50 protein-coding genes (2 of these 50 running past the window's edge) are annotated in these 57,501 nt (G+C 61.6%); 23 read left to right on the forward strand and 27 right to left on the reverse strand.

Translation table 11 applies throughout. From position 1 onward, the window contains the following. Positions 1-321: the 3' portion of a DsbA family protein gene (locus AC07E3_RS04580; protein WP_336068232.1), read on the forward strand. Its footprint begins 276 nt before the window's first position; only the last 321 of its 597 coding nucleotides appear in the window; the start codon falls outside the window, past its left edge; its stop codon occupies positions 319-321. A 117-nt stretch (positions 322-438) separates the two neighbouring features. Here AC07E3_RS04580 and AC07E3_RS04585 read toward each other — a convergent pair whose 3' ends face one another. Both AC07E3_RS04585 and AC07E3_RS04590 read right to left on the reverse strand, forming a co-directional pair. Then, positions 439-1,437 (reverse strand): glycoside hydrolase family 25 protein, encoded by a 999-nt coding sequence (locus AC07E3_RS04585; RefSeq protein WP_374730081.1) that lies wholly within the window; start codon positions 1,435-1,437, stop codon positions 439-441. Between the two features lie 648 nt (positions 1,438-2,085). After that, entirely contained in the window at positions 2,086-2,550 is a 465-nt protein-coding gene (locus AC07E3_RS04590) for an aminoacyl-tRNA deacylase (protein ID WP_025031244.1), read from the reverse strand. A 478-nt stretch (positions 2,551-3,028) separates the two neighbouring features. Here AC07E3_RS04590 and AC07E3_RS04595 point away from each other — a divergent pair, with 478 nt between their 5' ends. Continuing rightward, entirely contained in the window at positions 3,029-3,742 is a 714-nt protein-coding gene (locus AC07E3_RS04595; RefSeq protein ID WP_478360440.1) for a L,D-transpeptidase, read from the forward strand. A 68-nt stretch (positions 3,743-3,810) separates the two neighbouring features. Here the strand turns inward: AC07E3_RS04595 and AC07E3_RS04600 are convergent, their stop codons facing one another. Both AC07E3_RS04600 and AC07E3_RS04605 read right to left on the reverse strand, forming a co-directional pair. Next, positions 3,811-4,737, reverse strand: coding sequence for an alpha/beta fold hydrolase (locus tag AC07E3_RS04600; RefSeq protein ID WP_336068227.1), 927 nt, complete (start codon positions 4,735-4,737; stop codon positions 3,811-3,813). Between the two features lie 153 nt (positions 4,738-4,890). Then, a complete protein-coding gene (locus AC07E3_RS04605; RefSeq protein WP_478360441.1) occupies positions 4,891-5,940 on the reverse strand; it encodes an aldo/keto reductase in 1,050 nt (349 codons plus the stop codon). Between the two features lie 283 nt (positions 5,941-6,223). On the opposite strand from AC07E3_RS04605, the gene AC07E3_RS04610 reads away from it, so the two are divergent. Continuing rightward, entirely contained in the window at positions 6,224-6,913 is a 690-nt protein-coding gene (locus AC07E3_RS04610; RefSeq protein WP_478360442.1) for an META domain-containing protein, read from the forward strand. A gap of 2 nt (positions 6,914-6,915) precedes the next feature. On the opposite strand, the gene AC07E3_RS04615 is transcribed toward AC07E3_RS04610, so the two are convergent. The 6 genes from AC07E3_RS04615 to AC07E3_RS04640 all read right to left on the reverse strand — a co-directional run bounded on the left by AC07E3_RS04615 (position 6,916) and on the right by AC07E3_RS04640 (position 10,933). Next, positions 6,916-8,499, reverse strand: a complete 1,584-nt coding sequence (locus AC07E3_RS04615; protein WP_478360443.1) for a trimethylamine methyltransferase family protein — start codon at positions 8,497-8,499, stop codon at positions 6,916-6,918. 186 nt (positions 8,500-8,685) lie between these two features. Next, complete coding sequence (locus tag AC07E3_RS04620; RefSeq protein ID WP_336068216.1) at positions 8,686-9,072, reverse strand: hypothetical protein; 387 nt, start codon at positions 9,070-9,072, stop codon at positions 8,686-8,688. Between the two features lie 7 nt (positions 9,073-9,079). Then, positions 9,080-9,538, reverse strand: a complete 459-nt coding sequence (locus AC07E3_RS04625; RefSeq protein ID WP_336068213.1) for a hypothetical protein — start codon at positions 9,536-9,538, stop codon at positions 9,080-9,082. Positions 9,539-9,646: 108 nt separating this feature from the next. Further along, on the reverse strand, positions 9,647-10,072 hold the full coding sequence (locus AC07E3_RS04630) for a hypothetical protein (protein WP_336068210.1): 426 nt from the start codon (positions 10,070-10,072) through the stop codon (positions 9,647-9,649). After that, positions 10,072-10,455: a hypothetical protein gene (locus AC07E3_RS04635; RefSeq protein WP_336068207.1), complete on the reverse strand. Its 384-nt coding sequence runs from the start codon at positions 10,453-10,455 to the stop codon at positions 10,072-10,074. The genes AC07E3_RS04630 and AC07E3_RS04635 overlap by 1 nt, the downstream gene beginning before the upstream one ends. Before the next feature lie 7 nt (positions 10,456-10,462). Then, the gene (locus tag AC07E3_RS04640) at positions 10,463-10,933 is read right to left on the reverse strand and encodes a hypothetical protein (protein ID WP_336068204.1); all 471 of its coding nucleotides are present in this window, start codon (positions 10,931-10,933) and stop codon (positions 10,463-10,465) included. 318 nt (positions 10,934-11,251) lie between these two features. On the opposite strand from AC07E3_RS04640, the gene AC07E3_RS04645 reads away from it, so the two are divergent. Further along, the gene (locus AC07E3_RS04645) at positions 11,252-11,950 is read left to right on the forward strand and encodes a corrinoid protein (protein ID WP_478360444.1); all 699 of its coding nucleotides are present in this window, start codon (positions 11,252-11,254) and stop codon (positions 11,948-11,950) included. Between the two features lie 31 nt (positions 11,951-11,981). On the opposite strand, the gene AC07E3_RS04650 is transcribed toward AC07E3_RS04645, so the two are convergent. Next, complete coding sequence (locus tag AC07E3_RS04650) at positions 11,982-12,140, reverse strand: entericidin domain-containing protein (RefSeq protein WP_336068198.1); 159 nt, start codon at positions 12,138-12,140, stop codon at positions 11,982-11,984. Between the two features lie 139 nt (positions 12,141-12,279). Between AC07E3_RS04650 and AC07E3_RS04655 the strand changes: the two genes are divergently transcribed. The 8 genes from AC07E3_RS04655 (at position 12,280) to AC07E3_RS04690 (ending at position 19,640) form a co-directional block, all read left to right on the forward strand. Further along, on the forward strand, positions 12,280-12,912 hold the full coding sequence (locus tag AC07E3_RS04655) for a DUF1638 domain-containing protein (protein WP_336068195.1): 633 nt from the start codon (positions 12,280-12,282) through the stop codon (positions 12,910-12,912). 81 nt (positions 12,913-12,993) lie between these two features. Further along, complete coding sequence (locus AC07E3_RS04660) at positions 12,994-13,623, forward strand: DUF4893 domain-containing protein (RefSeq protein ID WP_336068192.1); 630 nt, start codon at positions 12,994-12,996, stop codon at positions 13,621-13,623. Between the two features lie 143 nt (positions 13,624-13,766). After that, positions 13,767-14,384, forward strand: a complete 618-nt coding sequence (locus AC07E3_RS04665) for an exopolysaccharide biosynthesis protein (protein ID WP_336068710.1) — start codon at positions 13,767-13,769, stop codon at positions 14,382-14,384. 111 nt (positions 14,385-14,495) lie between these two features. Further along, entirely contained in the window at positions 14,496-14,798 is a 303-nt protein-coding gene (locus AC07E3_RS04670; RefSeq protein WP_336068190.1) for a virulence factor, read from the forward strand. Beyond that, on the forward strand, positions 14,785-15,381 hold the full coding sequence (locus AC07E3_RS04675; RefSeq protein WP_478360445.1) for a methylenetetrahydrofolate reductase C-terminal domain-containing protein: 597 nt from the start codon (positions 14,785-14,787) through the stop codon (positions 15,379-15,381). Before AC07E3_RS04670 ends, AC07E3_RS04675 begins: the two co-directional genes overlap by 14 nt. Next, positions 15,378-16,490 carry a methylenetetrahydrofolate reductase gene (locus tag AC07E3_RS04680; RefSeq protein ID WP_478360446.1) on the forward strand — a complete coding sequence of 371 codons (1,113 nt, stop codon included), beginning with the start codon at positions 15,378-15,380 and terminating at the stop codon, positions 16,488-16,490. The genes AC07E3_RS04675 and AC07E3_RS04680 overlap by 4 nt, the downstream gene beginning before the upstream one ends. 64 nt (positions 16,491-16,554) lie before the next feature. After that, complete coding sequence (locus AC07E3_RS04685) at positions 16,555-17,511, forward strand: methyltetrahydrofolate cobalamin methyltransferase (protein WP_223003838.1); 957 nt, start codon at positions 16,555-16,557, stop codon at positions 17,509-17,511. 71 nt (positions 17,512-17,582) lie between these two features. Continuing rightward, the gene (locus AC07E3_RS04690; protein ID WP_478360447.1) at positions 17,583-19,640 is read left to right on the forward strand and encodes an ASKHA domain-containing protein; all 2,058 of its coding nucleotides are present in this window, start codon (positions 17,583-17,585) and stop codon (positions 19,638-19,640) included. A 27-nt stretch (positions 19,641-19,667) separates the two neighbouring features. On the opposite strand, the gene ligD is transcribed toward AC07E3_RS04690, so the two are convergent. Further along, positions 19,668-20,567 carry a non-homologous end-joining DNA ligase gene (gene ligD / locus AC07E3_RS04695; RefSeq protein WP_336068179.1) on the reverse strand — a complete coding sequence of 300 codons (900 nt, stop codon included), beginning with the start codon at positions 20,565-20,567 and terminating at the stop codon, positions 19,668-19,670. Positions 20,568-20,637: 70 nt separating this feature from the next. Then, positions 20,638-21,537: a LysR substrate-binding domain-containing protein gene (locus AC07E3_RS04700; protein ID WP_007007020.1), complete on the reverse strand. Its 900-nt coding sequence runs from the start codon at positions 21,535-21,537 to the stop codon at positions 20,638-20,640. A 131-nt stretch (positions 21,538-21,668) separates the two neighbouring features. Here AC07E3_RS04700 and AC07E3_RS04705 point away from each other — a divergent pair, with 131 nt between their 5' ends. From AC07E3_RS04705 to AC07E3_RS04715, 3 genes are all read left to right on the forward strand, one after another. Next, on the forward strand, positions 21,669-21,851 hold the full coding sequence (locus tag AC07E3_RS04705; RefSeq protein ID WP_478360448.1) for a hypothetical protein: 183 nt from the start codon (positions 21,669-21,671) through the stop codon (positions 21,849-21,851). 812 nt (positions 21,852-22,663) lie between these two features. Next, entirely contained in the window at positions 22,664-23,662 is a 999-nt protein-coding gene (locus tag AC07E3_RS04710) for a GlxA family transcriptional regulator (protein ID WP_025030496.1), read from the forward strand. Between the two features lie 80 nt (positions 23,663-23,742). Beyond that, entirely contained in the window at positions 23,743-24,228 is a 486-nt protein-coding gene (locus tag AC07E3_RS04715) for an SRPBCC family protein (protein WP_336068171.1), read from the forward strand. A gap of 6 nt (positions 24,229-24,234) precedes the next feature. Here AC07E3_RS04715 and AC07E3_RS04720 read toward each other — a convergent pair whose 3' ends face one another. Next, on the reverse strand, positions 24,235-25,083 hold the full coding sequence (locus tag AC07E3_RS04720; RefSeq protein WP_245291724.1) for a DUF1194 domain-containing protein: 849 nt from the start codon (positions 25,081-25,083) through the stop codon (positions 24,235-24,237). 113 nt (positions 25,084-25,196) lie between these two features. Further along, on the reverse strand, positions 25,197-27,716 hold the full coding sequence (locus tag AC07E3_RS04725; RefSeq protein ID WP_478360449.1) for a GcvT family protein: 2,520 nt from the start codon (positions 27,714-27,716) through the stop codon (positions 25,197-25,199). A 237-nt stretch (positions 27,717-27,953) separates the two neighbouring features. Between AC07E3_RS04725 and AC07E3_RS04730 the strand changes: the two genes are divergently transcribed. Next, positions 27,954-29,678, forward strand: coding sequence for a hypothetical protein (locus AC07E3_RS04730; RefSeq protein WP_478360450.1), 1,725 nt, complete (start codon positions 27,954-27,956; stop codon positions 29,676-29,678). 278 nt (positions 29,679-29,956) lie between these two features. Here AC07E3_RS04730 and AC07E3_RS04735 read toward each other — a convergent pair whose 3' ends face one another. From AC07E3_RS04735 to AC07E3_RS04765, 7 genes are all read right to left on the reverse strand, one after another. Next, positions 29,957-31,384 carry an aspartate aminotransferase family protein gene (locus AC07E3_RS04735; RefSeq protein WP_478360534.1) on the reverse strand — a complete coding sequence of 476 codons (1,428 nt, stop codon included), beginning with the start codon at positions 31,382-31,384 and terminating at the stop codon, positions 29,957-29,959. A 56-nt stretch (positions 31,385-31,440) separates the two neighbouring features. Then, the gene (locus AC07E3_RS04740; RefSeq protein WP_478360451.1) at positions 31,441-32,448 is read right to left on the reverse strand and encodes an NAD-dependent epimerase/dehydratase family protein; all 1,008 of its coding nucleotides are present in this window, start codon (positions 32,446-32,448) and stop codon (positions 31,441-31,443) included. Then, a complete protein-coding gene (locus tag AC07E3_RS04745; RefSeq protein WP_090326855.1) occupies positions 32,445-32,882 on the reverse strand; it encodes an EamA family transporter in 438 nt (145 codons plus the stop codon). Before AC07E3_RS04745 ends, AC07E3_RS04740 begins: the two co-directional genes overlap by 4 nt. Before the next feature lie 111 nt (positions 32,883-32,993). After that, on the reverse strand, positions 32,994-34,343 hold the full coding sequence (locus tag AC07E3_RS04750; RefSeq protein WP_478360452.1) for an FAD-binding oxidoreductase: 1,350 nt from the start codon (positions 34,341-34,343) through the stop codon (positions 32,994-32,996). 3 nt (positions 34,344-34,346) lie between these two features. Continuing rightward, positions 34,347-35,780, reverse strand: coding sequence for a UbiA family prenyltransferase (locus AC07E3_RS04755; RefSeq protein WP_336068160.1), 1,434 nt, complete (start codon positions 35,778-35,780; stop codon positions 34,347-34,349). 221 nt (positions 35,781-36,001) lie between these two features. Further along, positions 36,002-36,274 carry a hypothetical protein gene (locus AC07E3_RS04760; protein ID WP_374730083.1) on the reverse strand — a complete coding sequence of 91 codons (273 nt, stop codon included), beginning with the start codon at positions 36,272-36,274 and terminating at the stop codon, positions 36,002-36,004. A gap of 107 nt (positions 36,275-36,381) precedes the next feature. Beyond that, entirely contained in the window at positions 36,382-38,847 is a 2,466-nt protein-coding gene (locus AC07E3_RS04765; protein WP_478360453.1) for a mechanosensitive ion channel domain-containing protein, read from the reverse strand. Positions 38,848-39,047: 200 nt separating this feature from the next. Here AC07E3_RS04765 and AC07E3_RS04770 point away from each other — a divergent pair, with 200 nt between their 5' ends. Genes AC07E3_RS04770 through AC07E3_RS04785 form a run of 4 tightly spaced genes read left to right on the forward strand, consistent with a single transcriptional unit; the run spans position 39,048 to position 44,166 of the window. Continuing rightward, positions 39,048-40,307 carry a sarcosine oxidase subunit beta family protein gene (locus AC07E3_RS04770; protein WP_478360454.1) on the forward strand — a complete coding sequence of 420 codons (1,260 nt, stop codon included), beginning with the start codon at positions 39,048-39,050 and terminating at the stop codon, positions 40,305-40,307. Between the two features lie 10 nt (positions 40,308-40,317). Next, positions 40,318-40,593, forward strand: coding sequence for a sarcosine oxidase subunit delta (locus tag AC07E3_RS04775; RefSeq protein WP_478360535.1), 276 nt, complete (start codon positions 40,318-40,320; stop codon positions 40,591-40,593). Then, complete coding sequence (locus AC07E3_RS04780; RefSeq protein WP_478360455.1) at positions 40,590-43,583, forward strand: sarcosine oxidase subunit alpha family protein; 2,994 nt, start codon at positions 40,590-40,592, stop codon at positions 43,581-43,583. Before AC07E3_RS04775 ends, AC07E3_RS04780 begins: the two co-directional genes overlap by 4 nt. Continuing rightward, positions 43,576-44,166 (forward strand): sarcosine oxidase subunit gamma, encoded by a 591-nt coding sequence (locus AC07E3_RS04785; protein WP_478360456.1) that lies wholly within the window; start codon positions 43,576-43,578, stop codon positions 44,164-44,166. Before AC07E3_RS04780 ends, AC07E3_RS04785 begins: the two co-directional genes overlap by 8 nt. 113 nt (positions 44,167-44,279) lie before the next feature. Here AC07E3_RS04785 and AC07E3_RS04790 read toward each other — a convergent pair whose 3' ends face one another. Both AC07E3_RS04790 and AC07E3_RS04795 read right to left on the reverse strand, forming a co-directional pair. Further along, positions 44,280-44,870, reverse strand: coding sequence for an EF-hand domain-containing protein (locus AC07E3_RS04790; protein WP_478360457.1), 591 nt, complete (start codon positions 44,868-44,870; stop codon positions 44,280-44,282). A 130-nt stretch (positions 44,871-45,000) separates the two neighbouring features. Next, the gene (locus AC07E3_RS04795) at positions 45,001-45,708 is read right to left on the reverse strand and encodes a nitroreductase (protein WP_322338808.1); all 708 of its coding nucleotides are present in this window, start codon (positions 45,706-45,708) and stop codon (positions 45,001-45,003) included. A 205-nt stretch (positions 45,709-45,913) separates the two neighbouring features. On the opposite strand from AC07E3_RS04795, the gene AC07E3_RS04800 reads away from it, so the two are divergent. Continuing rightward, positions 45,914-47,116, forward strand: a complete 1,203-nt coding sequence (locus AC07E3_RS04800) for a pyridoxal phosphate-dependent aminotransferase (protein ID WP_336068143.1) — start codon at positions 45,914-45,916, stop codon at positions 47,114-47,116. 112 nt (positions 47,117-47,228) lie between these two features. Here AC07E3_RS04800 and AC07E3_RS04805 read toward each other — a convergent pair whose 3' ends face one another. The 3 genes from AC07E3_RS04805 to AC07E3_RS04815 form a co-directional block, all read right to left on the reverse strand. Next, a complete protein-coding gene (locus AC07E3_RS04805; protein WP_336068140.1) occupies positions 47,229-47,411 on the reverse strand; it encodes a DUF3008 family protein in 183 nt (60 codons plus the stop codon). 67 nt (positions 47,412-47,478) lie between these two features. After that, the gene (locus tag AC07E3_RS04810; protein WP_478360458.1) at positions 47,479-49,581 is read right to left on the reverse strand and encodes a 3-hydroxyacyl-CoA dehydrogenase NAD-binding domain-containing protein; all 2,103 of its coding nucleotides are present in this window, start codon (positions 49,579-49,581) and stop codon (positions 47,479-47,481) included. Next, complete coding sequence (locus AC07E3_RS04815) at positions 49,581-50,948, reverse strand: acetyl-CoA C-acetyltransferase (protein ID WP_336068134.1); 1,368 nt, start codon at positions 50,946-50,948, stop codon at positions 49,581-49,583. Before AC07E3_RS04815 ends, AC07E3_RS04810 begins: the two co-directional genes overlap by 1 nt. Before the next feature lie 325 nt (positions 50,949-51,273). Between AC07E3_RS04815 and AC07E3_RS04820 the strand changes: the two genes are divergently transcribed. Both AC07E3_RS04820 and AC07E3_RS04825 read left to right on the forward strand, forming a co-directional pair. Next, a complete protein-coding gene (locus AC07E3_RS04820) occupies positions 51,274-53,178 on the forward strand; it encodes an autotransporter assembly complex protein TamA (protein WP_478360536.1) in 1,905 nt (634 codons plus the stop codon). Next, positions 53,175-57,501, forward strand: the 5' portion of a protein-coding gene (locus AC07E3_RS04825; protein ID WP_478360459.1) for a translocation/assembly module TamB domain-containing protein. It continues 293 nt past the right edge of the window; 4,327 of the gene's 4,620 nt are visible here — the first part of the coding sequence; it begins with the start codon at positions 53,175-53,177; its stop codon lies beyond the right edge, outside the window. The genes AC07E3_RS04820 and AC07E3_RS04825 overlap by 4 nt, the downstream gene beginning before the upstream one ends.

Here is a 57,501-nt window from a genome sequence, read left to right on the forward strand (position 1 = left end):
TCCGTCCATGCGGCAAGCCTCGTCCTCGCCGCCGGCCCGGACTATGAAGCCGTCCACAACGCGCTGATGGCCACACCCGGACGATTGACGAAGGACGAGGTCAACGAGACCCTTTCCGCCGCCGGCCATGATCCTGAAAAACTCCTGTCGAACTTCAAGAAGGACCGCCAACGCATTGAAGGGATTCTCTCCCGCAATATGGAGCAGGCCAATGCTTTCGGCTTCAACGGAACGCCGGCATTCCTCTTCAACACCAAGATCCAGTATGGCGCGATGCGCCGCAACGACATTGTCGCCGCCATTGCCGAGGCCCGTGGCTAAAGCAATTCCAGCAAAAGTGGGAACCGGTTTTGCGTCCGGAATTGCGCAATACAAAAGCTCAGCAAATGAACGGGGGGCGTGAAGCCCCCCAAAAATGCAATCATCTTTTTTCGGCGGTCAGCCCGCCACCTTGCCGACCCAGCGCCACCAGGCGCTTTCATTGCCGTGGAAGACGTTCAGGTCGATCTTTCCGTTCACTCCCTGACTCAGGCCAGATCCTGAGTATTGCCAGAACACCCAGTCACGGCCCGGATAGACCTTCGAGGGATGCTCGGCCACGGCGCGCAGCCAGAACGGATGGTTCGGGAAGGCGCCCTTCAGATTGTCCTCGTAGAAATCCGGCGCGGTGTAGATGATTGGCCGCTGGCCATAATGGCGCTCCAGCCGGTCGAGAAAGACCTGCATCTTCTCCAGAACTTCCGCACGCGACGGTTTCCACTTGCAGCTCGACTGGTGGTTCCACTCCACATCCAGAACCGGCGGCAGTGCGCCCTTCACTTTCGGCACATTGCGGATGAACCACTCGGCCTGGTCGGATGCCCTCCGGCACCAGAAGAAGAAGTGATAGGCACCGCGGCGAATGCCGGCATCCGCCGCCCCCTTCCAGTTCGTCTTGAACATCGGATCGATGTGATCGACGCCGTCCGTCGCCTTGATATAGGCGAAATTCGCACCACGCTCACGCAGCTTCACCCAGTCGATGTCGCCCTGCCAGCGCGAAACGTCAACGCCGTGCACCGCGTGATGCTTGGGCGTCACCTTGCCGAAATTGATGGGATGCGCATCGCCGAACCGGCTGCGGTAGACCGTGCCTTGTGCTGCGGTTTTCGGGCGCAGTGTCGGTTTCGGCGGTGTGATCATCGCCACCTGTTCAAGCGCCGGCGCGGAAACGCGATCGGGTTCGGCAATGGCCGTCATCCCTGCATCGCTCATATGGTCAGTCTCTACTTCTGCAGTCGCCGCTCCTGGCACGCTGGCATCCGGCCTCACGATGGAACTGGTAACTTCGCGCGAAGGCGGATCGATTCTGAGTGCAGTATCGATGCTCGCACCGCCCGTACAGCCGGCCAGAGCGAGTGTGAGAACAACAGGTCGAAGGAACGCAGGAATACGCATATACGATCTGCAAGGGTTCGAGGAATTTGGAAACCCGGCGCCCATTTCACCGGGGAATGCCCAGCAATACCGTAAACTTACCAATAAAGTTTGAATCAACCTGTTAACCACGCTGCGGGGATAATCCTTCGGTCATCCGTCACCGCACGTCCCGCAGTTCCGGTGCAATGCATTATTTTGCGGACATTTTTTCCCCGCTCTTCAAACCTGCCCTATCCTTCTCCTGCCCATCTCGTGGGAACGCAGGTCGCGACGGTGATCTCGCGGGGATGGGACGGTGCCCGGCCGGCGGCATAACGTGTGCTTCCGGTGCCCGTGGCGGCTGGTTCGGCAAAGGGCCGTGCGCATGCACGGTCTGGTGCAACGGCTCACCTTTTGGGGTGAAGCCGGCGCGCCCGGTTCCGGGGCGATCCCCGCCGGAGGTTGTCAAGAGCCGGGCGGGCGGCTGAAGGGTCGCACAAACAATACCCAGTGAGCGTCGCTTCAGCCGCCCGTCTTCCTGTCAAAGCCCGGATTCACGCGCGGGAACGATCACATGCGTCTGCTACAGCGCCGCGCGTCTTATAAGACGCGCAAAGGACGCTGTAACACTTTCAAATGATGCATGTTCGTTGTCTTTCAAATGAATTCATTTGAAAGCGACATGCATTAGCGGCTGATCTGCGCCCTTGGCATGCCATACATCAACTGCTCGAAGCCCTTTGCGGAGACATGCACCAGCGTGCGGTGATCGCCGCCCTCGAAATAGACGTCTTCGTCAGTATCGAGTTCATCGTCGATCATGCAGGCGATGCGGTAGGGCGCTCCGAACACAGGCACCGCCCCCTCCTCGCAATCGGGAAACAGCGCCGCTGTCTCCTCCTCGCTCGCCAGAACGACCTTGTCGCCGACGATCGCTCCCACTTTGCCAAGGTCCACCTGCCGCGAGGCGGGCACGACTGCCAGGAGATAGCTGTCGTCCCATTTGAGCACCACACCCTTGGCCATTTCGCGGCCCGGAATGTGGCTCACACGCGCCGTCATGGCGGAACTGCCCGTGCGATTATGCTTCGCCACATCGTAGCGCACGTGGCTGTCTTCGAGAAATTCATGCATCGTCATCGCGATACCCATGGTCCTGTTCCTTCCCTGCCTCTCGGCCGGTGGCTGATACGACAGGATATCGCGGCCCAGCCCGATCCGACCGTCGACCTGGCGGCCAACCGGTGCAAGGGGCGCGGGACTGGGAATGCGGGCAAGGGCGGCGTTCCGCCGCTTGCGGGAGCCAGCGCCGCGCCAGGGTCGCGCCCGGCGGCTGCCTGCTGGTCATTCAGATCCTTAGGATACACCCGCCCCGCTCCCGCGAAAAGCCTTTCCGGCATGCAGGTGAAGGCGGCTTTCCCCTGCGTCACTGTGGGAAAAATACCGCACTGCGCGGCACGAATGCGAATGACCGGCAAAATTCGCGCGACATTCGGGCACAGCGTCCGTTCTTTGCCACATTTTGTCGAGAACCGCATGGCAAGCGCCGCTCAACGCTTCCGCGCGCCCGCGCCGAAGAGGCGACCCGCATCATATGAAGACCGGAATTCCACACGTAAGGAGAGTTTCCTTGTTCCACACCACTGTTGCACGCGCAGCCCCTCGCGCCGCGCGGCTCGCCCTGCTGTTGCTTCTGCCCGCGTTGGCTGCCGCCTGCACCACCACGGGCAGCAGCCCCATCCCCTCGGCGGACGTCCCCGGTCCGATGCTGTCCTACTATCAGGACATGTACAGCGAAATCGAGGACGACGGCATCGTCATTCCGGCGGTCGATGTCACCAAGATGGATCGCCAGTACCTGCGCCAGATGGTCGACTACCCGACCAGCGAACCGGTCGGCACCATCGTTGTCGATCCGGAAAACCGCTTCCTCTACCTCGTCATGGAGAACGGCAAGGCCATGCGCTATGGCATTGGTGTCGCCAAGGCGGGGCTGGAATATCAGGGCGACGGCGTGATCGGCCGCAAGGCCGAGTGGCCAAACTGGGCTCCGACCCTGGCCATGATCAACCGCGAGCCCGAGCGCTATCGCCCGCTCGCAGCCGGCATGCAGGGCGGCCTCACCAATCCGCTCGGTTCGCGCGCACTCTACCTCTACAAGGATGGCAGGGACACGCTCTACCGCATCCATGGCACAACCGAGCCGTGGTCCATCGGCAGATCGGTTTCCTCTGGCTGTATCCGCCTGCTCAACCACGACATCATGGACCTTTACAAGCGCGTTCCGCGTGGCGCCCGCATGGTGGTGCTGGGCGGCGGCCAGCCACAGCCCGGCACGGTCTGAGCCAGCGCCGTCAAAAACGCCCTTGCCGCACGCTCGCGCGGCAAGGGCCCGTTGATGGATACCGCAGCCTACTTGCGGGTCAGATCATCCGCCGTCCACGGTGCATTGACCTGACTGTCGTTGAGAAACGGCAACACCGTCTCGGCCAGTCTCGGCGACACGCCGATGTCGTAATGCGTGAGGTTCGGCAGGATCGCCAGGCGGTTCTGAGACATGTTCTCGCGCTGCCACCCCGCATCCTTCAGCCCGCCTCCGAGCAGTTTGTAAAACTCCACAATGTGCTCGGGCCGGTACATGTCGGAATCGCCAAACACCAGCATCACCGGCATTTCGAGCGTCTTCACATCTTCGGCGAAGTTATACGGCTTGCGCATAAAAGCGCCCATCCGGTCGAGCAGTTCGGGAAACCGCGAGGGATCGGGCGCCACCGCCGCATAGGACTGATACATGGGCGTGTCCTTCATCATCTCGGCCATGCCCGCTCCGACCTGCGCCTGCATCGGCAGCATTTCAGGATAGAACCCGTCCTGGGCAAAGCCCGCCGAAACCAGCGCCATCCGCCGCACCTTTTCGGGATGCTGTATGGCGAGACGCAGAACCACCCCGCCCCCCATCGAATAGCCCATGGCATCCACCTGGTCGTAGCCCAGTTGGTCAAGGATCGCCGCCACGTCATCCCCCATCGCTTCAAGGCTGATCGGTCGGTCGCCGAGTTCGGTGCGCCCGTGCCCCTGCATGTCGATGGCGATGACTTCGCGCTCGGCCGCAAGCATTGTGAGCACCGGCCCGAACATCTCGATCAGGCCAAGCCCGCCATGCATCAGAAGAAGCGGTTCGCCCTTCCCGTGTATCTGGTAGTGATATTTTATGCCGCCGGCTTCCAATTCACCGCTCTTCACCGGTTTGGAAGCCCCGGTTTCAGCACGCGCAGGCACGGTGGCGGATACCGCCAGGATCAGAGCCGCACAAGCGGCAGCAAAGGCATTTTTGAACATTGCGATCTCCCATCAAATCGGCCGTCGCTGCGACGCACCGTCATTGCGATGCTCCCAGGACGTACAATGTCACGCCGATCCGACAGGGGAATGAATTTTTCCAGGACGCCTTGTGGGGCGATGCCAGAAGACAGGCACCGCCCGGGACAGTCCTCAGGGGCTCGGATTGCCGATCCGCTGGTGCAGATCGTCGACCGCCCTTTGCATCTCGTCTGTCCAGCACACATCGAGCGCACCGAGTGCCTCTTCGAGCTGCGCCATCGTGGTCGCGCCAATGATGTTGGAGGTCATGAATGGCCGCGAATTGACAAACGCATGCGCGAAAGCGGCCGGCGTCAGCCCGAAATCCCGCGCCATGGTGTTATAGGCCTTCGCAGCCTCCGGCCCGCCGGGCTTCTCGTAACGCTGAAGACGGTCGAACAGCACCTTCCGCGAGCCCTCGGGCAACGCCCCATCATCATATTTCCCCGTCAGATACCCCTGCGCCAGCGGCGAATAGGCAAGCAGGCCCACCTCCTCGCGCTGGCAGGTTTCGGCCAGGTTCACCTCATAGGTCCGGTTCATGAGATTGTAGGCATTTTGCAGCGAGACCACCCGCGGCCCCACGCCTCTGTCGGCCTCCGCGATGTAACGCATCACGCCCCAGGAGCTCTCGTTGGAAAGACCGAAATGGCGGATCTTCCCGGCCTTCACCAGATCGTCAAACACGGCGAGCGTTTCAGCGATCGGCGTTTCGTCGGCAAGCGGCTCCGACAGCGTCGTCACACGCGTCGGGTTGGAACCGAACGGGTTTTCGCGGTCCGGCCAATGGATCTGGTAGAGGTCGATATAGTCCGTCTGCAGCCGCGAGAGCGACTTGTCGATCGCGTCCATGATGTCGGCACGCACGAGCTTCGAAGGCCTGCCGCCCCGAAACCACTCATTGGCAGTGCGGCCAATCACCTTGGAAGCGACCATCACCTGGTCGCGATTGCCACGCGCTTTCATCCAGGTTCCGACGCAACGCTCCGTTCGTCCCTGCGTCTCGGCCTTGGGCGGGATTGGATAAAGCTCGGCCATGTCGAGAAAGTTGACGCCGCGCTCAACCGCGCGGTCCATCTGCTGGTGGCCTTCCGCCTCGGTGTTCTGTTCGCCAAAAGTCATCGTGCCGAGGCAAATCTGCGAGACAAAGAGATCGCTGCGTCCAAGACGGCGCTTTTCCATCAAAACTCTCCGGGTGCTGAAAACAGGCGCGAACGCGCCATCGATCACATCATAGGCCGCCTGCCACGACACGCAAGCGACCATCGGGCAGAAGTCTCACCCACCACGCAATCACGCCACAAAGTGATGTCAAAAGCACAACCAGAGTCCGCATTTTCCGGACGAGACAACCAGAATCGGGACAACAACATTCATGCATCGCCGTACTTTTTTCCTCAGCATCATTTTGATGACCGCTTCTGTGTCGGGCATGGCAGCACTCGCCCAGGAACCGGAGAAGGACATGCATAAAATTTCAGGCGAGCTCATCTATCTCGTGCGCATCGCGCTGCCGCCAGACAGTGTCGCAACGCTCGAGCTGCGCAATGCGCGGGCCTCCGAAGATGCCCCTCCCATTGCCGAACAGAAGATCACGCTCAACGGCAAACAGGTTCCGGTCCCCTTCAGCCTGGCCGTCGACGGCTCAAGCCTGAAGCCGGGAGAGACCTACCATCTCTATGGTGGCATCCACGACGGGCGCAAACAGCGCTGGACATCCGAAGCAGTTGTGATCGATCCGGAAGAGCCGGACATCACCCTTGGTCCCCTTCTCCTGAAGCCATCTGGGAGCACATCGCGTCTGGTCCCGGTTGCCATGGAGGAAATCACCGGCAGGGAATGGGTGGTGGAAGACATTCATGGCGGCGGCATCATCGACAATTCGCGTGTGACGCTGACCTTTGGCGAGGATGGCCGGGTCGGCGGCCGCGCATCCTGCAACAGCTATTCGGCAGGCTGGACCGAAAACAACGGCAGACTGACGGTCGGACACGCCATGTCGACTGAAATGGCCTGTGCAGAAGCGCTGATGAACCAGGAGCAGAAATTCCTGTCCATCCTGCCCGATCTCAAATTCTACGCCACGACCCCTGAGGGCGCGCTAATCCTGCAGACCGTCGACGGCCGCAGGCTTCGGGCCTTTCCGGCAGGCTGAGCTCAGGCGAAGGCATCGGGCATCGATTCCTTGCGTTTTGCGATGAAATCCAGAAGCCCCTCTTCGATCCCCGGATCGAGCGGGGGTGCCTGGTAGGTCTCGAGCCAGCTGCGGGCGAGTTGGTTGGCGCGTTGCGCCGCCGTCTTCTCGCCTTCCGCCGCCCATTGCTCAAACGAATTGTTATCGGCAATGGACGAACGGTAGAACGCCGTCTGAAAGTTGGCCTGCGTGTGAGCACAGCCGAGATAATGGCTCCCCGGCCCCACTTCGCGGATCGCGTCCATCGCCTGCCCGTTTTCCGAAACGTCCAGCGGTTCGCACATGCGCTGCTGCATGCCGAGCTGGTCGATATCCATCATGAATTTTTCGTAGGAAGACACCAGACCGCCTTCGAGCCACCCGGCCGCGTGGAGCACGAAATTGGTACCGGCAAGCACCGTCGAATTCAGCGTATTGGCGCTCTCATAGGCGGCCTGGGCATCCGGAATTTTCGATCCCGTCAGCGATCCGCCCGTGCGGAACGGAAGCCCCAGACGCCTGGCAAGCTGCGCTGCTCCGTAGGAAACGAGCGACGGTTCAGGCGTGCCGAAGGTCGGGGCACCCGACTGCATGGAAATGGAAGATGCAAACGTGCCGAAGAGAACAGGCGCCCCCGGTCGCACCAATTGTGTGAACGCCGCGCCGGCCATGACTTCGGCCAGAACCTGCGTCAGCGTCCCGATGACCGTCACCGGGCTCATCGCCCCGGCCAGAATGAAGGGCGTGACAATGCAGGCCTGGTTGGCGCGTGCATAGACCTTTGCGGCGCCCAGCATAGTTTCGTCGAAAACCATGGGCGAGTTGGCGTTGATCAGGTTGATGACCACCGTGTTCTGGTCGACGAAATCCTCACCGAAAAGGATCTTCGCCATCGCCACCGTGTCTTCGGCACGGTCGGGCGCCGTGACGGAGCCCATGAAGGGTTTGTCGGAATAGCGCATGTGCGAGAACACCATGTCGAGATGGCGTTTGTTGACCGGCACATCCACCGGCTCGCAGACGGTGCCACCCGAGTGATGAATGGACGGCGCCATATAGGCGAGCTTCACGAAATTGCGAAAATCCTCAATCGTCGCATAGCGGCGCGTACCTTCGAGGTCGCGCACGAAGGGTGGACCATAAACCGGCGCAAAGATAGTGGCGTTGCCGCCAATCTCGACCGAGCGATCGGGATTGCGCGCATGCTGGGTAAAAACCGAAGGTGCAGTTTTCAGAAGCTGGCGGCACAGTCCCTTGGGAAAGTGCACCCGGTCGCCGCGCACGTCGGCACCCGCCTCTTTCCACAGAGCGAGAGCTTCCGGGTCGTCACGGAACTCGATGCCGATCTCTTCAAGAACCGTATCGGCATTCGCCTCGACGAGCGCCAGCGCCTCCTCGTCGAGCACCTCGTACGGTTTGAGCGCACGGCGGATATAGGTCAGTTGCTGTCCCGGTCCTGCACCTGCGCGCGCCGCCCTGCGGGCTGCGGCTCCGCCCCGCTCGCTGCGTCCGGAACGTCCCCGGCGCGGCCGATCCTGCGTTTCATCGTCACCGGCCATCATCGTCATCGTGCAAACTCCACGCTAGGGTCATAAAGCAAGCCTCACAATGACCCTAGCGTTTGCAGCAACAACCTCCGTTCCGCAAGCGGCAGATGGTGTCGCAACTGGCGCGATGGTGAGGCAGGTAGCGAGACCATCTTGGCCTCCTGCCATCGCATTCCTTTGCACGAACAACCGATGGCAGCACGTCGATCACAAGCGATACGCGATGAATTTTCCGCAGATCTGGGCTCTCATGCCAACGCCCTTGCCAGGAAAGGGAGCACTCTCGGTGCAGATGCGCACCCGTCGCTCACGCGCTCCATCAAAACTGAGGACGACCAGCACGGACCGGGAGGCGCCAGCACCGAGCGAGAAGTCCGATGGCGATATGCTTGCCTCAATCGGCCTGAAATCCGCGTCATAAGCGCGAACAGTCACGCCTATGCGATGCTTGTATGGATTTCGTGGCTGAACCCGCACAGCAAAACTGTCGGTGAAACTGCGAACGACCCCCCGCATCGGCGACATAGATTGCGACGATGCTGGAGTTGTTGCAGCACAGACGGCGATCAGGGCCGCCAGTGTCAGTTTATGCATCGTGCACCTACTCACAGGTCACTGTGACAAAGGCTTCATATGCACCTTTTTGAAAGATCGCATTGTCCGCGACTGCGCGCAGATCGACCGAAAGGTTGCTCGCACCAACCCCCAGAGGTGTTGTTGTCGACCCCGGCACCTTTGCCGTGCTCGTGGCACCCGTCGAGCTGTAGGTGGCCCTGAACGTGACGGCGCCCGTGCCGTTCGGTGCTCTTGAGAAAGCCTCCGGCGCTTTGAGCGACGCCTCAAACCCCGCACCTGTCGTGTAAACTGTAGCCGCACCAGCACTACCACCAGCAGCTTCTGAGTCCAGAACATCCAGGCCATCCCGCACGAGCACGCCGTCTGACCGGATCTCGATGGTGCAGCTCTCCTCCAGATTGGCACGAAAAGGAAGATCTGACTGGGCTGCAAGGGACGCGCTCGTACCAAGCAGCAACAAAACACAAGAGTAGATATACTTCATGACAAAACCCTGGGTTGAAAATCAGGGCGCCATGTAGGTGCTCGAGAACCCTCCGTCAACAAAAAAGAGATACCTATTACAAACAGTTATTGCAAATAACAGGCGCACTCACCGCCTGCCCTTGTTTGTCCACGAGGCATCACTTGCCCAGTTCCCTTCGGGGTTTGACCGCATTCGCGGATCGAGCCCCTGCCGCATGAGCTCAACCTCGAGTTCCAGGCGTTTCAACTCCAGTTGATAGAGTTTGTCGCAATCCAGTCGTGTTGGTTTTCGCCCCAGAGGCACCACCAGACGCCCGTAAGCAGAAATGCGCTGCGAACTGTTGTCTCCAATGACGCCAGAGTCCAGATAGGCTCCGGAATTCGCCATGGATGCACGGCAGGTGGTTCCGTCTGCAGCCCTGATTTCGTCAAACCCGTTCGGCATGACGACCCCGGGCAGCGTCACGCCAGTCTGGTTCTGGTTGATGACATACCGGTCACTGTCGCCATAGACGATGGACACGCTCAGGAAGAAGAACGTACAGGCCCCCATCAATCGATACGATAAGCTATGAAACGTCCGCATACTTGAGCCTTAATATTTGTGCCGCGGCCAGGAAACGGGATGCTTTCAGCGCAGATCCTGACACGCCTGACCTTTTTGTTGTTGAACCCCACCGAAACCAGGACCGAGCGGGAAGTTCTGCTCCCGACCATTGTTTCCGAAGGAAAAACGTGTGCTTCGATCGGTCGAAAATCCTGATCATAGGCTTTCACCGCCATTCGAATTTTGTGCGGATAGGGATTGTAGGGAAAAACCCGCACCGTAAACGTGTCGCCAAAGCTCGATATCTTCCCCCGCATCGGCGTCATGGATTGCGCAACGCCGTTGCCGCAGCCGGCCGCGATAAACGCGGCCAGAAGGACGTGTTTCAAGATGGAGCTATTCACAGGTCAGTGTGACTTCAGCGGTGTAGTTGCCGGCAGGGAAAACACCGGCCGATTTTGTAGCGCTCAGATCCACATCGACATTCGTCAACCCAAGCCCAAGCGGGGAGGTCACCGTGCCGACCACATCAAGAAGCGAGGTGACACCGGAGGCGCTGTAGCTTGAGGAAAAGGTCACATCATCGTCCCCACCCGCCGGTGCGACGAGGAATGCCGCAGGCGTCGTGGTCGACATGTTGTAACCTGTTCCAGTGGTCAAAATGGTCGCCGTACCTGAAACGCCGGCAGCTTCGGTCGATGAAAGGACGTTGAGGGTGCCATTTGTATCAAGCACGCCCGGCGTTCCTACTGTTATCAGGCACGTCGATATGACGTTGCCGTTAAAAATCACAGTATCGGTAACGGCGGCGGCAGGTACGGTGAAAATGGTGGTAAGCAACAATGCAGATAGGGAGGTTCTGAACATGACCCTGCTCCTCACGGACAAGCAGACAAGCCCCCTCTTACAGGCCTTATCAAAGCGCGGTCCTCTTAATATATTGCTAATCAACCACTTAAGATTTAAACCACAAAATAATACAACCAAAAATGCAAAACAAAGTGCCATACACTCCAGCAAGCCGCCGCCGCCCTGCGCCGTCGCTTTCCTGGCGTCGTGAGTCGCAAATCAGCTATGTATTCAGCGACTTCGCGCCTTATTCTGGTGATACCGCTTGTTTGCGGCCAACCATGAGCGCGGTTCGGGGTGCCCTGCCCGCGCGACGTGAGCAGCAGGAGCCAGAGCATGTCCGACGACGAAATCATCCTCTCGGAGCTTCCCGACGACGAACTCGTGCAGCAGATGCATGACGATCTTTATGACGGGCTCAAAGAGGAAATCGAGGAAGGCACGCACATTCTGCTGGGCCGCGGCTGGCAGCCTTACGAGGTGCTGACCGACGCCCTCGTCGAAGGCATGCGGATTGTCGGCGAGGATTTTCGCGACGGCATCCTGTTCGTGCCGGAAGTCCTCCTGTCCGCCAATGCCATGAAGGCCGGCATGGCAATCCTGCGGCCGCTTCTGGCCGAAACCGGCGCCCCCAAACAGGGCAAGATGGTGATTGGCACCGTAAAGGGCGACATTCACGACATCGGCAAGAACCTGGTCGGCATGATGATGGAGGGTGCCGGTTTCGACGTGATCGACATCGGCATCAACAATCCGGTCGAAAACTACCTGGATGCGATAGAGGAGCACCAGCCCGACATTATCGGCATGTCGGCACTCCTGACGACGACCATGCCCTATATGAAAGTTGTGATCGACACGATGAAGGAAAAGGGTATTCGGGATGACTATATTGTCCTCGTCGGCGGTGCGCCGCTCAACGAGGAGTTTGGCAAAGCGGTGGGAGCCGACGCCTATTGCCGCGACGCGGCGGTGACGGTTGAAACCGCTAAGGAACTGATCAAGCGCAGGCACAATGTGACGGCCGGCGCCTGATCCCTTCCCATCACCGGATGCGCCATACAGTTCAATAAGTGGACTGCGAAATGTCGCGCCCGGCGCTCTGTGTCGCATCGACCGCATTTGCGGCATCCTTGCCGACACCGCGGATCGTGTTGGCGCAACCCGCAACCGACCCAGACACGAGAATGAGGATTGCGAGACGGGAAAGAACGGACAGTTTCATGGCTTGTCTCCCTCTAGGGCATCGGACCGAAAAGTGGAATCCGGTTCTTGGTCCAATACGTTATCAATGGTCTAGATCGTCCTCCGGATGGACTCACGACGATCTAGGATAGTCCGCCCGCGCAAACGGGACCGTTACCATGCAGGAACGCACGAAACCGGAAAAAGTTCTCGGGCCCGAGAAAGTTCTCGTGATCGCCTGCGGCATGATCGCGCGCGAAATTCTGGCGGTGCGCGAGACGCTCGGCTTCACGCATCTGGAACTCACCTGCCTGCCGGCTGAATTCCACTATCGGCCCGACCGCATCGCGCCGTCCATGGATGCCGCGATCACGAAGGCGCGCGCAGAAGGCTATCGCCACATCTTCGTTGGCTATGCGGATTGTGGAACCGGTGGAGCGCTCGACCGCATCTGCGAAAAGCACGGCGTGGCACGCATCGACGGGCCGCACTGCTTCGCTTTCTATCAGGGGCTCTCCGCGTTTGAAGAGATTGTCGAAGACGACATGCTCTCCTTCTACATGACGGATTTCCTGTGCCGTCAGTTCGACGCATTTTTCATGAAACCGCTCGGCCTCGACCGACACCCTGAGCTTATCCAGGATTTCTTCGGCAACTATCAAAAGCTCGTTTATCTGGCGCAAACGGACGACCCGCAGCTGGAGCGCGTCGCGCAGGATGCGGCAAGGCTTCTCGGTCTTGCGTATGAAAAACGGCAAACCGGCTATGGCGACCTGACAAACGCGCTGCTGACCGCGGCACGGGGCGTCTGATCCCTCTGCGAACGCCATGAAATGGTTACATTGGCGGTGCATCCCGGAAGCATATTCATGCCGATTTTCTGGAGATTTTCCATGCACCGCATTCTCCTGCCCATTTTCACGTTTGCCCTGATCACCGTTCCGGCAAACGCGCAATCGCTGGTTCAGGAGAAGCTCGACATGGAACGGGCCGGTTTCGAAAAGGACACGGTGATGCAGGACATTACCTACCGTGACGCCGCGCGTCTCGATGCCTATGAGCGCATGCGCGCCGAGGCCTTCAGGCAGGCCAGAACCGGCGGAGCGTCAGCCGATGTCGCGCTGCTCGATGAGATCGATCAGCGACCGGAACGCTCCTTTACGGATTTCGACCTTTCGGGCAAGTGGCAATGCCGCACCATAAAGACCGGTGGGCTCGCACCGCTAGTGGTCTATGACTGGTTTCGTTGCCAGATCAGCGATGACGGAGCGGGCTGGATCCTTGAAAAACTGACCGGATCGCAGCGAACCAGAGGACGTTTCTTCACAGACGGCGATTCGCGGCTGATCTATCTCGGCAGTTATTTCGTGAAGGGCGACCGGCCGCCTCGCTATGGCTCCGGCCGCGATAGCGATCAGGTGGCCTACGTTTTTCGCGGCGAAGACGAGGGCTGGCGTATGGAATTCCCCGCACCGGATCGGGAATCCATGCTCGATATTCTGGAATTCCGGCGCGCTCCATGAGTTTCGCAGCGCCGCGGGATGCTTGCGGCTTCTGTCATGAAGGCTTAACGGCATCCAGACAAAACTGTACGCCATCCCGGTCGAGATTCGAATGGCTGGCAAGAATGAGTGCAATGAAGGCGGAGGGAACGGACTTGGATACGGTGTTGGGCGCACCGCCGGCTCACCTGCCGCCGCGCCGGCTCTCGCGGATTTTCCGCGACCTGGCAAAACATGCTGAAGACAGGGTCACCATCGGCGAAATCCGCCAGGCGCTCGGCGATCGCAGCTTTGCCACTCTTCTGGTCTTTTTCGCCAGCCTGAACCTCCTGCCCTTCCCGCCCGGCAGCACGCTCGTCCTCGGCCCCCCGCTGGTGCTGGTCGCGCTGCAGATGGTGATGGGCAACCGCACCGTATGGCTGCCGCAATTCCTGCTCAACAAGGCGATCGGCGCAGACAAGTTCCGTCACATGAGCGAACGGCTCATTCCGCGCCTTATCTGGCTGGAGCGGCTCATCAAGCCGCGCTACTGGCCATTTGCGCGCGATCACGCAGACAGGGTTATCGGACTGGCCGCGCTGATCCTTTCGATTGCCGTGACACTTCCCATTCCGCTCGGCAACTGGTTTCCAGCCTTTTCCTGCGCGCTGGTGGGGCTCGCTCTTTCCGAGCGCGACGGTGTGTTGCTCGGCATCGCCGTCGCCTGCGGCGTGCTCTCTCTCTTGGTGATTGCCGGCGTCGTGATCGGCGCCAGCATGATGGCCGGCGCCGTCATGCACTGACGTCCCGTTCCTCCTCGGACACGTCGCATTTGAATGCACGCGCGTCGCCTTGCAGCAAGCGGGCGCGCGGCAATGCGGCAATTCTGAAAATCGAGGAAGGAACAGGCGCTTATGGCTCAGCTGATCATTGTATACTGGCGCGACATCCCGGCTCAGGTGATTGTCAGAAAGGGGCGGCAGACCGCCAAGCGCGAACTGCCACTGCGCTTCACCGAAGCCATCGACATGTGCGCCATGCGCGTTGGCGCGCGTGACACGGACGCCTATCTCGCTGAATGGCGGCGCGGCGAACCCGTCTCCGTCAGCGACGATCTGGAAGCTGAAGCGGACCAGGCCCTGGAAGCGATTGAGCGCGACTATCACAGAGAGCGCCTTCTGGCGCTCGTCAAGGCGGGTGGCCATGACGACGGATAGCACCGGAAAGACCACGACAGTCACCCAGGCGACCCTTGTCAAGAAGGCACGCGAGACGCTTGCCTACAGGCCGGCTGACGTCTCGCCCCAGCGACGGGTCCAGCGGCGCTACACGATGCGGCGCTGGTCGGTACGCCATGCCCGGTTGCTCGAATGGGTGTATGCCCGGTTCTCAAGCCTTTTCCTGGCGCTGCACCCGTTCTGGAGCGCCGTTGGCTATGCGCGGGCGGAAAAGCCGGTCAAATTCGTTGAACGCCACGTGAAAGGGTTGATGTTCGATTGCCGCATGTGCGGCCAGTGCATCCTCTCCTCCACCGGCATGTCGTGCCCCATGAACTGCCCCAAACAGCTGCGCAACGGCCCCTGCGGGGGCGTGCGCGCCGACGGCAACTGCGAGGTGGAACCGGACATGCCCTGCGTCTGGGTGAAAGCCTGGGAGGGTGCGCAGATCATGCGGAACCGGCAGGCGATCCTTGATGTCCAGAAACCCGTCGACCAGTCGTTGAGAGAAAGCTCCGCCTGGCTCAGGGTAACGGCGCAGGCGGCGCGTGAACGCGAAAATCTCCGGAGCAGCATCGCATGACGAGGCGACCGCCGCAGATCGACGAGAACCCGGACGGCGTCGACCTGCCGCTGGAGCCCCTGCCCGGCCATTTCTCGCGCGGCCGGCTGGAACGCGTGCTGCGACGTGGCGAATTCGCGGTAACGGCTGAACTCAACCCGCCCGACAGCGCCAACGCGCAGGACGTCTACGAGCGGGCGGCAATCTTCGACGGCTGGGTGGACGGCATCAACGCCGTGGATGCTTCCGGCGCCAATTGCCACATGTCCTCAATGGGCATCTGCGCGCTGCTGACGCGCATGGGGTACGCGACGATCATGCAGATCGCCTGCCGCGACCGGAACCGCATCGCCATTCAGGGCGACGTGCTGGGTGCGGCAGCCATGGGTGTGGGCAACATCATGTGCCTGACGGGCGACGGCGTGCAGGCCGGCGACCAGCCGGGGGCAAAACCCGTTTTCGACCTCGACTGCATGTCGCTTCTGGAAACCGTGCGGACCATGCGCGACGAGGAAAAGTTTCTCTCCGGACGCAGACTCACCACACCGCCTGCCGTTTTTCTCGGCGCGGCCATCAATCCCTTTGCCCCGCCTTTCGACTTCCGCCCCCACCGGCTCGCCAAGAAGATAGCGGCCGGCGCGCAGTTCGTGCAGAGTCAGTATTGCTATGATGTGCCAATGCTGAAGGAATACATGAAGCGGGTGCGCGATATGGGGCTCGACGAAAAATGCTTCATACTGGTTGGCGTCGGTCCGCTCGCTTCGGCAAAAACCGCCCGCTGGATCCGCTCGAACGTGCCGGGTGTCCACATTCCCGATGCGGTGACCACACGGCTTGAAGGCGCCGACAAGCAGAAAGAAGAAGGCAAACGCCTGTGTATCGACATCATCAACGAGGTGAAGGAGATCGAGGGTGTGTCCGGCATTCATGTCATGGCCTACCGGCAGGAGGAATTCGTGGCCGAGATCGTCCACGAATCCGGCGTCCTGAAAGGGCGCAAGCCATGGAAGCGCGAACCCGGCCTCGACGATGCACTGGTCGCCGAGCGGCTCGACCACATTCTGCATGACGACCCGAGCGAGAAGCCCGTCGACATGGTGAGGGACGCAAGCGCGACATCCAGCGAATGAGAATGCCAGTCAAGACCATCGATCAGCAGCATGGGCTCACACCATGCCTCCAGGAGGATTCTGAATGACCCGCACCATCGTCGCCTCTGCAACCCGGGAAGTCGTGATCGGCTTTGATCAGCCCTTCTGCGTGATCGGAGAGCGCATCAACCCAACCGGGCGCAAGAAGCTCGCAGCCGAGATGGTTGCCGGCAATTTCGAGACGGTGAAGCAGGACGCGCTGGCGCAAGTCGCAGCCGGCGCAACCATGCTAGACGTCAACGCCGGAGTAACGGCGGTAGACCCCAACGCGACCGAGCCCGGGCTTCTCGTTCAAACCCTGGAGATCGTGCAGGATCTGGTCGATGTGCCACTCTCGATCGACTCCTCCGTTTCTGCCGCCATCGAAGCCGGGCTCAAGGTCGCCCGGGGCAGACCGCTGGTCAACTCGGTGACGGGCGAGGAGGAAAAGCTGGAAGCCATTCTGCCGCTTATCAAGAAATACGACGTGCCGGTCGTTGCCATTTCCAACGACGAAACCGGCATTTCCGAAGACCCGGACGTGCGCTTCGAGGTGGCGAAGAAGATCGTCCAGCACGCCGCCGATTATGGCATTCCCGCCCACGACATCGTTGTGGATCCGCTGGTGATGCCCATCGGCGCCATGGGCACGGCGGGCCAGCAGGTTTTCCGGCTTCTGCGGCGGCTGCGCGAAGAACTGAAGGTAAACACCACCTGCGGGCTTTCCAACATATCCTTCGGCCTGCCGCACCGGCACGGCATCAATGCAGGCTTCATTCCCATGGTGATCGGGGCGGGCATGACCAGCGCCATCATGAACCCCTGCCGCCCACAGGAGATGGAAATGGTGCGTGCGGCAAATGTGCTGAACGGCACGGACCCCAATTGCTACAACTGGATCATGACCTATCGTGACCACCAACCTGCCGCCGCAGGCGAGGCGAAGGCAGCCGCTGCGGCCCCCGCTTCCTCCGGCGGTCGGCGGCGCGGCGGCCGCGATGCACGCAGAGCGCGGGGATGAGGATGCCTTGATTGCGTTGACCGATCACTCCATGCCTGCCGGGTTGCCACCACCGACTTACGGGCCTCATCATGAGCGATAATCCGCTCGTTCTCTTCATGCCGTCCGGCAAGCGGGGGCGTTTTCCCCGGGGCACGACCATACTCGATGCCGCGCGGCAGCTTGGCGTGTATGTGGAGAGCGTGTGCGGGGGGCGCGCCACCTGCGGACGATGCCAGATCGAGGTGCAGGAAGGCCATTTCGCCAAACACAAGATCTCCTCCTCCCCGGATCACATCTCCCCGGTTGGCGCAAAGGAAGCCCGTTACGCTGAAAAGCGCGCGCTGCCCTCAGGTCGTCGCCTTTCCTGCTCGGCCACCATCGAAGGCGACCTGGTGGTGGACGTGCCGCAGGACGCGGTGATCAATGCGCAGGTGGTGCGCAAGGATGCCGATACCCGTGTCATCGAGCGCCATCCCGCAGTTCACCTTTGCTATGTGGAGGTTGAAGAGCCCGACATGCACAAGCCGCTCGGCGATCTCGACCGGCTGAAAACTGCACTGCAAAAGGACTGGGGGTTTGGGCGCATCGAGGCGGATGCGCATCTTCTGTCGCAGGTGCAGGCGATATTGCGCGAAGGCAACTGGACTGTCACCGCCGCCCTGCATCAGGACGCGGATGACGACATTGCCCGGCTCATTGCCCTGTGGCCGGGCCTGAAAAACGAAGCCTACGGGCTTGCCTGCGACATCGGCTCGACCACGATCGCCATGCATCTCGTTTCGCTTCTGTCGGGCCGCGTGGTGACCTCGGCCGGCGCGTCGAACCCCCAGATTCGCTTTGGCGAGGACCTGATGAGCCGGGTCTCCTATGTGATGATGAACCCGGACGGACGCGAGGCCATGACGCGTGCCGTACGCCAGGAAATATCGAAACTGGTGCAGAAAGTGGCCGACGACGGCGGCATTGAGCGCAGCGACATTCTGGACGCCGTGTTCGTCGCAAACCCCATCATGCACCATCTTTTTCTCGGCATAGACCCGACAGAACTGGGCGGCGCACCCTTCGCGCTGGCCGTTTCCGGCGCGGTCAAGCTTAGGGCCGACGATCTGAAGCTCAAGCTCAATCCGGGCGCACGCACCTATCTCCTGCCCTGCATTGCCGGCCATGTGGGAGCCGATGCCGCCGCCGTCACGCTGTCTGAGGGCCCGCACCGCCAGGACGAGATGATGCTGATTGTCGATGTGGGCACCAATGCCGAGATCGTTCTCGGCAACCGGGCGCGCGTGGTAGCCGCGTCTTCGCCGACAGGCCCGGCCTTCGAGGGCGCGGAAATCTCGTCCGGCCAGCGCGCCGCGCCCGGTGCCATCGAACGCGTGCGCATCGACCGCGAAACACTCGCTCCACGCTTTCGGGTGATCGGCAGTGAGCTCTGGTCGGACGAGCCGGGCTTTCCCGGTTCGCTCGGGCAGGCCGGCGTCACCGGCATCTGCGGCTCCGGCATCATCGAGGTGATCGCCGAGATGTACCTGGCGGGCATCATCTCGGAAGATGGTGTGGTGGACGGGGCGCTGGCGGTTCGAAACCCGCGCATCGTCGCCGAGGGTCGCACCTTCTCCTATGTTCTGAGCGAGGCCGAACCGCGCATCACCATCACCCAGAACGATGTACGGGCGATCCAGCTTGCCAAGGCCGCGCTCTATGCCGGCACGAAGCTTCTCATGGAAAAGCAGGGCGTGGAAACCGTGGACACGATCCGCTTTGCCGGCGCGTTCGGATCCTTCATCGATCCGCAATACGCCATGGTTCTGGGCTTGATCCCCGATTGCGACCTCGACCGGGTCTCGGCCGTCGGCAATGCCGCCGGCACAGGCGCACGCATGGCGCTGCTCAACCGCAACCACCGCCGCGAAATCGAAGAGACGGTAAGGCGCATCGAGAAAATCGAGACCGCCCTGGAGCCTAGGTTTCAGGAGCATTTCGTGCATGCCATGGCGCTGCCCAACAAGGTCGACCCATTCCCGAAACTGGCCGAACAGGTGCAGCTCCCGCCGCGTGCAATGGCAGGCGCTCCAGCCGATGAAACGGGTGCAGCGCGCCCCCGCCGGCGCTCACGCGAAGAACGCGCGGCACGCCGCCGGCGCGATTAGCGTGGTCGCTCCCCGGTAGGCGAAACGCTATGTCACTGCTTTCAGCATTTTTTCGGTGACGGACTGACGCCAGTCCATGCTTTCCGCCCATGGATTCGGTGCTGCAAGCCGCTCATCCATATCGGCCAGTGAGAAGGCGCTTGATACGGCAAGGGTCTCAAGCTCGGACCAGGAAACCGGCGCCGCCACCGGCGCACCGGGTTTCGCCCGCGTCGAATAGGGCGCGATGGCCGTGGCGGAGCGTTCATTGCGCAGCCAGTCGACAAAGACCCGCCCTTCCCGCTTCGCCTTCGACGCTTCAGCCAGAAAGCGCTCGGGTTCGTCTTCGGACAGACGCTTTGCAAATCCCCTGGCAAAATCCTTGATGTCGGGCCACTCCCGACGGCGCTCCAGCGGTGCGACCACGTGGATACCCTTGCCGCCAGTCAGAAGCGGCACGGTCTGAAGGCCGAGATCGGCAAGCCGGTCACGCACAGTGAAGGCGGCACTGCGAACCGCAGTGAAGTCGAGTTCCTCATCCGGGTCGAGATCGAATACGAGCCGGCCCGGGACGTCGAGCCGATCTATGCGTGAGCCCCATATGTGGAATTCGAGCGTGCTCATCTGAACGGCGGCGATGACGCCCTTCAGATCGTCGATATAAAGATATTCAGCCTTCTCACCGCTCTTTTCGGCAATCTCCATGTGCCGCACGGCATCGGGAAATCCCTTGCTGCCATGACGCTGGAAAAAGCAGGGACTTTCGCGCCCGTCCGGGCAACGCACCAGACTGACGAGGCGCTTTTCGATATGCGGAAGCATGCGCGGCGCGGCGCGCTCGTAATACTGCGCCAGCGCAGTTTTCGTAACGCCCTCCTCCGCGAAGAGAAGCCTGTCGGGACTCGACAGCGAAACGCCGGCAATCTGCAGTCGTTTGTCAGCACACATGCGCAACAGCCTCCACGGTTTTACGCCCCGCAGCGCCCAAGACTGTGCCTGAGACCGCCCCCAAGACCGCTCAGAACCGGCCGGACTCGCTGAACATGTCGAAAGTCGAGCGGATATGGTCGGCAGCAGCCTTGACCGGCGCCGAAGCATCGGGAGAAACGACCATCCCGATGTGATAGTTGCACAGTTTGGGCAGTCCATCCTTCGGGCCAAGCTCCACAAGGTCGTCCCGCAGGAAGGATTTTGGCAGCGGCGCGATGGCGAGATCGGAAAGAATGGCCGCGCGTTGGCCGGCCGTGTGGGCGCTCATATAGGCGACGCGATAATCGCGCCCGTCCTTTTCCATGGCGGAAAGCGCACCGGCGCGCCAGGCGCACCCCTCCTCCCAGAGCGAGAGCGGCAGCGGCTCGCGCAAATGCGCGCAGCCCCCTTTGGCGCCTGCCCAGACGATGGGCTCCGTGAAGACAATCTGGACGCTGCTGTCTTCAGATCCTTCAGTACAGGTGAGCAGTGTGAGATCGAGCTGCCGGTTGGCCATCCGCTTGCGCAGGTTGGCACTCTGGTCAATGACCACGTCGACGGCAATGGAAGGATGGGTTTCTGCAAAGCGTTTGAGAACGCTGGGTAAGATTCGTTCGCCGTAATCGTCCGGCGATCCTAATCGAACGATGCCGCTGATATCGGGCATGACGAATTTCGACACCGCTTCGCGGTTCAGGGCCAGTAATCTGCGCGCATAGTTCAATAATAACTCGCCATCGGCCGTGAGTGAGACCGATCGCGCATCACGCTGGAACACCGAGCGCCCCAGCATCTCTTCAAGCTTCTTTATCTGCATGGAGACGGCCGACGGCGTTCGGTACACCGCGTTGGATGCGGCCGTGAAACTGCCGGTCTCGGCAATCGCCACAAAGGTGCGAAGGACATCGAGCTCCAATAAGGGCATCGGATGATTGAGGGGAGCGTTCATGCCGTTCTCCATTCAATAACTTTGAACAAAAAGATCATTCGATTGTGTTTGATTGAACATCAACCTTGCGGCATAGTCAACTGTGTCAGGCGATGACGTCTGGCAAAACAGCCAGACAGAGGAGAAGGACAATGTCTGTTTTCACACGAATGAACCACTATGTCCGTCACTATCGGACGGCTCTGAACCGCCGGCGCACCGAGCGTCTGATCGACACGCTTCCCGCAGAAATCCGCAAGGATATCGGCTGGCCGGCACATTATACGAGCATCCAGTCCGATGGTCGGGACAACCGCAGCATCTCGCGTTTCTGAACGCAGGTCCAGATAAACAGGAGCGTTCAATGATATCGCTGACAAAGACCCTGAAGGCAGTACGCGATTTCGCAATCGAATTCGACGCAATGACCCATCACGCCAAATACGGCACGCCCCCGGCGAAGAAGCCCGGGCCATCCGGGCGGAGCTCACACTGACATGAATGCAAAAGCCACGCGCTTACGCGCGACCTGTCGAACGTCGACCTGACCCCGACCTGAATGTCGGGGTCTTTTTTTTTGCCCGAATGCCGTTGCGAGCCCCACAGATGTCGCTTTTCCTAACGTGCGCTTCGCATTTTCCGCCTCATCCCCGACACGCATGCGATAGCTCTCCAGCATCGAACGAGCGACCCCACTCCATCCCGCATGAGAAGGCGCTCGGTGAGAACCGACTGTCTTTCGATGTGACTGTTTATTGGAGCGCATGATGAAGCTTTTCGCACGCTTTATACGCCGCCATCGGGGTTCGAATCCGAACACGGTGTTCGCCCGCCAGCGGCTCGAAAAAACGATGCCCGGTGAAACGGGAGCCCTCGCGGGCTCGCGGTTCGGCTTCCTGGTCAACTGATCAGTTTCTGCAAGCGCCCCGGGGCCTCCCGGGCCACGGTTGAGCCATCGGGTCAGGAAGGCCCGGTGGTTTTGTTTGTTTCCGAAGACCGGTCTCAACACGTTCATTTTTCACGCAAACGCCTGCAAAACGACGCTTTGCACCGCCTCTCGGATTGACAGAAAACACAATTCCTGATGACGCTTCGATGACAGCGGCATGGCCCGGGAGACAGGCGTCATGCGCAATCGGGAGGCACTATGTCGGGCGAGAACAGCTGCAAGCGATCGATCGTTTTCTTTCTCATTCCCGATTTTACGATGATGGCGTTTTCCGCTGCGCTGGAACCCCTGCGTACCGCCAATCGAATGGCCGGCTACGAAGCCTATACATGGCGGCTGGCTAGCTGCGATGGCGAACCGGTCCGCGCATCGAACGGCGTTGAGGTGGCCGTCGGCTCTTCCCTCGCTGCCGAGCGGCAAAAAATGGTCGGGCACGAACGCCCTTCAATGGTCATTGTCTGCGGCGGCCTGAACATCGAGGATTACAGCAACAAGACGGTCTTTGCCTGGCTGCGCGAAGAGTACAATCGCGGCGTCGCCATCGGCGGGCTGTGCACGGCAGCTTACGTCCTGGCCGGGGCCGGGCTACTGGCCGACAGACGCTGCGCAATCCATTGGGAGAACCTACCGGGCTTCGCCGAAAGATATCCACGCGCAAACGTGTTCGCCGATCTCTTCGAGACCGAGGCGAACATATACACCTGCGCCGGCGGCACCGCGGCGATGGACATGATGCTGAAGCTGATCGGTGAGGATTTCGACGACAGCCTGATCAACCGCGTCTGCGAGCAGTTATTGACGGACCGGGTGCGCAGCCCCTCCGACCGCCAGCGCCTGCCACTGAGGGCGCGGCTTGGCGTGCAGAATTCAAAGGTTCTCACCATCATCGAGCTGATGGAAGCCAACCTGGCCGAGCCCCTTTCGCTGGTGCAGATTGCGGAGAATGTGGGGCTCTCCCGCCGTCAGATCGAGCGCCTGTTCCGGCAGGAGATGGGGCGTTCGCCCGCACGCTACTATCTGGAAATCCGCCTTGACCGGGCTCGCCACCTCCTGATCCAGTCCTCCCTGCCCGTCGTTGAAGTGGCGGTTGCCTGCGGCTTCGTCTCGGCTTCGCACTTTTCCAAATGCTACCGTGAGCTCTATGCCCGCTCTCCCCAGCAGGAACGCGCCGACCGCAAGCAGCTTCTCGTCGCCTGACAAAAAGTTACAGGGCTCCTGTCGGAGTGGCTGCGCATCGATCGTCCTCGCAGTACAGACAGACTCTGGGAGACATGGAAATGAGCACCACCATCGACGTCGCACCTGAACTGGAAAACGAACTCGTCCTGGCGCGTATCATCGACGCGCCCCGTGAAAAGATATTCCGTGCCTGGACCGATCCGGAAATCCTCAAACAATGGTTCGTGCCAAAGCCCTGGACGATTTCGAAAGTCGAGATGGACGTGCGTCCGGGCGGGTCCAGCCTGATCGTGATGCGCGACCCGGACGGCAACGAGTATCCCAATCCCGGCATTTTCCTTGAGGTGGTGGAGAACGAGAAGATCGTGACGACCGACGCCTTCACCGGGGCGTGGACCCCTTCTGAAAAGCCGTTCATGACCATGATACTCACTCTGGAGGATGCCGGAGAAGGCAGGACACGCTACATCGCACGGGCGCTGCACTGGAACGCGGAGGACCGAGAAGCGCACGAGAAGATGGGCTTTCACGAAGGCTGGGGCCAATGCGCCGATCAGCTCGAGGAGATTGCTGCAACGCTCTGAAAGCGATCAGGGCTCCTGCCACATCCAGGAGCGATCCCGCCACATCTTTTCACCGACAAGGCAGTCATAGGCGCTGTGAAACTGGGCGAGCACGACCTGCGGGCGGTGCCCGCCCGTTCCAGCCAGCTCCAGCACCAGCTTGCGTCGAATGGCTTCGGGGAACTGCGACCAGTCATTGACCGGCACGACGAATGCACCCGGCCCGCCAATGACACAGTTCCGGTAGTAGGTATCGAGATCCTTGACGTCGAAACTGGTGGTCAGCCCGCCATTGGTCATCAGCGGAAGCCCGTTGATGGTTATGCCCATGCCAGCCAGCCGGTCGCGAGCCGGAACCACGGGACCACCCTGATTGTTAGGGCCGTCTCCCGAGACATCCACCACGCGCCGAAGCCCTCGAAAGTCGCTTTCAGCCAATAGATCGCCGGCATAGTCGAGTGCACCTGATATGGAGGTTCGACGGGCACTGCTTGGAGGATTGGCCGATAGCCGCTCTGCAAAATGCCGCGCATCCTCTGCCGAAGCAATCCGGGTCCAGGGAACGACAACGCGCTGGGAGAGATTGCCCGCCCATTCGAAATAGGTCACCGCGATCTTGCCATGCATGCCACTCAGGATCGCGCCAACGACCTCTTCATGGGTCAGCGCTTCCGCATAGCCGCGGCGCTGTATCTCCAGTTCACCGGCCGACATGGAAAGAGAAACATCGACGGCCAGCACGAGCTGAACGTCGACAATCTCCTGGGCTCTGGAGGGTTGAGGCTGAGCGGCGGCAAGAAAGGCGCAACAAAATCCCGTAAAAGCAGCAAGCAGACCGCTTTGATTGAGGTGCAGACCCATTCTCGACCTGGACATACCCCAGTCTAGCGCATGTCCAGCCGGCTATAAATCACACAATTTGGCGTAATCACCCGACTTATGGCGCTTCCATGGGTGAGTATGGGTTCCGCTTCCTTTCCACCTCTACTTCATCCATCTGTGCGCAGCGCAGCGTTTTCGGGATCGAACGGGCTTTCACCGATCACTTTTGCCGGATGAAGCTCACCCAGTATCCTGATTTCGAGCTCCGTGCCTTCGGCGGCGAATTCGGGGCGCACCATGGCGAGCGCCAGGCTTTTTCCCACGCGCCAGCCATAGCCGCCATGGGTGGCGCGTCCCACCAGCTCTCCGGCCCTGTAGATCGCCTCGTTACCGCGCGCGTCGGCGTCACGGACACCACCAACCTCCAGCGTGACATAGTTCCAGCCAAGCCCCTCATCGCGCTGCTTAAGCAGAGCCTCACGGCCGATGAAGTCGCCCTTGTCGGGATGCACGAAACGGTCGAGCCCGCTTTCCCAGGCCGTGTATTCGATGGAGAGTTCGCGCGGGATCAGACGATAGCTCTTCTCGATGGCCATTGCCGTCATGGCGCGAATGCCAAAGGGCTTTATGCCGAATTCCGCGCCAGCCTCCATGACAAGATCGAAAATCAGGTTCTGCTGCTCGATCGGATGGTGCAGCTCCCAGCCCAGCTCCCCGACAAAGTTCACACGCAGCGCATGGGCGCTCGCACGGCCAACGGAAATCTCCCTGCCCGAGAGCCAGGGAAACGCCGCATTGGAAAGCTCCGTGCGCGTGAGCCTGCGCAACACATCGCGGCTCCTGGGTCCAGCAAGAACGAAAACGCCATATTGCTGCGTGATCGGCCGCAGGGTTACGGAGCCGTCATCGGGAAGCAGCTTGAAGAGCACGTCATGATCATGCGCCTCATAGGCACCGGCGGACACCAGATAAAACCGGCCCGGCTTCCACTCATAGACGGTGAACTCCGAGCGCACCCCGCCATTTTTCGTGAGCAGATGGCACAGCGCCACGCGGCCCCGCTTCTTCGGAATGCGGTTGGCGAGAATGCTGTCGAGCCAGCCCCCTGCGCCCGGCCCCGAAACCTCGATCTTTGCGAAAGCCGACATGTCGAGAAGGCCGACATTCTCGTGGACGTTCCTCACCTCGTCACCGACATGCTCGAAATAGTTTGAGCGGCGAAACGACCACTTTTCAACGACGCGGCCATCTGCAAGCGCCGGCGCATGATTGTGCTTCAAAAGCACGTCCGCACCAACGCCGAGTTCGTTTTCAGGCACCGCATACCCTTCCGGCGCAAACCAGTTGGGCCGCTCCCAGCCATAGACGGATCCGAACACGGCCCCCAGCCGTTTCATCCGGTCATAGCTCGGCGTGGTCTTGAGCGGACGCGCCGCCGAACGCTCCTCATCGGGATAGTGAACGGTGAAGACATTGGCATAGGCCTCCTCGTTCTTCTCGCGCAGATAGCCCTCGGTGGCATAGGGGCCGAAACGGCGCGGGTCGACGCCCATCATGTCGATGGACGGTTCGCCCTCGACGATCCATTCGGCAAGCTGCCAGCCTGCGCCACCGGCCGCCGTGACGCCGAAGGAATGGCCCTCATTCAGCCAGAAATTCTTCAGCCCCGGCGCCGGTCCGATAATGGGAGAACCGTCGGGCGTATAGGCGATGGCGCCATTGTATATCTTCTTGATGCCCACCTCGCCAAAGGCGGGAACGCGCTCGATCGCCGTTTCCACATAGGGCATGAGGCGTTCCAGGTCCTCCTGAAACAGTTCGTACTCACTGTCGTCGGTCGGGCCGTCCACATAGCAGCAGGGCGCGCCGACCTCGTAAGGACCAAGCAGAAGACCGCCATTCTCCTCGCGCATATACCAGGAGGAATCGCTCTCGCGCAGGACGCCCATTTCCGGCAGGCCCTCTTTCTTGCGTGCGACAATGGCCGGGTGCGGCTCAGTGACGATGTATTGATGCTCGACCGGGATCACAGGCACGTCGAGCCCGACCATGGCGCCTGTCCGGCGGGCAAAATTGCCGGTGCAGGAGATAACGTGCTCGCAGGCAATCTCGCCCTTGTCGGTGGTGACGGTCCAGGTCCCGTCATCGCCCTGCGCAATCGCCGTCACGGCGGTGTTGCGATAGATGGTTGCGCCGAGATCCCGCGCGCCCTTGGCGAGCGCCTGCGTCAGATCGGCAGGCTGGATATAACCGTCATCGGGATGCTGAATCGCGCCAAGAAGCCCATCGGTCTCGCAAAGCGGCCAGATCTCCTTCACCTGTTCGGGCGTCAGGATGTTGACCGGGATTCCGATGGTTTCTGCAATGCCGGCATAATACATATACTCGTCCCAGCGGTCCTTCGTGCGCGCCAGACGAATGTTGGAGCATTGCGTGAAGCCGACATTCATGCCGGTTTCCTCCTGGAGCTCCTGATAGAATTTCACCGAGTATTTGTGGATCTGGCCGACCGAATAGCTCATGTTGAACAGCGGCAGTAGGCCGGCGGCGTGCCAGGTCGAGCCGGATGTCAGTTCCTTGCGCTCGATCAGCACCACGTCCGACCAGCCCTTCTTGGCGAGATGGTAGAGCGTCGATACGCCCACAACACCGCCGCCGATGACAACCGCCCGCGCATTTGTCTTCATGCTCTCACTCCCTTGATCGCTTTCCCGCCAGACCGCGCAGGCAGGCTGGATGACACCCATGATCCGAAATAATCCTAGTCTGCCGAAGACAGAACTTCTTTGCCTGAATGCGACATCGCCGAAACGGCCCGCGCCATTAAGCAAAACGGGCGATTGAGCAGGTGAATTAACTTCTTCTGACCGCCTCTTCTGTAGAAAAGAATGCGACGACAGGCAGAAGGCACCCCGGGGGCAGACATGGCAATGGCGGTCGAACACGTGGCTACGGCAAGACGGCACGGATGGCTGACAGGTCCGGTGGCCATCCTGGCCATGACGGCACTGGTCATGGCGGTTTTCCTCGTCCTGCCGCTCAACGTGCCGATCGGCCCCATGTACTGGGACCTGTTCATCTACTTCGATGCCGCAAACCGGATTTTTTCCGGCCAGATCCCCGCCACGGACTTCTTCGCGCCCGTGGGACCGCTCGGCTATTATCTGTTTGCAGGCGGCGTCAAGCTGTTTGCCAACGCGCAGCCGCTCCTGCTGGTGCACTGGTCGCTCTTTGCCGTCACCGCTCCGCTCATGGCGCTGGCGCTGTGGCAGGTGGATGCGAAGTCGCGCGGAACGGCGCTGGCGCTGCTTCTGCCCTTTCTCGCCTTCGCCCTTCTGCCGTTCAACACCCGCGAATTCTATCCGTTTCCCGGATCCGACGGGTTCGGCATCTACAATCGGCAGGTTTGCCAGCTTCTCTATGTGCTCACCGTCGCGCTCGTCTATCTGCGCGACCAGCGGATGCTGCTCGTCTCCATCGTGGCCGGGATGACGGGCCTCTTCCTGACAAAGATCACGGGCTTCGTCTCCGGTGGGCTTCTATGTGCCTTCGCTTTCGCGGCGGGCCGCGTCTCCATCCGCACTGCGGTCGCCTCGGCGGTCATCTTCCTGGGAATTCTGGGCCTTCTGGAAGTCTGGACCGGATTTACGCTGAATTACATCAGCGACATTCTGGCGCTCGTCGTCATGAACGAAGGCAGCCTCCTGCCCCGCTTCCTCCAGGCCGCGTCGCACACATTCGGCATTGTCGCGCCCGCGGGCCTGCTGGCGCTCTTCCTGCTCTACCGGGATCGCGGGATGTTCGCCGGCAAGCTGCGCACGCCGAGTGTGGCGGCCATTGCGGCCATCATCGACCATGACGCATTCTGGATCATGGCGGTGCTTGTCGCAGGCATCTTCTTCGAAACGCAGAACACCGGAAGCCAGGCGCTCATCTTCATCTGGCCGGTGCTCCTGCCCGTGCTTGTGCGGCTCTGGCAGCGCGAAACGGAACGCCCCATCTTTCTGGTCGCTGCCGCCCTTGCCTCCGCAGCCGCATTGCCGCCGCTGGTCAACACGGTGGAGCGCGCTGCACGCACCTATATCGGCGCCATCAAGAACGTGGAGATGCCGAACAAGAACCTGAAAACGCTCGGCCGGCTCAACATGCGACCCGAAGTCCTGGCGCGTTCTGAGAAGATGCTGGATTTCTATACGCTCCACCGCGACACCTACGCGGATTTCATCCGCATTCAGGAATTGCCGTCTTCCGTGTATTACTCGGAGTTCCATTTCCAGGCAGCGCATCTGATGGCAATCGACGGCGCCGTCGATGCGATCCGCGAGCTGGAAGAAGAGCAGGGAATAAGGTTCGAGACGATCCTCAACCTGAACTTCGTCAACCCCTTCCCCTGGCTACTGGACCGGAATGCGCCACTGCATGTGGCGATCGGAGCCGATCCCACACGCGCCGTTCCTCCGCCAGATGCTGAAGCGTTGGAAGCCGTTCGCCAGACGGACCTGATCCTGCACCCCACCTGCCCGCTGACCACGGCCAATGCGGACCTTCTCAAGATCTACGCGCCCGCCATGCAGGACCATGAGCGCATCACGCTGAACCAGTGCTTTGACGCCTATCTGAGCCCGCGCATGGCGGACCGGATCGAATAGGCGCGGCAGCTCTTTCAAAGTCGGGCGCACGCCCCTCATCCGCCTGCCGGCACCTTCTCCCCGCAGGCGGGGAGAAGGAGGCTTTCATCAGCGTTGCGGCCATCGCCCTTCTCCCCGTGAACGGGGAGAAGGTGCCGGCAGGCGGATGAGGGGCGTGCGCCATCGCAGACAAAAGAAGGCCGGGACAAGCCCGGCCAATTGTCGCGCGAGAGGCGCTATTCCTAAACTTTTCAGAGCCTTGAAAAGCGTTTCAGACTCATTCTCTCAGAAACCGGCGTTCACTTCACCTGGCTTTTGACGAAATCCTTCACGATGGAAACGACACCGCGCCCAAGCAGCGCATCGAGCGAATCCACCAGCTTGTCCACATGCTCGGGTCGCATGATGAGCGGCGGCAGAAGACGGATCACATTGCGGTTGTACTCGGTGAAGGCCACCAGCACATCGTAATCGCGCAGCAGAAGCGCACCGACAAAGCCAGACAGCGAGCCCTTGAGCTTGTCGTCCAAAACGCCCACCACCGGGCGCAAAACCGCCGGCAGGGTCTGCGAGAAATCGTGGAACTCGAGCCCGACCATGCAGCCACGGCCGCGAATGTCCTTGATGATGCGCGGATATTTGTCCTTCAGCGCATTGAGACGCTCGACCAGATAGGCGCCTGTGCTTTCGGCATTCTCCATCAGCGCCTCGTCATAGAGCACATTGGTGCCCTCGATGGCCGTGGCGCAGGCCTCGCCGATCCCGCCAAAGGTGGCCATGGCGTGGATCATCGCCGTTTTCGGCGTGCCATAGGCCTTCATGTAAATGTCGCGTCTGGCGATCATCGCCGCCATCGCGGCTTTGCCGGCACCCAGCGACTTGGCGAGCGCGGTAATGTCCGGCGCCACGTCATAATGCTCGAAGGCATAGAAGCGGCCGGTGCGCCCGTAGCCGCACTGCACCTCATCCGCCACCCAGATCACGCCATACTGGTCGCAGAGCTGGCGCAGCTTCTGCCAGAATTCGCGCGGGGCCTCGTTGATGCCGCCGCCGCCCTGCACGGTTTCAAGAACGATCGCGCCAATCTCCGGATCGGTGCGGAAGGCGTGTTCGATGGCGTCGATATCGCCAAAGGGCACACGCACCGTGTTGTCCGTCAGGCGGAACTCGGCGCGGTAGAGATTGCCGTCGGTAATGGTGAGCACGCCCTTGGTCTTGCCGTGGAACGAATTCTCCGCATAGACAACCTTCGGCCGCTTGGGGCCGGCGGCGCGCTCGGCAAGCTTGATGGCCGATTCCATCGCCTCGGAGCCGGAAGAACCGAGGAAAACCATATCAAGCTCGCCCGGCGAACAGGCTGCGAGATTGGCAGCGAGCGCCGTCGAATACTGCGACATGAAGGCGATGGCGATCTCGTGGCGCTTCTCGTCCTGGAATTTCCTGCGCGCTTCGAGAATGCGCGGATGGTTGTGGCCGAAGGCCAGCGAACCGAAACCGCCGAAGAAGTCGAGGATCTTTCGACCATTCTGGTCGATGTAATACATCCCTTCGGCGCTCTCGATCTTGATCTTGTGAAAGCCCAGAAGCTTCATGAAGTGAAGCTGGCCGGGGTTCAGATGCGCCTTGAACAGATCGGTCATCCGCTCGACGCTCAGAGCCTTGGCATCTTCCACGGTGAGAAGATCGGGTTTGGCGATTGTCCTGGGTGCGAGTTCGGGTGCATCCATCACGGGCCTTGCCCCTTTCGTCTCGGTCTTTGTCACGACGGTCATGGCGACCTCCCCTATTCGGCCGGAACCTGGCTGGCGCCAACGGCCTGGCCAGATTTCTTGGCACGATATTCGTCATAGGCGGCGATCAGCATGTCGCCGTCATTGTATTGCGGGACCCAGCCAAGGTCGCGCTCGCCCTTGGAGACGTCGAGCACGCACATCTCGTCGGCGATCAGATACTGCTCGGGGTCCATCAACGGCATGTTCATCCAGTCGAGCATGTCGAGCGTGCGTTTCACGGCCCAGCCCGGCGTGGGCAGGAGCAGGGATTTCGAGCCCGCATGCTTCACCAGATCGCCAAGCAGCTTGCGCACCGGCGGCGGGTTGAGCGAGCCGAGATTGTAGGCCTCGTTCGGCACGCCTGCCTTCCACGCAAGACGCGCGGCTTCCGCGCAGTCGAACACGGAGATGAACTGATAAGGGTTCTTGCCTGCCCCGATCATCGGCACCGGCAGGTTCATGTCGATCAGCTTGAACAGCTTTTCGAGAATGCCCAGACGTCCCGGCCCGATGATGAGGCGCGGGCGGAACAGGGAAATGTTCATGCCCCGCTTGCGCCATTCGGCTGCCAGCACTTCCGTGTCGAGCTTGGACTGGCCATATTCGCCAAGTGGCGAAACCGGGTGATCCTCGGTCATCGGATAGGTGACGGTGTGGCCGTAGATCATGTCGGTGGTGAAGTGGACGAGGTTTTTGGCCCCCGCCTTGTCCATCGCCTCGATGATGTTGACCGTGCCGTGATAATTCACAGGATAGAAGAAATCATGCCGCTTGGCGCGCACCTGGATCGGCGACAGCATCTTGGCCGAGAGGTTGTAGACCATGTCGTCGGCCTTCATGCCCACGGCCTCGACAGCGGCCGGATCGGTCACGTCGCAATGGACGAATTCCACCTGGCGGTAGTGCGGCAGGTCGCTCTTCACGATGTCGGCGACAATGACCTCTTCGCCATCGGCCACGAGCTTGGGGGCCAGGTGCCGGCCGACGAAGCCGTCACCGCCAAAAATGATATGTCTCATTGGATCATCGACCTTTCGGACTGAAGTTTGTCTTTTGCGAGCGCTGCCTGTTCTTCAGGCATTTCGCGGCCGCTCTGCGCGATCAGCACGGTGCCGACGCAGATCAGCGCGATGCCGGCGATGCGGTAGGCGTTCAGGTCTTCCTTGAAGAGGAAGTAGGCGAACACCGCCACCGCCACATAGGCAAGGCTCAGAAACGGATAGGCGAAGGACAGCTCGACCTTGGAAAGCACGTAGAGATGCGACGCCATGGAGATGACGAAGACGCACAGGCCGGCAAAAATCCACGGGCTGAAGACGATCTGAAGAATCTTCAGGATCGGGTTCGCGCCCGCAAAGCTCAGATCGCCAAGCGTCATCATGCCGTGTTTCAGCATGAGCTGTGCAGCCGCGTTGGTCATCACCGTGAAGAGTATGAAGGGTATGTATTTCATCTTGTCCCGCCCGTCCCTGTCATAGCGCCCTCTTGCAAACAAAGCGTGAAGCGCTGGATATAAATTGCATCTTTTGCGTGAAGTTCTTGCGTTTGGCTGACCCACGCCCGTTTATTCGGCTGCATGACGTTCACCCTTCACGCTTGCCGGCAATTGCAGAGCCGTGCGCCGCCAGAAATCGGAAAGAAACGCAGGATCCCGTTGTGCTTCAAGATCGCGCCAGCCTGGAAAAGAGGCCTCGAACAGGGCCGCCCCCATGCGCGCGTCCTTATAGGGATTGACCGCGCCACCCGCCTCCACCGTCATGCGGTCGAGGCGCTCGAAGAGCGCGTGGGTGGCCGAACCCGCATTGGAGAAATCGAGTGTCAGCGTGTAGCCCGGCCTCGGAAACGAAAGAATGCCCGGTGAGGCAACATCGCCGAAGCGCTTGAGAACGGTGAGGAAAGAGGCCTGACCGGCCTCGCGCGCCGCCGCCATCATGGCCGGTATGGTCTTCCGCGCGGCCTCGAAGGGCACCACGCTCTGATGTTGCAGGAGACCGCGCGGACCGTAGAGCCTGTTCCAGTGGCGCACCGCATCGAGCGGGAAGAAATAGCTTTCGTAAGACGAGCGCCGAACACCCTCCGCCCGCGCCTTGCTCCAGGCGAAAGCACGGTTGAAAGCGGCAAGCGACCACCGGTTCAGGAAATTGACCGGAGGCCGGAAAGGGACCGCAAGCCGGCGAGCGGAGGGCGCGCGGTAAACGGCCCCGCCCTCGGCATGATTTGCCGTCAGCAGGAAGCCCCTGCCCGCGTTCGCGCCAGAAGCAAGCTGGTCGAGCCAGGCCACCGCGTATTCGTTCCCGGCGTCGGCATCAGCCGCCAGGTCGAAATACTCGTCGAGCCCGGAAAAGCCACGCACGCGCTCGTTCACATCGACGGAGGCGACCTTCATCAGTCTGATCGTCGCGTCGAGGATCAAACCTGTCAGCCCCATGCCGCCAATGGTGGCGCGAAAGAGCTCCGCGTTCTCCTGCGCGCTGCAATGGCGGGTCTCGCCATCGGACCGCAGCAGCGTGAAGGAAACCACATGACAGCCGAAAGTACCGCGCCGGTGATGGTTCTTGCCATGCACATCATTGGCGATTGCCCCGCCCAGCGTGACAAACTGCGTGCCCGGCACCACGGCCGGAAACCAGCCTTTCGGACCGACATGAGCGATCAGGTCCGACAGCATGAGACCGGCCTGCGCCGTAAGGAGCCCGCTTTCGGCATCGAATGCCAGAACACGGTTCATGGAGCGCATGTCGATCAGCGCGCCGGCATCGTTCAGGCAGGTATCGCCATAGGACCGGCCATTGCCATAAGGCAGCACGGAGGATGGCAGCCCCCGGCCCGCCCGCAGACGCTCGACCGCATCTTCAGCGCCAATCGCCTGAGCCGTGCTGCTGCGCACCAGTCCGAATGCCGAATAATCAGCCATGCTTCAGAACCCCGCCGTAAAGAGGAGCACCGCACCAAGAACGCCAAACAACTGGCTGCGCCAGTCGCTGATGATGAAGACGATGGGATCGTCGTGCATCTCGTCGCGCCGCGCCAGGATCCACATGCGGATTGTGATGTAGAGGACAATGGGGCAGAGCGGCCAGATCAGCCAGGGCATCTCGTAGAGATCGCGCACGGCGCTGCTCTGAATGTAGAGTGCCAGAACCATGGCCGAGGAAAAGGCGGAGGCCATGCCGGCCTGTGCGATGACTTCCTGATCTTCGGTGCGATAGCCCCGCCCTGCGATGCGCTCGCCTGCGGGAAGCTCGGTGGAACGCAGTTCCACATAGCGTTTGACCAGCGCCAGGGAGAGAAAGAAGAAGACGGAGAAGGCCAGGAGCCAGAATGAGACGCCAATCATGGTCGCCGCGCTGCCGGCAAGAATACGCACCGTGTAAAGCCCCGCCAAGGTCAGCACGTCGATGAGGAGCATGCGCTTGAGGGAAAGGGAATAGGCGGTGGTGGCAATCAGATAGCCAATCAGCACCAGGCCGAAGAGTGGCGGAAGAAAAAGCGCCGTTGCGCCGCTTATAGCCAGAAGCACGAGCATGGACGCGAAACCGAACGGGATCGAAAGCGTGCCGCTTGCGAAAGGTCTGTTCCGCTTCGTGGGATGCCGGCGATCAAGGCCGAGATCGAAGAAGTCGTTCAGAATGTATATGGCGGACGCTGCCGTGCTGAACGAGACGAATGCCAGGACGCACAGGGTCAACAGCGGAGCATTGAAATATTCGTGGCTGAGGATCAGCGGCACGAAGATCAGGCTGTTCTTGAGCCATTGATGCACTCTGAGCATCTTCACATAGGTCTTGAATGTGGGCTTCGCCGCCTCGAGAAGCTCGCCGCCATTCCTCGCCTGCCAGCGAGAAGCCGCGCGGTCGGGAGCAACGACAACGGCCCTGCGCGCGGCATCGAAGACCGCGATATCGGCGCGGCTGTTGCCCGCATAATCGAACCCGCCATCGCCGAATGCCTCGACCAGCGCGTCACGCTTCATGCCGGAGGCCATGTTGCGACCGGGCTCTGTGGAGATGACCTCGTCAAAAACGCCCAGATGCAAGGCGATCGCATCGGCAAACTTTTTGGGCGAAGCCGTTGCCAGGACGATGTGACGGCCATCCGCCCTGTCCTTGCGCAGCTGAGCCAGAAGGTCCTGCCGATAGGGCAGTCCCGCGGCATCCAGATCGACACGCGACGCAATTTCGCATTTCAGCCGCGCCTTGCCGCCCATCAGCCAGAACGGCAACAGAAAAAGACAGAGGGGCCGGCGGCGCAGGAGAAGAAACAGACTCTCCCACAACAGATCGGTCGCAATCAGAGTGCCGTCGAGATCGACAGCCAAAGGCACTGCATTGCGTTCGGATCGCGCGTCCATAAAAGCCCCCGCATAAAAGACCGTTCTTCCAACGGCCTTACGCGAAATGAGCTTCCAAAGTCTGAAGCGACAGACAGTCGGAGCAAACCCGCAAGCAGATTTCAGGAATACGCTTAAAGTTTCCCTAAGGGCACCTGGCAAATACCTTGTAAGAACAGCAAAAAACTCCGGCAATCACTTGCCGGAGTTTGCAAAACGTCTCGAACCCATGTTGTGCGGTTCTACCGCACGCGGCCGCGGCCTTCCGAAATCTCGACAGTTTCGGAACCGGTCAGCACTTCGCGGTCGCCATTGGGCATCGTCACGAAGCAGCCGGCCGAGCAGAACTCAATGGTTTCGCCTGCGCCGACCACGATTTCGGATTGCGAACCGCCTTCCGTCACAACGATGGTTCGCGGTTCGCTGTCACGGTTGACGACACTGGCCGCGAAAGCCGCGCCGCCTGCGACCAGCAGCGTCACGGCTGCAAGTAAGAATGTCTTCATGGTCTTCATCGGTGTGTCACCGCCCCTGTAGCAGCGGGCCATGCAGCCCCTTTTCGCTTCGTTTATAGAGATTTCAACCTGAACGGCAACTGAACGACATATTCAGGCGATCAGGATTATTCCGGATCGACCTTGCGCCGGCGTCGGCGCCGGCCCGTTGGCATATCATCCTGCTCTTCCTCAGTCTCATCCGCCGGCTCTTCATCCATCGGCGTCTCATCGGGCTCCTGTGCCCTGAACAGCCCGGACCGCACGTGGATATCGCGTTGCGGAAACGGAATTTCGATCCCCTCGGCCTCGAATGCATCGACGATGGCAAAGCGGATATCGTTCTGCACATTCAACTGCATGAGGATATCGGAAAGATACACACGGATCTCGAAATCAAGCGACGAGTCGCCGAAACCGGCGAACAGAACGAACGGCTCCGGGTTCTTGAGAACAAGCGGATGTGACTTGGCGATTTCCAGCAGAATCTCGTGAACGCGTCGCACATCGGAGCCATAGGCGACACCGATGGGTATCTCCATGCGCCCGAGCTTGTTGCGATGGGTCCAGTTGCCCACGGCGGCATTGATCAGTTCCGAGTTCGGCAGGATCACCGACTGGCGCTGGAACGTTTCGATCTCCGTTGCACGCACGGAAATCTTCTTCACTGTGCCGGACACGCCGCCCGCGACGATCCAGTCGCCCGCCTTGAACGGGCGCTCGGCAAGAAGGATCAGGCCCGAGACGAAGTTCGAGACGATGTTCTGCAGCCCGAAGCCAATACCGAGTGAAAGGGCACCGGCCACGAGGGCCAGATTGGAGAGGTTGATGCCGGCCGCAGAGATACCGATCAGGGCAGCGATCACCAGCCCCACATAGCCGATGCCTGTGCGGATGGAATTGCGCACGCCTGAATCCATGCGACTGCGCGCCATGACCTTGCCGTCGAGCCAGCTCTGAAACCAGCGCGTGACGAAATAGCCGACCACGAAAACCAGAATACCGGTGAGAATGCCGACGATGGAAAACGACAGGGAGCCGACCTGGATCCTGCCGGCGATACGGTAGCCCCAGGCCGTCAGATCCGCCCAGCGGAATCCCCATTGCAGAAGAATGAGCGGCACGCCGATCAGGACCACGACCGTGTTTATAAGCATGCCGGTGACCAGACCGAGCTGATCGAGCGCGGTCTCATCGAAAGCGGTGTACCGCTCCAGCCGGCGCGCCAGCCAGGAATTGGCGAAAGCGCCTTCCGACGTGATCGCCCCGGCCGTCAGGAAGCCGATATACATGGTCGCAACGATCGCACCCGTCACCACCGCCTGCTGCGAAAGGAACCGCGCAAAGCCGATATAACCGAGCATGGCCGCGATGATGATCGCGGCCCCGAGGGCAAACAGGAGATAGCGGAACTTGAGCGGCCATTGTTTGGGCCTGCCCTCCTCGTCATCCAGAGGGCTGACACCGCCAATCGCCATGATGAGCAGGCCCACGATCACGGTGGCCACGAGGCTGGTCGCCACCGTCAGCGAAAGCTGCGAACCGAACAGCGAGTAGACCTGATCCATGAAATAATCGAAACCGGTCGAGACCGCCGTGAAAACCGCTAGCACGAGCAGCCATTGTGCCGCCTGCGAACGCACGGGCAAAAGCCGCCAGTTCGGTCGCCGGGGCGCAAGAATGGCGCGTGCGAGACGGTAGACGAAATAGACAAGGAGGATGACGGAGAAGAGCGACCAGAGAAGCGGCGCGATATCGCTGCGCAGCAAGCTGAAGTAATCAAGGAAGTAGTAGGTTGAAACCAAAAAGACGCCGATCGACAGCGACGGAATGAGCGTGGAGAACAGCGCCAGCGAAAGGCGGCTGAGATAGGTGGGTTCCGTCTCGGTCGGGTCCGGCTCGATGAAATCGCCGAACAGACGCCGCCCCCCGAAAAGCAGCGCAAGGGCGGCGATCGTTGCGAGCGCCGTGGCAAGCAGAAGTGAATTAAGGCGATATTTGACGACAAAAGTCAGCCAGGCGGAAACCCGCTTGTAGACCCGCCCCACCTCCTGCGTGAACTCACCGGCCACATCAGAGCTGAGCGCCGCGGAAACGTCGTAGCGGCGCGAGAGCGTGCGCGTGAAGAGGTCGCGCCTGAGTTCGGCGATCTCGTCCACAACGCTGTTGATGCGCACGGAAAGCCGTTCGGCATCGCCGATCAGCACGTTGAAACTCGCCTTCTCGTCGAGCAGGCGGGTACGTTCGCGCGCCACCTCCTCGGGTTCGGCCGGTTCCCCCTCCTTGCGCGGCTCACCCAGTTGTTCGAGCCGCGTGTTGATCTCCGTTAGCCTTGGGCGAAATGCCAGGCTGGCATCGAAAACCTCGCGCGCGAGCCTTTCCAGCTCAACACGAAACGCGACGAGTTCGCCGTCATCAGCGGCCTGATCGTCAACCTCCTTTTCCATCCTGTTGACGGTGGCTTCGATCCCGGAGAGCTTTTCGCGCTGGGTCTGCAGAAAGTTTTCCGGTCCCTGCGCCGCCGCCGGCACAAACACGGCAAACTGGAAAACAAGGCACAGGAGAACCGGCAGGGCGCGAAGCTTCAACAACATTTCTGTCAGTCTTCTCACGGAATCACATGCAATCGGAGGTCGGTGTCGATACGCGGACATTGCCTGAGCCACGCCTGTGCAGCAAGCTTATCGGCGCATCAGGGTCGGGTCTGTGCAAAGCCATGGCGCTTTATTTGCCTCAGGCGTCTGGGGTGTCCTATAGCTTTAGGCCGGGTTCTGGCAAAAAAGAATGGCGGCGCATGGCGGAATATTCAGCTCTTTCGCTTCTGAAAAATGCTCTTTCAGGCAATCGCGACTGGAAACCGGCCTGGCGCAAGCCCGATCCCAAACCGAGATACGACGTCATCGTCATCGGTGGCGGTGGCCATGGACTGGCAACCGCCTATTATCTCGCAGCCGAACACGGCATCACCAACGTTGCCGTACTGGAAAAGGGCTGGCTGGGCTCTGGCAATATCGGCCGCAACACCACGATTGTGCGATCCAACTATCTTTTGCCCGAATCCGTCCGTTTCTACGAATTTTCCATGAAACTCTGGGAAAACCTCTCCCATGAGCTCAACTACAATGTGATGTTCTCACAGCGCGGCGTTCTGAACCTTGCCCACAGCCCCGGCCAGGTCGACGCTTTCATCCGCCGCGGCAACGCCATGCGCCATGGCGGCGTGGACGCCGAATGGCTGACGCCGCAGCAGATCGCACGCAAGGTGCCGGGGCTGGACACCTCCGGCTCGGCGCGTTTTCCCATCGCCGGCGGGCTTCTGCAGCCGCGTGCGGGCACGGCCCGCCATGACGCGGTCGCATGGGGCTATGCGCGCGCCGCCGACCGGCGCGGTGTCGACCTGATCGAGAATTGCGAGGTGACAGGCTTCCTGCGCGACGGCGATCAGATCACCGGCGTCTCCACCACAAGAGGCGACATTCGGGCAAAGAAAGTGGCGCTGGCGGTTGCCGGCAGCACCAGCCGGGTGTTGCAGCGTGCCGGCATCGAACGGTTCCCTATTGAGAGCCACGTCCTTCAGGCTTTCGTTTCGGAAGCGATCAAGCCCTTCGTGAACTGCGTCGTGACCTTCGGCGCAGGCCATCTCTACATGTCGCAGTCCGACAAGGGCGGGCTGGTCTTTGGCGGCAGTCTCGATTTCTACAATTCCTACGCCCAGCGCGGGAACCTTCCCACGGCGGAAGACGTGATGAGTGAAATCTGCGCCATGTTCCCCGCCGTCGCGCGGCTGAGACTGCTGCGCTCCTGGGGCGGCGTCATGGACATGTCGATGGATGGGTCCCCCATCATCACCAGAGGGCCCCTGCCCGGCCTCTATCTCAATTGCGGCTGGTGCTATGGCGGGTTCAAGGCAACGCCTGCCTCCGGCTATTCCTTCGCCTGGACCATCGCCAGGGACGAACCCCACGCCATCAACGCGCCCTTCACGCTCAGCCGCTTCGAGCGCGGTGCGGTGATTGACGAAACGGGCCATGGCCCGACACCCAAACTGCATTGAGGGACACGCCATGCTGATCGACTGCCCGCATTGCGGCCCCCGCGACCTCGCCGAATTCTCCTATCAGGGCGACGCGACACGCACGCGCCCTGATCCCGCTTCCACTGATACGAAAGCCTGGCTCGACTATGTCTATAACCGGCCGAATCCGGCAGGGCTGCACCGTGAACACTGGCAGCACGCCGGTGGATGCCGCGCGCATCTGGTGGTGGAGCGCGACACGCTGACCCATGAAATTCGCTCGGTCGCCTTCGCCAGAAGTGCGGACAGCGGAGACGCCGCATGAGCCCCCGCCGCACCAGAACGGGCGGGCTGATAGACCGCGCCCGCACCATTCGCTTTACGTTTGATGGCGAGAGCTACACCGGTCATGCCGGAGACATGCTGGCCTCGGCGCTTCTCGCCAATGGCGTTTCGCTCGCGGGCCGCTCGTTCAAATATCATCGCCCGCGCGGTGTCTTCAGCGCCGGTGTCGACGAACCGAACGCGCTCGTGACCCTGTTGCGCGAAGGCGTGCGCGAGCCCAACATTCCCGCCACGCAGGTCGAAATCTATGACGGTCTGCGTGCGGAAAGCCAGAACCGCTTTCCATCCCTCGCCTGGGACCTCGGTGCGATAAACCAACTCGGCGGCCGACTGATCGGTGCGGGCTTCTACTACAAAACCTTCATGGGTCCTGTGATCGGGCCACTGAAGGGCACGCGCTTCTGGATGATGTGCGAACATTTCATACGCCGCGCCGCCGGTCTTGGCAGAGCCGATTACGAGGCCGACCCCTCGCGCTACGAGCGGGTGAACGCCTTCTGCGACGTTCTGGTTGTGGGCGGAGGCATCGCCGGCCTGATGGCAGCCGAGGGCGCGGCAAAGGCTGGAAAACGCGTAATCCTCGCCGAACAGGAACCGCAGACAGGCGGCTTCGCCCGCTGGTCGGGCGAGACCCTCGACGGAAAGCCCGCCCATCAATGGGTGGCGGAGCTGACGGAAAGGCTCACCCGCTTCGACAATGTGCGTCTCTTACCGCGCACGGCGGTCTGGGGCTATTATGACGGCAACACGCTGGCAGCGCTTGAGCGCGTCCACGATCATGTGGCCCGCACGCCGAAGGGCCACCCGCGCCAGCGGCACTGGACAATCCGAGCCCGCGACGTGGTTCTGGCGACGGGCGCACTGGAACGTCCGATCGTCTTTCCCGGCAACGACCGTCCCGGCGTCATGCTGGCCGGCGCCGCGCGCCGCTATGCCGCAGAATTCGGCGTTTTGCCCGGGAACAGGACCATCTTCTTTACCAACAATGACAGCGCCTACGAGGCTGCGGTCGCCATCAAGCGCGCTGGCGGCCATGTCGCAGCCCTTATCGACGTGCGTCCACGGATCGGCGATGCAGCCACGGCACTTGCAGCCGAGGCGGGCGTGGTGCCGCTGACCGGTCACGCCGTCGTCGGCACAAAAGGCAGCCGTGCGTTATCGGCTGCGCTTGTTCAGGCGTTCGACGCGGAAACGGGCAGGCTTTCGGGAGACGCAAGGCCGCTTGAATGCGAAAGTCTCGCGGTTTCCGGTGGCTGGCAGCCTGTTCTTCACCTGGCAAGCCAGGCGGGCGCAAAGCCGGTCTGGGATGAGGATAAACAGGCATTCCTGCCACCCGAGCCAGCACAACGCTGGACAGGCGCCGGCGCATTCCTTGGCAAATTCGGCACCGCCGATGCACTTGCGAGCGGCCGCGATGCGGGCCTGAAATGCGCCGGCAAGCGCCCATCCCGCGCCAGACTGCCTGAAATCGTGCCCGAAGCACTCAGTCCTGCGCCAGCGCCGGTTCTTGAAATTCGGGGCAAGGGCAAAGCCTTTGTCGATTTCCAGCACGATGTGACCGCCGACGATGTGCGGCTCGCCCATCGCGAAGGTTTCGTCAGCGTCGAGCATCTGAAACGCTACACGACGCTCGGCATGGCGACCGACCAGGGCAAGACCTCCAATGTCCCGGGGCTGGCCATTATGGCGGCAGCACGCGGCATCACGATCCCCGAAGCCGGCACCACGCGGTTTCGCCCGCCCTACTCCCCGGTGGCCATCGGTGCTTTGGCTGCGGAACGCTATGGCGACCTCAAGCCAGAGCGCTTCACTCCCATGCATGACTGGCATGTGGAACACGGCGCCGAGATGACCCCGGCGGGTCTCTGGCACCGCCCGCTGGTCTACGCAAGTGCCGGTGAAACGGTCGAACAGGCTTACATCCGCGAGGCAGCGGCGGTGCGTCGCTCCGTGGGCATTGTTGATGTCTCCACACTGGGCAAGATCGCGGTCAAGGGCCCCGATGCCGCCACCTTCCTTGATCGCGTCTACACCAACACCTTCTCCACGCTGAAAGTCGGCAGGGCCCGCTACGGTCTGATGCTGCGCGAAGACGGCATCGCCTTCGACGACGGCACCACATGGCGTCTCGGTGAAACCGACTTCCTGATGACCACGACCACCGCCAATGCGGGTCCGGTGATGCAGCATCTGGAGTATTGCCTCGATGTTCTCTGGCCCGATCTCAGGGTGCACCTCACCTCGGTGACGGACCAGTGGGCGGGCGCTGCGATCGCCGGCCCCAAGGCCCGCGCCGTGCTGGAGCGCTGCGTGACGGGAACCAAAGTCGACAATGAGACGCTGCCCTTCATGGGCATTGTTCATGGCCAGATTGACGGTGCCTCCGTCATGATCTGCCGCCTCTCCTTTTCCGGCGAACGCGCCTATGAGGTTTATTGTGGCGCCGGTCATGGGCAGCATGTGTGGGAAGCGCTGATGGAAGCGGGCGAACCCTTCAACATCACGCCCTACGGCATGGAGGCGCTTGGCGCACTGCGCATCGAGAAAGGGCACGTGACAGGTGCCGAGATCGATGGCCGGACCACGGCCCGCGATCTTTATCTCGACTGGATGCTGTCAAAGAAAAAGCCGTTCATCGGTTCGGGCCTGATGGACCGCCCTGCCCTGATCGACAGGAACCGGCTGCGGCTCGTCGGCATCGTCTCGCTCGATGGCCAGAAGCTCGGCGGCGGCGCGCATCTGGTGGAACGCAATAATCCTGATGAGCCGGGAGAAAGCATCGGTCATGTAACGGCCTATTGCTACTCACCGGCTCTGCAGAAATATATCGGCCTCGCGCTCGTCAGGGGCGGCAAGGCGCGCCACGGAACGCGGATCTTCCTTTCCGATCCATTGCGCCGGCGCTTCGGTCAGGTGGAGATCGTCAGCCACCATTTCTTCGATCCGGATGGGGAGCGCATGCATGGTTGAGCGCGCATCACCGCTGGGCAGCGATTTCCGCCCCGGCTCCTATGGTGACTTTGCTAACGGAAGCGGCGTCACGATTTCCGAAGCCTTGAAGGGCTCGATTGTCGAGGCCAGTGCCTGGCCCGGCAAAGAGAAAGCACTGGCAGAAAGCATTTCCGCCACCTGCCGTCTCAGGCTTTCGGCCTTGCCCGGAAACGGCGCGGCCAGCCGCGAGGGCACCTGCGCCCTCAACATCGGTCCCGGCCGGTTTCTCGTAAGCGGGATGGATGAAGCTCTGGCGGGGGATCTCATTGCTGCCATTGGCGACGAGACCGGCACCGTGACCGATCTCTCCCACGGCCGCACGGTTGTGAGCATCGAGGGTCCGCAGGTGGAATGGGTTCTGGCAAAGCTCTTCGCGCTGGACTTCAGCCCGGCTGCCTTCCCGGTCCATGCCGGCCGGGCGACGGCGCATCACGAGGTGTTCGTGCAAATCCAGCGCCGGGGCGCGAAGCGCTTCGAGCTCTACGTTTTCCGCTCGTTTGCAAGAGCTTTTGCCAAAACGCTTTGCCGGGCGGCAGAAGATGTGGGCTATACAATTAGATAGGTTCGGAAGATAGGCCCGGCGCGGCGACACCGGACCTATCGGCCGGTTCGCGGAAGCCCCAGGCGAACCGGCTTGATCGTCCGGGAGGCAGTTCGTACCTCCCGGCATTTTCGTCAGCCATTGTCGGCGTCGGGTGCCATCTCAGCCGGCGGTTCGCCCGGACGCATGTCACCGCGCGGTCCACCACCGTGGTCGCGCTTGTGATGCATCATCTTTCCATGATGCCCGCCGCGCCTGTCGGCCATCTGGCGGAATCCGCGGCGCATTTCACGCTGGTCGACCTTGCCGTCGTCATTGGCGTCCATGAGTGCAAAGCGCTTCGCCTGCTGGCTTTCGATCTCGGCGATGGTGACGGTGCCATCACCGTCAATGTCGAGACGCTGTGCGGCACGCTTCGCCCGGCGCTCGACAATGCGCTCCGTGACCATGTCCTGAAGCTCGGTTTCTGAAAGCACCCCGTCACCATCGGCATCGGCGGCCTTCAAACCTTCCAGACGCACTGCGGAAAACTCTTCAATGGTGATGCTGCCGTCACCGTCTGCATCAAGACGGTCAAAGCCTCGCATCGTCTTGCCGCCTTTGCCTTTCATGCGCTCGCCGGCAGCCTGGGGCACAGCCCCGTCTGAAGAAGCCTCCTGGGCAATGGCGGCAGAACCGGCGATCAGGCTCAGAGCCATGGCCGACAAAAGGATATTGTTCTTCATGTCTGTCTCCTCGTAGGGGCGCCGCAAGGGAAGCGGCAGGGAACGAAGAGACCTTGGCCGATCGCACATTACGACGACCTTGCCGGGAAATTACAATTTCGTAAGCAACCGTCGGTGCGGAGAACAGGCCTTAGCGAACGAAGGAAACGAATTCCTCCAGCGGCGCACGTTCGCTGCGCAGTGCGTTTTCCGGTTTCGAGACATCCTCATGGCCGAGCGCCATGCCGCAGACCACGATTTCCTCGTCGGGAATGCCGAGGATCGGGCGAATCTGCCTGTGGTAGGGAGCGAATGCCGCCTGCGGACAGGTATGAAGATCACGCCCCCGCGCGGCAATCATCACCGATTGCAGGAACATGCCGAGATCGACCCACGAGCCCTTGTTCAAACGGCGGTCGATGGTGAAGATCAGGCCGACGGGCGCATCGAAGAAGGTAAAATTCCGGTCGTGCTGGGCGCGCATGCGCTCGACTTCGCGCCGGCCGATGCCCAAAAGGCTATAGAGCGCATAGCCCACCGCACGGCGCCGTGCCAGATAGGGCTCGAAAAACTTGTCCGGATAATATTTGTACTCGTCCCACTCGATCTTTTCCGGACGTACGCCGGAAGAAAGAATCGCCTCGGACAGCGCCTCTTTGCGCTCGCCGGAAACCACATAGACCTTCCAGGGCTGCATATTGGTGCCGGAGGGCGCGCGCGCGGCAACGCGAAGAATGTCCCTGATCGTCTCGTCGTCGACCGGGTGCGGCAGAAAGGCCCGCACGGAGCGACGTGTCAGCATCGCCTCGTCGACAATCTCCGCAGCAGACAGTTCGTTCTTCTTCTCAGGGGCCAACATGCCGCCATCCTTCCTGGAAGTCTCAACGGATCTGCGACAGGCCCCCTGCATCAATATCGCAATCCGTTCAGGACCAAATGCACTCATTCACTATGCTGTTCTCACGCCGGTCGATTTGCTACAAGGCCGACCAATGCGCCGGTCCTCGTAGTCGAAGGGCCTCTCTTTTTCAAGTCGAATGCCAAGATCGCCCCTGGAGCCACCAATGCCAAAGCCCTCATCCCGCATTTCAGGCATCGTCCCGTCCGGCAAGAATGGCTGGGAAATCCACTTCGCCGCCATGACCCGAAAGCAGGCTGGCGACAGGGTCATCATGCTCTCGGTCGGCGACCATGATTTCGACACGCCGGAAGGGACGGTCGAGGCCTGCGTCGAAGCCGTGCGGGGCGGGCATCACCACTATACCCAGCTTCCCGGCCTTCCCCGTCTGCGGGCGGCTCTGGCAGCGCTTTCGCAGGAATGCACCGGCACGGAGACCAGCCCTGACGAGATCATGGTCACCATTGGCGGCCAGGGCGCGCTTTACGCTGCCTTTCAGGCAGTGCTCGATCCCGGCGCCCATGCGGTGATCGTCTCGCCCTACTACGCCACCTATCCAGGCACGGTACGCGCAGCCGGCGGGCGCTATACGGAGATCGAAACCCACGCGGAAAACAATTTCGAACCCAGCCTCGCGGAAATCGAAGCGGCCCTTGAAGCCGATACACGCGCGATCCTGATCAACTCGCCGAACAATCCCACTGGCGCGGTCTACTCCCGTGAAACGATCGAGCGCATTGCGGAGATCTGCCGCGAACGCGACCTGTGGCTGCTCTCGGACGAAGTCTACTGGACGATCCGCTCCGAAAAGGAGCACATCTCGCCCCGCGCCCTGCCCGGCATGAAGGAGCGGACGCTGGTCATCAACTCGCTGTCGAAGAGCCATGGCATGACCGGCTGGCGTGTCGGCTGGCTGACGGGGCCCGCCGGGATGATCGCCGTGATGACCAACCTCAATCTGGTTGCCACCTATGGACTGCCCGATTTCACCTCTCATGCGGCCATTGCCGCCGCCGAAAACGGCTTCGGGCTGCGCGAGATCGCGGAGCTTTACACGCGTCGCCGCGAAGCGTTTCTCGATGCCATACGCGGCATGAACGGCGTGATCGTGCGCGGCTCGGAAGGCGGCATGTATGTCATGCTCGACATCCGGGCCATCGAAGAGGATTGCGAAAAATTCGCATGGGATTTCCTCAACGAGGAAGACGTCGCGGTGTTACCCGGTGCCAGCTTCGGCAACGCGGCCAGGGGGCATATTCGCATTTCCATGTGCCAGGACGAAGAAACCCTGCGCGAAGCCGCAAAGCGCCTGCAGCGTTTCATCGCGGCCCGGCTCGACAAATCAGGGCAGACCGCAGCCGCCGGCTAGATCGGCGTGCGTCCATCCGGACGCATAAAGGACGATCCAAACCATTGATGGAGCATCGGAACAATCCGAAAACCGAATTCCACTTTTCGGTCCGATGCTCTAAGTCGGAGCCTCACGTCTTTCTCTCTGGCAGACCTTTGCGGTCCGTCTCCGCCAGATCTTCGAGCTCCGCTTCGCTCATGGTCTCATACATTTCCTTTGATGCGCCCTGAAGCTGGGATTTGGGCATGTCACCGCGCTTCGCCGCGAGCGCGGCACCTGCCGCCTTTTGCTGCGCCTTGGATTTTGCCGGCATTCTTATCTCCTCTGGCTTGCCGCCCCGGAGAATAAGGCTTCAGAACCGGCAGGGTTCCCGATTTCTTTCAGGTCACCGGCAGTTTCACCCAGTGCGGGTCCGGTGCGAAGCGATCGCCGTATTTTTCCTGCAGGCGTTCGAGCACGGCGATGATCTCGGCGAATCCTCGGGCGCGCGCATATCGCAGAGGCCCGCCACGAAACGGCGCAAAGCCCGTAGCGAAGATCATCGCCCCCTCAAGTGTTTTCTCGTCGCCGACAACGCCTTCCCGCAGGCAGGTCACACAGGTGTTGAGCATGGGCAGGACAAGCCGGTCTGTCATGGCGGGATGCGGCGCGAGACGCTGCCCGCTCTTCCGGGGCTCGCCATTCCGGTCGTACTCATATAGCCCCCGGCCCGCCTTTCGGCCGGTTCGCCCTTCCGCAACCATCGTCTCCAGCCAGCCGGGCACATCCGGCAGCGGCGTGTCGAGGCCGGACTTCATGGTTCGGGCCACTTCGAGGCAGATGTCCAGACCGACACGGTCGGCAAGCTCGAGCGGCCCCATCGGCATACCGAACGAGACGGCCGCCTGATCGATGGTTTCCCTGCGCACACCCTCGTCAAGCATCAGGAATGCCTCGGTGATGTATGGCGTCAGGATACGGTTGATGAGGAAGCCCGGCGAACTTTTCACCGGTGCGGGCAGCCTGTCGATGGAGCCGCAGAAAGCCGCCAGCCGCGCCTGCGCCGCATCCGAAACCTTGTCATGCGCGACGACTTCAACAAGTTCCATACGCGCCACGGGATTGAAGAAGTGCAGCCCCAGCAGCCTTTCGGAAAACGGAACAGCCGTGCGCAGCTCGCTCAGGGGAATGCTTGATGTGTTGGTCGCAAGAAGCGCATCCTTTTTCATGAGCGGTGCGACTGCCTTGAAGACCTTGCGCTTTACCTCGGCCTTCTCCGCCACCGCCTCGATCACAAGATCGGCCTGCCTCACACCGTCGCCCGCAAAATCCGGTATCAGGCGGTCGAAGGCATCGCGCCGGTCAATCTTGCTGTAGAGGCGTTTGTCGAACAGCTTTCCAGCCCGGCCGATTGCAGCGGCAAGCACCTTTTCATCGAGATCGGTGAGTGTCACACGCAGGCCGCGCGCCGCACACCATGAGGCGATGTCACCGCCCATGGTACCGGCGCCGATGACATGAACATGGGCAATGCCGCTCTTCCCCTTGCCCCCGGCCTTCAGGGCCTCGCGCAGGAAAAAGACGTGAATGAGGTTCTGCGCTGTCTCGCCGGTCAGCAGACGCGCAAAGGAGCGGATTTCCTCCTTCTGCATCACCTCTTTTTCCCCGCCGCCGTGCTGCTCCCACAGATCGATCAACCGATGGGGCGCCGGGTAGTGCTCCTGCGGGGCGCGTTTTGCGGCCAGGGAACGCATCTTCCGTGCGGCAATGCCACGAAAAAGCGAAAAACCACTCAGCCCGGCGCTGCGCCGTGGCCGCTTCAGTTTCCCGCCGATGGCTGCCTTTACGGCATTGCCGACGTGCCGCTCTTCAATCACGGCATCGATGAGCCCGAGCGCCTTCGCCTTCCCGGTGTGAACGGATTTGCCCGTCAGCATCATCTTCATGGCCTCGACGGGGGCAATCAACGCTGGAAGCCGGAATGTACCGCCGAGACCCGGGTGAAGCCCCAGAAGCACTTCGGGAAAGCCGAACACCGCGCCTTCGACGGCGATCCGGAACCTGCAGGCGAGCGCCAGTTCAAGCCCGCCACCAAGACAATGGCCGTGGACAATCGCCACCGTCGGCATCGGCAGGGCCGCCAGCCGGTCGACGATTTCATGCGCCCGCGTCATACGGGCTTCAACCGCTTCCGTCTCGCTCACACCTGAAAAATCACGAATGTCAGCACCGGCAATGAAGCCCCCGGCTTTGCCAGAGCGGATGACCAGCCCCTTGGCCTGCATCGTTTCGATCGTACCCAGCAGGGTTTCCAGCTCAGCCATGACCGCTTCAGAAAGCGTGTTGGTGCTCTCCCCGGCGCGGTCAAGCACAAGCCAGGCAATCGCATCCGCATCCCTTCGCAAAGACCAGTGCGTGGTTTTGGCGACTTCTTTCGTATCGCTACCGAGCGAAAGCCGGTTTTGAGCGAGATGCTCGCCGGCGGATATCTTTCGAACAGCCATCAGACCACCTCCACCAGCATCGCACCGCCTAGGCCACCGCCGATACACTCGGTCGCCACACCGCGTTTCTCTCCACGCTTGCGCATGGCGTTCACAAGATGAAGCACGATCCGGTTTCCGCTGGTGCCCACCGGATGACCGAGGCTGATCGCCCCTCCATCCACATTCAGGCGTTTCCGGTCGATGCGCCCGAACGGTTTTTCAAGTCCGAGAACGTCGCGGCAGTAATCCGCATCCTCCCACGCCGCAAGGCAGGCAAGCACCTGCGCCGCGAAAGCCTCATTGAGCTCCCACAGGTCGATATCGTCACGGGCAAGCTTGTGGCGTTCAAGCAGGACGGTCGAACACAGCGTCGGCCCCAGCCCCATGATCGATGGATCGAGGCCCGACCACGCGCTATCGACAATCTGCGCCAGCGGCGTCAGCCCGTGCTTCTTGACCGCGTCTTCAGATGCGAGAACGACCCATGAGGCCCCATCGGTGATCTGCGAGGAGTTGCCCGGCGTCACGCTGCCATAGGGTTTTTCGAAAACCGGCTTCAATTTGGCCAGCCGCTCCATCGACGTGTCGGGGCGAACGCCGTCATCGTGTTCATAAAGCACGCCTTCACGCGTCACGGCGGGAATCACCTCCCCCTTCAGCGCACCATTCTTCTGGGCCCTCGTCAGACGTTGATGGCTTTCAAGCGCGTAGGCGTCCGCCGCTTCCCGGGATATGTTGAAGATGTGGCCGATCTTTTCTGCCGTCTGCCCCATGTTGAGCTGGGTAACGGGGTCCGTCAGTCCGCGTTCGAGCCCGATTACAGGTTTCAGCATGCGCATCCTGAAGGCGCCCAGAGCGGACAGTTTTTCGGGCAGTGACCTGGCGAAGGCGAACCGGCCGAACCATGCCGCCCCCTCCTGCGGCCACACCAGCGGCGCGTGCGAGAGCGCTTCTGTGCCTCCGGCCAGAATGAGATCCGCCTTTCCCGACTGAATGGTTCGGAACGCGGTATCGATCGACTGCATGCCCGAACCGCAATTGATCTGGACGGTGAAGGCCGGCATCGCGTCGCCCATGCCAAGCCGCAAAGCGGCAACCCGCGCAGGGTTCATCTCGTCGGCAATCACATTGACGCAGCCCAGAATGACCTTGTCGAAACTCTCTGGCGAAAACGGCTGTCTCGCCAAGAGCGGCCGTCCGCACTGGACGGCAAGATCCACCGGCGTAAACGGCCCCGGCTTCCCCCGCGCTCGGAGGAACGGGGTCCGCGCTCCGTCGACGATAAAGACCGGTCTCTCCGCAGCCGACCGGCCGGGCGCACTGCGCCGCTGGCGCGACGGTGTCTTGCGGGTCTCACTCTTCTGCTTCCGGGGCATTTGTGCCATTCAACACACACCTCTCCTTACAAACCAGACGATGAGCGATTGTTCAGCCCTGCTGCGGCAGTTGAGCATCATTGTCTTTGAAGACACAACCGTTCGGTCTTTTCCTAGTTCCCGATTCGGCTTCATTCCCAATAACGCCGGCTTTAAGCCACAATTGTCTGGCCACACCCGATAAGCCACATTGGCCGCGCCAGCGGTTTGTGGTTTAACCGCACTGTTTTGCAGCATACGGGCGGCGGACGTTAACGTCACGGCAAGGTTGGTGACCGACACTTCGGCTCGAGAATGGGAGACGGGTTTGAGTGGAATCGACGCGAAACCGTCGATGGGTCGGCGTTTGCACGGGCCGTTGCTGCTCGCGCTTATGCTTGCCTTTTCGCCGCCCCCTGCCAGCGCCTTCGAGCTGTTCGGCATAAAGCTGTTTGGCAAGGACAAGGCTGCCGAAGAGCCCGACACGATCGGCGAACCGTGGAACTACACCGTTGAGTTCGTCCTTCCCTATGGCGCAGACGATACCGAGAAGAAGCTCAAGGGTGCCTCGTCCCTCTGGGCGGACCGGGAGAAGCCGGCCTCGGGCGCAGCCGGCCTGATCGTCAAGGCGCGCGGCGATTACCGCCGCCTGCTGAACACGCTCTATGGTTCGGCCCTCTATGGTGGCTCAATCAGCATCACCATCGACGGAAGGGAAGTATCCGAACTGCCCATCGACGCCGACATCGCCAATCCGGCCAGTGTCCGCGTCGCCGTCGATCCCGGCTCGGTGTTCCATTTCGGTCAGGCACGCATCGTCAATCAGGCACCGCCGCCGCTTGATCGAAGCGACCGTGTGGAAGACCCGGCAAAAGAAGGTTTCCAGACCGGCGAGGTCGCGGCATCCGGAACCATCCTGAGAGCCGGACGCCTCGCCGTCGAGGCGTGGCGGCACCAGGGGCACGCGAAAGCCGAGGTCGTGGAGCGGCGCGTCACCGCCGCGCATGAAAGCAAGACCGTTGACGCCATCCTCACCGTCGAGCCCGGACGCCGCGCCGCTTATGGCGCAGTCACCGTCAGCGGCACGGAACGGATGGACCCCGATTTCGTTGCGCGTCAGACCGGTCTTGTGCCCGGCCGCGAATACGATCCCGACGATCTGGAACGGGCCCGCAAGCGGCTGTCGAAGCTCGACGTCTTCCGCTCGGCCCGGATAGAGGAAGCAGACGAGATCGGCGCCGACGGCATTCTGCCGCTCGCCGTCATCGTCCAGGAGCGCCTGCCCCGCCGTTTTGGTGTCGGCGGCACCTATTCGACGCTCGACGGGCTCGGCGTGCAGGCCTACTGGATGCACCGCAACCTCTTCGGCCGCGCCGAACGGCTGCGCTTTGAAGGTCAGGTTTCCGGCATTGGCAACACGTTCAAGCCGGAGGATCTGACGTACCGCGTGGGCGCGACTTTCATCAAGCCCGGCGTCTATACGCCCGACACGGACTTCCAGGCGTCGATCTTCGGCGACCGTGAAGTTCTCGAGCGGTATACGCGCACGGCGGTCAGCGCCGAGTTCGGCTTCCGGCACGAATTCACCGAAGAGCTTTCAGGAAGCCTCTTCGCCAATGCCGGCCGCGCCCGTTTCGAAGATGATTTCGGCACACGCGATTTCACCACAGTTGGGCTCGCAGGCGCCCTCACCTATGACAGCCGCGACAACCCCGCGGACGCCACCGAAGGCTACTTCGCCGAACTGTCGCTCGAACCGTTCTACGAGATGGAATACCGTAACCTGGCTGCCCGCATGCTTCTGGAGGGCCGCGCCTATTATGATTTCGGCAGCGATGGCCGCTTCGTCCTGGCAGGACGCGCCAAGATCGGCGCGCTGGTTGGCGCCCCGATTGACGAGACACCGCCGGACAAGCTGTTCTTCGCCGGTGGCGGCGGTTCGGTGCGTGGGTATGCCTATCGGAATATCGGCGTCGAAACGGCGAACGGCATTGCCGGCGGCCGCTCGCTGATGGAAGCCTCCGCAGAACTGCGCGCGCGCATCACCAGCTCCATCGGTGTCGTCGGCTTCGTCGACGCGGGCACCGTGGGCCCTGAATCCTTCCCGGATTTTTCCGAGGATGTGCGGATCGGCGTCGGCGCTGGTTTGCGCTATCTCACCCCGCTCGGCCCCGTGCGCCTTGACGTCGCCGTCCCCCTCGACAAGCGAGACGGCGACCCGGGCGTCGCCTTTTACGTCGGAATAGGACAAGCGTTTTGATCCGCTTTTTCGCAGCTCTGACCCTGTTGTTCGTCCTCTTGCCGGCCATGGCGCAGGACACACCCAGCGAGCGCACGCCCGATGAGGAGCGGTCATTCTTCACGCGCCTCCTGGAGGATCAGCTCTCCACGCCGAACCGGCAGATCCGTATTTCAGGCATTTCCGGCGCCCTCTCTTCGCAGGCAACCATCGGTGAAATCACCATTGCCGACCGCGAGGGCATCTGGCTTCGCATAGGCAATGCCTCGATCGACTGGAGCCGTTCCACGCTCCTGCTTCGCCAGCGCCTTGAAGTGCAGAGGCTTGCTGCCGAAACCATCGAAGTGATGCGCCGTCCGCTGCCGGACGAAGGCCTGCCCGCTCCCGAATCGCGCTCGTTCCAGGTCCCCGAACTGCCGCTGGCGGTCAATCTGGAACAGCTTGAAGTCGAGCAGGCAAGCTTCGGCGAGGAGGTTTTCGGACTTGCCGCCGAACTCTCGCTGACGGGCGCGCTCAGGATCGACAGCGGGGCGCTCGATACCGATTTCGATGTCCAGCGTCTGGACGGCCCCGGTGGCCAGTTTGCGCTCAAGGCTGCGTTTTCCAACGAAACCGAAATCCTCGATCTTGATCTGGTGCTCGACGAACCGGCGGATGGTGTGGTTGCCAACCTTCTCAACGTCGAGGGGCGCCCGCCGCTCAAACTGACCCTCGCCGGCAGCGGCCCGCTGAGCGCGCTCGACGTGAAGCTTGCGCTTGAGGCTGATGGTGTGCCCGCCTTCGGCGGCACGGCGCAGTTCCGCGGGCGCGACGAGGGTCTCGGCTTTTCCGCCCGTCTCGCCGGCTCCATCCGACGCCTTGTGCCGGTCCAGTTTCAGGATTTCTTCGGTGCGGGAACGCGCATCAACGTCAACGGCGTCTCGAAGAATGGCGGCGGGGTTCTGCTTGAGAATCTTCAGGTCTCCAGCGCATCCATGCGCATTGAGGCAGCAGCAGAAACCGGCAGCGACAACTTCCTGACCGCTCTCTCGCTGAGCGCCGGCGTGGCCAATCCGGCTGGCGAACGCGTGCTGCTTCCCGTCGCCGGCGGACAGACCTCGCTACAGTCGGCGAAGCTCGACATCACCTTTGGCGAAGCGGGTTCCGAACGCTGGAACGGCAAGCTCGAACTGGACGGGCTACAGACCGCCGAATTCGCCGCCGGGCGCACGGTCCTGACAATGGGCGGGCTTGCCCAAAACCTCAACGACCCGCTTTCACGCCGCGTCAGTTTCGAGATCGACGGCGGCCTCTCGCAGATCACCGCCAGGCAGGCAAAGATCGCCGAAGCGCTCGGTGATGCGCTGACGATTGCCGCTCGCGGCGACTGGCAGGCGGGGAACCCGGTCATGATCGAAAATGCCAGCGTTTCCGGAAACGGTCTCGAAACCGCCCTCACCGGCCAGATTGACGACTTCGCCTTCACCGGCGACATCAAGCTCAGCGCTTCCGACATCGCCCCCTTCTCCGGTCTTGCGGATCAGGCGCTCGGTGGCGCGGTCGACCTGACCGCAAGCGGTACGGTACGCCCCATCAGCGGCGCCTTCGATCTCAATCTCGACGGCACCGCAACCGATCTGCGCATCGAAAACGAGGCCGCGGGAAATCTTCTTGCCGGCACCACACGCATCGAGGGCGGGGTTGCCCGCGGCCCCGAAGGACTGACCGCCCGCAACCTGCGGCTCGCCAACGATCAGTTCAGCATGCGTGCCGACGGCACCTTCGCGTCTGGCGCCGCAAACTTCCGTTTCGACGCCGCGCTCGAGGATATGGCACTTCTTGCAAAGAATGCATCCGGCCCTCTGTCAGCCACGGGACGCGCCGAGGGTGGTGAGGGGCGCATCAACCTCACATTCAAGGCAGACGCGCCACGCGGCAGCCTTTCCGGCCGCGATCTCAGCGAGGCCACGCTGGGTTTCGACGGACAGCTCGAAGAGCAGGTTCTGACCGGCACGATAGACGGCAACGCCTTTCTCTCCGGTGAGCGTGTCGACCTTGCCGGGCGGCTCCTTCTCTCGCCCGAGCAACGGCAACTGACCGAACTCGCATTTCGGGCCGGCGGCGCGACCGCCAGCGGCAACATCATCCAGGATGTTCGGAAAGGCCTGATCGACGGCAGAATAGGCATCGATGCCGCCGACGTCTCGACCGCCGCGGCCCTGTTTCTGCGTGAGGCGACCGGCAGTGTGAAGGCCGATCTCTCCCTGTCACAGGTTGATGAACGTCAGATCGCCGACGTCAACGCCACCATTCGCGATCTGGAAATTGAACAGACGCGCGTTTCGAGCGCCACGGTTGCGGCCACCATTGAAGACCTCTTCGGCGTGCCCGCCGTCGTGGGCTCCATCAATGCGCAGGACATCAACGCCGGCGGCGTGGGCATCGCTCGGCTTGAAGCCACCGCCCGCCAGAATGAGGGTGCCACGGATTTCGAGGGCAAGGCCCTTCTCGACCAGGGCACACAGCTTGAAGCCCGGGGCGCGCTTGCGCCCGAGGGCAACGGTTATCGCGTCCGGCTCAACCGCCTCGGCCTCGAGCAGGGCGCGGTTCAGGCCCGGCTCGTGGAACCCACCTCCCTCCTGGTGGAGGGAAGCGCTTTTACACTCGATCCGCTGGCCATCGATGTCGCGGGCGGGCGCATCACCGCCGGCGGCCGTGTTGCCGACGTTCTCGATCTGGCCGTCAATCTTGAGCGGGTGCCGCTTGCCATCGCCAACACGATCCAGCCCGATCTCGACCTCGGTGGCACGCTTGACGGCAAGGCGGACATCAAGGGCACGCGCGACAGGCCGCTCGTGAATTTCGACATCGACGGACGCGGCATCACCTCCCCGGCCCTCGCGCAGGCGGGCCTCAGCACGCTAACGATAGACGCCACCGGAACGAGCGACGGCAACCGGCTGAACGTCGACACCAGCGTCACCAGCCCTGAAGGGTTGAACGCGGCTGCACGCGGCACGGTGCCCTTCGATGACGGCCAGCTCTCCATGGATGTGGCGCTGAACGCGTTCCCGCTGGCAGCCCTGAACCGGGTCGTGCGCGGCCAGGACCTTTCCGGTCAGGTGACCGGCAGCGCCCGCGTTACCGGCAGGCTCGCGGCACCGCAGGCAAGCTTCGACATGCGCGCAAGCGGCCTGCGGGCCGCGCCCCTGACCAGCGCGGGCCTCGGCCCGCTTCAGCTTGCCGCGAGCGGGCGCTATTCGGGCAATGCGGTACAGCTCGCCCGCCTGACCGCCGACGGCCCGTCCGGGCTGGGCATCGAGGCGAGCGGCACCATTCCGCTGTCCGGCGCAGGCCTTGGCGTAAACGTGGCGGGCACCGCACCGCTCTCAATCGCCAACCGCCTTCTCGCCGACCGCGGCACCCAGATTTCCGGCACGGCCTCCGCCAATATCCGTGTCTCCGGCGCAGTGGCCAACCCGGTCATCAACGGCACCATATCCACCGCCAATGCCTCCGCCGTCGATCCGCTCACCAATCTGCGCATCAGCGACGTACGTCTGGCAGCAGCCGTCAATGGCGATCGCATATCGATCACGGAAGGGTCGGCGGCGCTGGCAGCCGGCGGCAGGGTTTCGGTGTCGGGCACAATCTCGACCAATGCACAGGCAGGATTTCCCGCCGATCTCAGGATCGGTCTGGACAATGCCAGACACACCGACGGCGAAATGGTGACGGCGACCGTCAACGGCGCGCTCTCCATGACCGGCCCCCTCACCCGCGACCCGCTGCTTGCCGGCGAGGTCAACATCGAACGCGCCGAGATCATTGTGCCTGAAAGCCTTGGTGGCGGCGCTTCGGCGATCGACGTGCGTCATCTCAACCCACCGCCGGCTGTACAGCGGACACTGGAGCGCGCACGCGCCGACGACGGCACACCGATGCCCTCGGCGCGCCCGAGCGTCATGCGGCTCAACGTCAATGTAACGGCACCCGCACGCATCTTCGTACGCGGACGGGGCCTCGATGCCGAGCTCGGCGGCTCGGTCAGGCTGACGGGGCCGGTGACCAATATCCAGCCGGTCGGCGGGTTCAAGTTGATCCGTGGGCGTCTGTCCATCATCGGCCAGCGCATCACCTTCGACGAAGGCCAGGTGACCCTTGTGGGCGATCTCGATCCGCAGCTCGATTTCGTCGCCCGCTCGCGCGGCAACGACATCATCGTTTTCATCAATGTCAGGGGCCGTGTCTCCGACCTCAACATCACATTCTCCTCGCAGCCCGAACTGCCTGAGGACGAGGTTCTGGCGCGCCTTATCTTCAACCGCGGCATCGACGAGCTTTCCGCCGTGCAGATCGCCCAGC

The sequence above is a fragment of the Nitratireductor lacus genome, assembly GCF_056431025.1.

Excerpts from the sequence above, each read along its gene's own strand:
- AC07E3_RS04585 (WP_374730081.1), bottom strand. The coding sequence starts at position 1,437 with ATGCGTATTCCTGCGTTCCTTCGACCTGTTGTTCTCACACTCGCTCTG.
- AC07E3_RS04590 (WP_025031244.1), bottom strand. The coding sequence starts at position 2,550 with ATGGGTATCGCGATGACGATGCATGAATTTCTCGAAGACAGCCACGTG.
- AC07E3_RS04600 (WP_336068227.1), bottom strand. The coding sequence starts at position 4,737 with ATGTTCAAAAATGCCTTTGCTGCCGCTTGTGCGGCTCTGATCCTGGCG.
- AC07E3_RS04605 (WP_478360441.1), bottom strand. The coding sequence starts at position 5,940 with ATGGAAAAGCGCCGTCTTGGACGCAGCGATCTCTTTGTCTCGCAGATT.
- AC07E3_RS04610 (WP_478360442.1), top strand. The coding sequence starts at position 6,224 with ATGCATAAAATTTCAGGCGAGCTCATCTATCTCGTGCGCATCGCGCTG.
- AC07E3_RS04615 (WP_478360443.1), bottom strand. The coding sequence starts at position 8,499 with ATGACGATGATGGCCGGTGACGATGAAACGCAGGATCGGCCGCGCCGG.
- AC07E3_RS04620 (WP_336068216.1), bottom strand. The coding sequence starts at position 9,072 with ATGCATAAACTGACACTGGCGGCCCTGATCGCCGTCTGTGCTGCAACA.
- AC07E3_RS04625 (WP_336068213.1), bottom strand. The coding sequence starts at position 9,538 with ATGAAGTATATCTACTCTTGTGTTTTGTTGCTGCTTGGTACGAGCGCG.
- AC07E3_RS04630 (WP_336068210.1), bottom strand. The coding sequence starts at position 10,072 with ATGGGGGCCTGTACGTTCTTCTTCCTGAGCGTGTCCATCGTCTATGGC.
- AC07E3_RS04640 (WP_336068204.1), bottom strand. The coding sequence starts at position 10,933 with ATGTTCAGAACCTCCCTATCTGCATTGTTGCTTACCACCATTTTCACC.
- AC07E3_RS04645 (WP_478360444.1), top strand. The coding sequence starts at position 11,252 with ATGTCCGACGACGAAATCATCCTCTCGGAGCTTCCCGACGACGAACTC.
- AC07E3_RS04650 (WP_336068198.1), bottom strand. The coding sequence starts at position 12,140 with ATGAAACTGTCCGTTCTTTCCCGTCTCGCAATCCTCATTCTCGTGTCT.
- AC07E3_RS04655 (WP_336068195.1), top strand. The coding sequence starts at position 12,280 with ATGCAGGAACGCACGAAACCGGAAAAAGTTCTCGGGCCCGAGAAAGTT.
- AC07E3_RS04660 (WP_336068192.1), top strand. The coding sequence starts at position 12,994 with ATGCACCGCATTCTCCTGCCCATTTTCACGTTTGCCCTGATCACCGTT.
- AC07E3_RS04670 (WP_336068190.1), top strand. The coding sequence starts at position 14,496 with ATGGCTCAGCTGATCATTGTATACTGGCGCGACATCCCGGCTCAGGTG.
- AC07E3_RS04675 (WP_478360445.1), top strand. The coding sequence starts at position 14,785 with ATGACGACGGATAGCACCGGAAAGACCACGACAGTCACCCAGGCGACC.
- AC07E3_RS04680 (WP_478360446.1), top strand. The coding sequence starts at position 15,378 with ATGACGAGGCGACCGCCGCAGATCGACGAGAACCCGGACGGCGTCGAC.
- AC07E3_RS04685 (WP_223003838.1), top strand. The coding sequence starts at position 16,555 with ATGACCCGCACCATCGTCGCCTCTGCAACCCGGGAAGTCGTGATCGGC.
- AC07E3_RS04690 (WP_478360447.1), top strand. The coding sequence starts at position 17,583 with ATGAGCGATAATCCGCTCGTTCTCTTCATGCCGTCCGGCAAGCGGGGG.
- ligD (WP_336068179.1), bottom strand. The coding sequence starts at position 20,567 with ATGTGTGCTGACAAACGACTGCAGATTGCCGGCGTTTCGCTGTCGAGT.
- AC07E3_RS04700 (WP_007007020.1), bottom strand. The coding sequence starts at position 21,537 with ATGAACGCTCCCCTCAATCATCCGATGCCCTTATTGGAGCTCGATGTC.
- AC07E3_RS04705 (WP_478360448.1), top strand. The coding sequence starts at position 21,669 with ATGTCTGTTTTCACACGAATGAACCACTATGTCCGTCACTATCGGACG.
- AC07E3_RS04710 (WP_025030496.1), top strand. The coding sequence starts at position 22,664 with ATGTCGGGCGAGAACAGCTGCAAGCGATCGATCGTTTTCTTTCTCATT.
- AC07E3_RS04715 (WP_336068171.1), top strand. The coding sequence starts at position 23,743 with ATGAGCACCACCATCGACGTCGCACCTGAACTGGAAAACGAACTCGTC.
- AC07E3_RS04720 (WP_245291724.1), bottom strand. The coding sequence starts at position 25,083 with ATGTCCAGGTCGAGAATGGGTCTGCACCTCAATCAAAGCGGTCTGCTT.
- AC07E3_RS04725 (WP_478360449.1), bottom strand. The coding sequence starts at position 27,716 with ATGAAGACAAATGCGCGGGCGGTTGTCATCGGCGGCGGTGTTGTGGGC.
- AC07E3_RS04730 (WP_478360450.1), top strand. The coding sequence starts at position 27,954 with ATGGCAATGGCGGTCGAACACGTGGCTACGGCAAGACGGCACGGATGG.
- AC07E3_RS04735 (WP_478360534.1), bottom strand. The coding sequence starts at position 31,384 with ATGGATGCACCCGAACTCGCACCCAGGACAATCGCCAAACCCGATCTT.
- AC07E3_RS04740 (WP_478360451.1), bottom strand. The coding sequence starts at position 32,448 with ATGAGACATATCATTTTTGGCGGTGACGGCTTCGTCGGCCGGCACCTG.
- AC07E3_RS04745 (WP_090326855.1), bottom strand. The coding sequence starts at position 32,882 with ATGAAATACATACCCTTCATACTCTTCACGGTGATGACCAACGCGGCT.
- AC07E3_RS04750 (WP_478360452.1), bottom strand. The coding sequence starts at position 34,343 with ATGGCTGATTATTCGGCATTCGGACTGGTGCGCAGCAGCACGGCTCAG.
- AC07E3_RS04755 (WP_336068160.1), bottom strand. The coding sequence starts at position 35,780 with ATGGACGCGCGATCCGAACGCAATGCAGTGCCTTTGGCTGTCGATCTC.
- AC07E3_RS04760 (WP_374730083.1), bottom strand. The coding sequence starts at position 36,274 with ATGAAGACCATGAAGACATTCTTACTTGCAGCCGTGACGCTGCTGGTC.
- AC07E3_RS04765 (WP_478360453.1), bottom strand. The coding sequence starts at position 38,847 with ATGTTGTTGAAGCTTCGCGCCCTGCCGGTTCTCCTGTGCCTTGTTTTC.
- AC07E3_RS04770 (WP_478360454.1), top strand. The coding sequence starts at position 39,048 with ATGGCGGAATATTCAGCTCTTTCGCTTCTGAAAAATGCTCTTTCAGGC.
- AC07E3_RS04775 (WP_478360535.1), top strand. The coding sequence starts at position 40,318 with ATGCTGATCGACTGCCCGCATTGCGGCCCCCGCGACCTCGCCGAATTC.
- AC07E3_RS04780 (WP_478360455.1), top strand. The coding sequence starts at position 40,590 with ATGAGCCCCCGCCGCACCAGAACGGGCGGGCTGATAGACCGCGCCCGC.
- AC07E3_RS04785 (WP_478360456.1), top strand. The coding sequence starts at position 43,576 with ATGGTTGAGCGCGCATCACCGCTGGGCAGCGATTTCCGCCCCGGCTCC.
- AC07E3_RS04790 (WP_478360457.1), bottom strand. The coding sequence starts at position 44,870 with ATGAAGAACAATATCCTTTTGTCGGCCATGGCTCTGAGCCTGATCGCC.
- AC07E3_RS04795 (WP_322338808.1), bottom strand. The coding sequence starts at position 45,708 with ATGTTGGCCCCTGAGAAGAAGAACGAACTGTCTGCTGCGGAGATTGTC.
- AC07E3_RS04800 (WP_336068143.1), top strand. The coding sequence starts at position 45,914 with ATGCCAAAGCCCTCATCCCGCATTTCAGGCATCGTCCCGTCCGGCAAG.
- AC07E3_RS04805 (WP_336068140.1), bottom strand. The coding sequence starts at position 47,411 with ATGCCGGCAAAATCCAAGGCGCAGCAAAAGGCGGCAGGTGCCGCGCTC.
- AC07E3_RS04810 (WP_478360458.1), bottom strand. The coding sequence starts at position 49,581 with ATGGCTGTTCGAAAGATATCCGCCGGCGAGCATCTCGCTCAAAACCGG.
- AC07E3_RS04815 (WP_336068134.1), bottom strand. The coding sequence starts at position 50,948 with ATGGCACAAATGCCCCGGAAGCAGAAGAGTGAGACCCGCAAGACACCG.
- AC07E3_RS04820 (WP_478360536.1), top strand. The coding sequence starts at position 51,274 with ATGGGTCGGCGTTTGCACGGGCCGTTGCTGCTCGCGCTTATGCTTGCC.